Genomic DNA, 47,589 nt, shown 5'->3' with positions numbered 1-47,589 from the left:
CAGGATGGGCGAGTAGAACAGATACATTTTGTAGGGATTGGCGGAGCAGGAATGTGTGGAATAGCCGAAGTTCTACATAATGAAGGCTATAGAATAACCGGGTCGGATGTCAGTGAAAACAAAACGGTAATACGCCTTCGCTCTTTAGGTATTCAGGTACATATAGGGCATCGAGAGGAAAATATTACCGGTGCGGATGTGGTTGTTCGCTCTACCGCAATTGACTCTGCAAATCCAGAAATAACTGCGGCACAAAAACAAAGGATCCCTGTCATTCCCAGGGCAATGATGCTAGCAGAATTAATGCGCTTTCGGCATGGTATTGCCATTGCTGGTACCCACGGTAAAACGACTACTACTAGCTTGGTTAGCAGCTTATTGGCAGAAGGTGGTTTAGACCCCAGTTTTGTTATTGGCGGCAAACTAAATAGTTGTGGCAGTAACGCACAATTAGGCCACTCACCCTATTTTGTCGCAGAAGCAGATGAGAGCGATGCCTCGTTTCTTTTCTTAAAACCAATGATGGCGGTTGTTACCAATATTGATGCCGATCATATGGATACATATGGCGACGATTTTGAAAAATTAAGCAATACGTTCACGGAATTTCTACATCATTTACCTTTTTATGGGGTAGCTGTTGTTTGTATTGAAGATGAGGAAATTCGCAATATTCTTCCTAAGATACAAAGACCTACTTTAACTTATGGTTTTAAAAACGATGCGCAATATCAAGCTATCGAGTGGACGCAAGAGGGCTTGCTTAGTAAGTTTAGGGTGAAAAGACCAGCCCCTCATGCCTCTTTAGATATAGAGCTTAGCTGGCCAGGACGCCATAATGTTTTAAATTCCTTAGCGGCTATTGCAATTGCTACGGAGCTAGGCGTAGACGACCAGTCAATCACGCGCGGGCTAGCTAATTTCCAAGGCGTAGGTCGGCGTTTTCAAATTTTAGGAGAACGGCAGTTTGCCCAAGGTGTGGCATTAGTGGTTGATGACTATGGCCACCACCCGCAGGAAATTCGTACTACTGTAGATGCATTTCGTCGTGTTTGGCCAGACAAGCGACTTATTCATGTATTTCAGCCGCATCGTTATACCCGAACCCGCTCGCTTTTTGAGGACTTCATTCAATGCCTTTCTTTATCGGATGAATTATTGTTACTTGATATTTATGCGGCAGGCGAAACCCCTATCCCGGGAGTCACTAGTGAAAGGTTAGCGAAAGAAATTGCAAAACACTTTCCAAAAGTAAATTTAGTGAATGAGCAATCGTTAGAACAAACGCTCGATCGTATTGTGGGTGAGGGTGATGTTATTTTAATGCAGGGCGCAGGAAGCGTCGGGCAATTGGCGGTCAACTTAGTACAAAAATTAAGAGAAATAGCATAGTAACGTTGGAGAGGCCTTCAGCATAAGATTACTTTTTATTAAATGATTTATTTCGGTTGAAGCAAATGTTTCTTGTGCTAGAATGGCGCGTTTTTGTGCACGCAAATAATTTTTTTACTTTTAGATGGGTTTCAGGCTAATGCTTCCGCTAAGGAAAATTTAATTAGCATGTTTTAAAGAAAAGGTTCACGAACAAAAGAGAGCATTCATTTGTGAATTACATGACGGAGGAAAAAGAATGCCAAAGCTCATAAACTTGATATTATTATACGGTGGAAAGTCCGGTGAGCATGAGGTTTCTTTAGTTTCAGCAGCGTCCGTTTTAAATTATCTTGATCCCAATCGGTACAATATTATTCCAATAGGGATAGACAAAGAAGGCTGCTATTTCCTCAATAAATATGAGGAGCTATCGACGTATAAAGATGCTTTACCCGTTAGTACGGCTCATTCTATTCCCCTGGAATCCATAGTTAAAAATGGTCGTTTAGCTGTAGAGGCAGATGTTGTTTTCCCCGTAGTGCATGGTCCTTTATATGAAGATGGCTGTTTACAAGGAATATTAGAGTTCGCCAATGTAGCCTATGTAGGGTGCGATGTAGTGCCTTCTGCAATCGGTATGGACAAAGATATTGCCCGACGTTTGGTTTCTCTCGCCGGGATAAAGTCAGCCCGTTATTATCGTCTTTCTTGGCACGAGACCCCTTCTGATGTTGAAAAATTTTGCCAAAAAGTGGCAAAAGAGTTTGGGTTTCCTTTATTTGTAAAGCCATGTTCCATGGGATCCAGTGTTGGTATTCACAAAGCAAAAAATATGGCTGATCTCTTAAATGCCGTAGTAGATGCCAAAAAATATGATGAAGAGATATTGGTGGAAGAGGCTATTCAAGGGCGGGAAATTGAATTGTCTGTTTTAGAAAATCCTTCACCGGCATTGCAGCCAAAAGTTAGCCTTCCTGGGGAGATATGTGTAAATCATCCCGATGGTTTTTATTCATACACAGCCAAATATTTAGAAAGTGAGCAGACCGATTTATTAGTCCCGGCTAAATTAGATGATGAAATGGTAATTCGTTTGCAGCAAGCTTCTGCAGAAATTTTTAAACAATTAAAATGTAAAGGGATGGCACGTGTGGATTTTTTTGTTAATGAAGAAAACCGTGAAATTTATTTTAATGAAATAAATACTATTCCCGGCTTCACACCTATAAGTATGTATCCCAAGCTATGGCAAATCAGTGGCATTGAATACAAGCAATTATTAGATAACTTAATTGATATTGCCTTGATACATCATCATTGTCGCCAACAATTGGTTACCCATTACAAATAAGTTTGGAAAGAGCAGTACTCTCTATGAGTAAGTAGGAATAATGGATGAGTAAGGACGGACAAAAACGTTATGCAGGATTACTAACGTTACTGATTGCGGTTGCCTTTATATTGGCGGCGCGACTGATTTATATTTTTTTATCAGATGCGCAGCGATTTCCTATTAATACTATAAAAGTTGCTGCTAACTATCACCACATTAGTCGAAAACAATTAGAGGAAATTTTATCAAATTATACGAGTTCCAGTTTTTTTACTATTTCCACTAGCCAATTAAAGAAAGATTTAAATACTTTAGATTGGACTGAAAGTGTGGACGTAGAAAGGATATGGCCGGATGCAATAAAAATTACAGTTGTGGAAAAAGTGCCTGTTGCAGTATGGAATGATGCATTAATGACAGCAGAAGGTGGTTTATTTAGCCAGGGAAAAACGAATCAAAGCTATAATCTACCAAGGCTCAATGGACCCGAACAACAACAAAAAGATGTCTTACAAATTTATCAAAAATTGAGTAAGCTATTAGCAATTTATGGGTTGCAAGCAGCCTCTTTAGAGTTAAGAGAAAATCAAGCTTGGGAGCTCATACTTTCGAATGGCATACAAATACATTTGGGTAAACGCGATTTAGAAGAGCGTTTACAAAGGTTTTGCAAAGCCTACCCCCTAGTGTTTGCTGACAAACCAGAGCAACTAGGAGGAGTTGATTTGCGCTATGCCCGCGGTATGGCGGTGCAATGGAAACAACAAACGGGAAGATAATGGCTAAAAAATCGGAAAAAAATATCATTACAGGTTTGGACATTGGTACTTCAAAAGTAGTAGCCCTGGTTGGTGAAATTTCTCCTGGAGGAACCATAGAAATTATTGGAATTGGGCGTCATCCTTCCCGTGGTTTAAAACGCGGAGTGGTAGTGGATATTGAAGCTACTGTAAACTCCATTCAACGAGCCGTACAAGAAGCTGAATTAATGGCTGGATGTGAAGTGCGCAATGTGTTTACCGGAATTGCTGGAAGTCATATTAGAAGTTTAAACTCCCATGGCATTGTTGCTATTCGAGACAAAGAAGTTACCCAGGCAGACATAGAACGCGTCATTGATGCTGCGAAAGCTGTCGTTATCCCGGCTGATCAAAAAATTCTCCACATTCTTCCTCAAGAATTTATTATTGATAATCAAGGAAGCATTCGTGAACCCGTAGGTATGGCGGGGGTACGTTTGGAGTCGCGTGTCCATATTGTTACCGGTGCCGTTAGTGCTGCGCAAAATATTGCCAAGTGTGTAAGAAAATGTGGGTTGGAGGTAAATGATATAATTCTAGAGCAATTAGCTTCGAGCCATGCTGTCTTGACCGATGATGAAAAAGAACTCGGAGTATGCTTAGTAGATATTGGTGGAGGCACGACCGATATAGCTATTTTTTATGAAGGGTCCATCCAACACACGGCAGTTATTCCAATTGCGGGTGATCAGGTGACAAATGATATAGCAGTTGCTTTACGTACTCCCACCAAAGCTGCAGAAATAATAAAACTGAATTATGGTAGTGCTATGTCCGAACTGGCTAACTCTAATCAAATGATAGAGGTACAAAGTGTAAATGAACGCCCAGGACGTAAAATCTCTGCAAAAGCGCTTTCTGATGTAGTATCTGCACGTTATGAAGAATTGTTTACACTTGTAAGAAATGAACTAAGACGTAGTGGTTTTGAAGAACTCATTGCTGCCGGGATTGTGCTAACAGGTGGTGCATCTAAAGTAAACGGTGCCTTGGAGTTAGCAGAAATGTGTTTCGAAATGCCAGTCAGGCAGGGCTGTGCACAACAAATTTCAGGTCTTGCCGAAGCCTCAACCAATCCCTCTTTAGCGACTGGTGTGGGCCTGTTATTACATGGGTTTCAACAGCAATATGAAGGCGGTTATAATAGCCCGGTATTAAGTGATACGGCGGGCAGTATGTGGACACGCATGAAAAAGTGGTTTCAAGGGAATTTTTAATTGTAGAAAGAGGATAGGGAGCTCAGTATAGGATTCTAGGGATAAGTAGGGATTGACCTTCGTTTTCTCCTAGGTTTAAAAATAATAAACTTGAAGCTTGATTATAAAGATTTCAGGTGCAACTGACCATGAGAGGTAAGCAATGTTTGAATTAATCGAAAGCCAACAAGATAGTGCCGTTATTAAAGTAATTGGTGTGGGCGGTGGCGGCGGTAATGCAGTTGAGCATATGGTTTTGGAAAACATTGAAGGTGTGGAATTTATTTGCGCCAATACCGATGCACAAGCTCTAAAAAATTCCAATGCAAAAATTCATATTCAACTGGGTGAGCAACTTACCAAAGGATTAGGGGCTGGAGCCAATCCTAATGTAGGGAAAGAAGCGGCTGAAGAAGATAGGGAGCGAATTAAAGAAATTCTTCAAGGCTCTGATATGGTCTTTATTACCGCTGGTATGGGTGGTGGCACAGGTACCGGAGCCGCACCTGTGGTTGCAGAAATTGCTAAAGAATTAAATATCCTCACAGTTGCTGTGGTTACCAAGCCTTTTTCTTTTGAGGGAAAGCAACGCGCTCTGGCTGCTGAAGAAGGAATTCGTCGTTTGGCAGAACATGTGGATTCCTTAATAACAATTCCAAACAACAAGCTTTTAAGTGTTTTAGGAAAAAATATTAGTTTATTAAATGCCTTTAAAGCAGCAAACAATGTTTTATTAGGTGCCGTTAAAGGTATTTCTGATCTGATTACTCGCCCTGGATTAATCAACGTAGATTTTGCAGACGTTCGCACCGTCATGTCAGAAATGGGGATGGCTATGATGGGAACTGGAAGTGCTAAAGGCGAACAAAGAGCCCGTCAAGCTGCCGAAGCTGCCATTGCCTCTCCCTTGCTAGAAGATGTTAATTTCTCTGGTGCAAAAGGCATTTTAGTAAATATTACTGCTGGCTTAGATATGTCTATTGGTGAATTTGAAGAAGTTGGCGATGTGGTCAAAGAATTTATTTCCGATGATGCTACTGTAGTTGTGGGGACGGTTATTGATCCTGACATGACAGAAGAAATGCGAGTCACTGTGATTGTAACCGGGTTAGGTGATGCCCGACAACGTCAAGGGCATCCTCAAAATACCCAGGGAAAAGCACGTTTTGTCGAAACCCGCCGTGGTGATGGCTCTTTGGACTATGAACAATTAGATAGGCCTGCGGTAATAAGAAAGCAAGCCGCTGCAGCGGTAAGTGCTAATGCTGTTCCTATTGCTCCCTCTAAACAGGGTGAAGCTATCCCAGATGTAGATTACTTGGATATACCTGCTTTCTTGCGGCGGCAAGAAGAAGCATAAAAAAGCGGCGATAGCCGCTTTTTTATTGCAAAAGAATTAAAAAATTAGACTAATCAATAAATTGCTGCTAAGATTTCGAGGGTTTTGCGCCAAAAAAAAAGGAAATAGGTAAGGTGAATACTGAATGATAAAACAACGAACTCCTAAGAAAGTTATTCAAGCAACGGGCGTTGGCTTGCATTCTGGTGATAAAGTACTACTTACCCTTAGACCGGCACCAATTAATACAGGTGTGATTTTTAGGCGTACCGATCTTTCTCCTGCTGTGGAAATTCCTGCAACTTATGAAAATGTTTGCGATACCATGCTATGTACTTCCCTACGGCACCAAGGAGTAAAAGTAGCTACAGTTGAACATTTATTATCTGCTTTTGCAGGTCTTGGTATTGATAATGCATATGTAGATATCAATGGCCCTGAATTGCCCATTATGGATGGAAGTGCCGCTCCTTTCGTTTTTTTGATTCAATCCGCGGGAATTCGTGAACAAAGTGCTGCAAAACGTTTTATACGTATTTTAAAGCCCATAAAAGTTGAACAAAATGGGAAATACGCCCAGTTTCTCCCTTATGATGGTTACAAAATATCGTTTACGATTGATTTTGATCATCCGGTATTTAATGATAAACCGCAAACCGCTGTTTTTGATTTCTCTACAATTTCTTACGTAAAAGAAGTTTGCCGGGCTCGTACTTTTGGCTTCCTATCTGATTACGAAAAATTACGCGAAAACGATTTAGCGAAAGGCGGAAGTTTAGATAATGCCATTGTAGTAGATAATTATCGTGTATTAAATGACGATGGTTTACGTTTTGAAGACGAATTTGTCAAACATAAAGTATTAGATGCTATTGGTGACCTTTACTTATTAAGTTCAGGCTTAATTGGTGCTTTTGAAGGATACCGCTCAGGGCACGAATTAAATAACCTCTTGCTTAGAAAACTGATGGCTACTCAAGATGCCTGGGAATATACTTATTTTGATGCGGAAGATTATCAGCCTTCTTTACAGCAAGTTTTAATACCTGCAGAGGCTTAAACCAAAGTATACCAGATAATCACGGGTATATTTCGCTGCACTTAACAGCACATAATCAGCAAAGATATTAACTGCCAGCCAAGTTCTCTAAAGCTTTCTTCAACGGAGCATACTCACATTCTTTTGCGGCATCTAACAAGAGCTCTTTAGTTTTATTTGTAAGAGCAGGAGTGGACTTTCTCTTTTCTGTTTTCTCTTGTAGTTCTGGAGCAATAATTAATTTAATCGCCCGTAAATGCTGAAACCCGTTGATTTTGCGCAGTTGATCGCGTATATCAGGGAGAAGAAAACGCAATTGGGAAGCCCAAACAGCATCATTCGTTTGTAAAATTAAGGATCCTTGATTAAAGCTGCCAACCCGTACATATTGATGAAAAGGGGAAGGAAGTAGTTGAAAGATCTCTTTTTGGACAATTTCAACATTATGAGCTTGTTTGCAGATTTCTAATAACTTTTCATTGAAACAACTACTTATTTGTAACATGATATCTGCAAAATTTAATTTATGGGTTTAGGGATGAACGAAAGTAACATCGTATACCAAGCAAGGCTTCATTGGATACTCTTTTTTTGGCCTTTATTATTACTTTGCGCAACTGCTTACATTGGTCTTACCTATGAATTATTTTATCAACCTTCTATTATAATGGCTATTGCTGCATTAATTTGGCTATTTGTAGTTTGGTTAAGCTATGAATCTTCCTATTTAACTATCAAAAAGAAACAAGTGATATTACGAACGGGTATCCTGGTGCAACAAACAATAGACATCCCTCTCAATAAAATAGAGAGTATTGATATACGTCAATCAATTATAGGTAGTGTCCTTCAATACGGCTCATTGATCATCACCGGAACAGGAGGAACCCGTCAGATTATAAATTATTTAAATAAACCTTTAACTTGCCGGAGATATATAGAGCAAGTAATGCATGCATGAAAAATTATTCAAATGCTATGGATTCAAATTCTTGTGCAGTCAGCGGCTTACTTAAATAAAACCCCTGTCCTTGCAGACAATTTCTTGCTAATAAGTAATCTAATTGTTCTTCGGTTTCTATCCCTTCGGCCATAATACTCATGCCTAATTCGTTCGCTAGTTTGATAATGGTGTCGATAACCACCACTTTATCAGTACTATTTTTTATTTCTGCAATAAAAAGTTTGTCAATTTTTAATGTTTTAATGGGTAAAGATTTTAAATGATTGAGTGAAGAATAACCCATGCCAAAGTCATCAATCGTAATGGTTGCTCCTAAGCTATTAATTTCTTGTAATTCTTCAAAGATACCTGAGTCATTTTTTACCAATAAACTTTCAGGAATATCCAGATTCAGATTAGATGCAGGAAACATGGTGCGCTCTAATATTTCATTGACACTCTGTACAAAATCTTTATTTTCAAATTGATGTGAAGAGATATTAATAGTGAAGGATAAGTGAGACTTATAACGTTCAGACCATCGCTTTGCTTGCTCGCATGTTTTTAATAGTACCCAGTTGCCTAAAGAAATAATGAATCCCGTATTCTCTGCTACAGGGATAAATTCGTTCGGTAAAATATTGCCTAGCGCTTTGTTATACCAACGCAGTAATACTTCTGCCCCTATAATTTCCTTGGTAAGAAGATTGTATTGTGGTTGGAAACAAAGAGATAACTCATTATTTTCAATTGCTCCTTTTAAATAAAACTCTATTTCAGTCTCTCTATGCTTCGAATGGCTCAGTTTTTCGCTGTAAAATCGATAAGTGTTTTTACCTGATTTTTTAGCGCTATACATTGCTATGTCAGCATTTTTTAAAATTTTCTCACTCTTATCCCCATCTTTGGGGAAAAGAGAAATTCCTATACTAACAGTAACCGTTAAGATTGTTCCGTGTATGTGATAGGGGATGTTTAAACCTTTAATTATCCTTTCAGCCAGGCGTTTTGCCTCTATTTCAGTCTTTAACCGAGGAGAAATTAACGTAAACTCGTCACCCCCAATCCGCGATAAAATATCTCCGCGGCGCACTAAAGAGCTTAATTGCATTGTGAATTGTTTTAAGAACAGGTCTCCTTCTATGTGGCCCAAGGTATCATTGATCGATTTAAAATTATCGAGGTCGATGACAAAAAGAGCGAAGGTACTGTTACGACGATTATTATGTTCAATGGTTTTTTCCAATAAAGTACCAAATTCTCTACGATTATAAAGATTCGTTAAAGCGTCATGAGCGGCAATATATTTTAAACGCTGTTCGCTAAGCCTTAGCTTTTCTTGCGCGATCAAAATCGCGTTGTAAGAAAATACATAATTAATAATTAAACACGCAAAGGGTATAAAATAAAAAATAATTTTTAAAAAATAAGCGATATTAAAGGCACTATCATAGGGAGAGCTGGATAAAACCATAAGATAAATACCTATTACTATTTGAGTGACCCCCATATAAAAAATACAGTTTGTCAAAATATAGGGATACTGTTTATATATACGCGGGTAAAGGAATATGATTAAGAATAAATATAATAATAGATAAACCAACTCGTAGGGCCTTGAAAGTATGGCCCCTTCAATCGACATTTGCGGAAGTTTAATAAGAGTTGCGGCATAATAAATGAGAGAAAAAGCAGAAATTAGTATAAATACCCCTATTAATATAAAGGTATTCACGCGCACTTTTTTGGTATTTTTATAATAGAGAATTAACGCTAATCCAATAATAAAGATGAGAGCACTGACACTATTGGAAAGTGTCCAAATAACGGCATCCAGATTGGTTTTGTCAATAAAATAAGGTGATAAACCATCAATAACTAAAGTGTGTAAAGCCTCAACAGCCCCTGAAAAGAGAACTCCCATCCCAATGACTAATGCAATTTTATCATTCGTTAGCCGATACTGAGTAAAGGAAAGCAATACGGTTATTGCCGCGAGTGAGAACGCTGACCATTGTAATAACGTTTGGCGAAAATATCCCCGAATTTGTGCTTCAATAAGATAGCTGCTTAATTTACTATCATATCCTAGGCTTTTTGCCATTGTCCCGAAGTCAAAACCAAAATAATTTAAAGCAATAATAGGGGAGCCTAATACGAGAATAATTACAAAAACAAAAACGGGGGGTATGCGCTTTAATGTTTTTTCATCCAAGATTAACGTATTGTCGATATCGTTCATTCTGATACTCGTCCAGAGCTCCTTTAAAAGTATAGACTGCTCACCGGCTTTTTTTTATTTTCATAAGGACTTAATATCAACTTAACGGTATCGCTAAATAAAATACTATCTGCTACTCTTTTTATACCAAACAAGGTAACCCGGTATTGTGGGTTATAAGTATTGGGATAACGCTTTCAGGATGAGATATGAGCTACAAAGATTACTACAAGATAATGGGTGTAAATCGCGATGCTTCTGAAAAAGACATTAAAATGGCCTACAGGCGTTTGGCGCGAAAATATCATCCAGATATTAGTAAAGAACCTAATGCTGAAGAGAAATTCAAAGAGTTAGGTGAAGCTTATGAGGTGTTGAAAGACCCTGAAAAGCGTAAAACTTATGATGCTTACGGTGAAGATTGGAATGTTCACCAGCGCGGACAATATTCTTCTGGACAAAATCCTTGGCAAACAGAAGAAGGCGTTAACTATCAATTTGATCCCGACTTTTTTGAGTCCCTCTTTGGAGGGGGTTTTCGTAAACAGCAACGCGCAGGAGCTGATTATAATAGTAATATATCTATTAGTTTGGAAGAAGCTTATAAAGGTACGGTTAAAGATATGCTTTTACCTGGTTCTCCTGGAAAAGAACCACAAACATTAAGAGTAAAAATTCCTGCGGGAGTAAAGCCTGGTCAACAAATACGTTTGGCTGGAAAAGGGGCCTCGGGTTTCAATGGTGGAAAAGCGGGGGATTTGTATCTCACGGTTCAATTAGAAAAACATCCTTTATTTGAACTTATTGGTAATGATATTTATCTCACTTTACCTGTCACTCCCTGGGAGGCTGCATTAGGAGCTACGATTACCGTTCCTACTTTGGGCGGTAAAGTAGATTTAAAAATCCCGCCCGGTTCTCAAGGTGGGCAGATATTACGTTTAAAGAAAAAAGGATTTAGCGGGGGGCAAGAAGGGGATCAATTAGTGACCTTAAAAATTGTTATTCCTCAACCTGCAACCGAAAGCGCAAAAGAGCTTTATAAAAAAATGGCACAAGAAATGCCGTTTAATCCACGCGAAAAACTAAGGGTCTAATATGGCAAAAACAATTATTACTGGCATGTTAATTGAGGATGAAACCTATTCTTATGTGGAGGTTTGCGAAAAATATAATCTTACCGACGATATGCTCATTGACATGGTAGAATATGGATTGTTTGTTCCTACTAAAAAAAATTTAAAGCAAGAAATATTTTCTTCCTCTACCATTGCAAGAATTCAATCCGCCCTTAGACTTCAAGAAGATCTTGATATCAATTTACCAGGCGTGGTTCTGGCTCTTGAGTTAATTGATGAATTAGAACGGATAAAACAAGAATTACAATTATTGAGGCGTCAATTCGAGGGATAATGCAGCTTCTTCTGATTTTGACTTATTTCTTCCATTAAATAAGGAATAAAACCCCAGACAACCAGCACTTAATGCTAAACCAAATAGTAAGCTAATCTTAAAAAGAGCGATGCATAAACATACTAAAGCAAGTCCTCCTATTATTTTCCCCAAGCGAATCCCAACATCCAGAATCACGTTAGCCGAACCCCGGTATGAAGGGCTATCATGGTCAGAACATGAAATAATAGGTAGTTGAATAGGTTTTGTTAGTTGTGCCGCTAAGTCTTGATAATATTGTTTGGCATCCTCAGGGAATGTAGGGAGTTCGGTTGGGTTTACCAGATGTGGTTGTAAAATATTTTCTCCAAGAGCACGAAGATAAGCTTGTAAAAAATTGTCTTTAGGCAAATCAGAATTAAAATTTAATAGGAACTGGCGGGTTATTGCTGTAATAGAGGGGCCCAATATTTTTAAGGCTAAATTATTGTTTACCAAGTTTATCGCAAATGCGTATTTATTAATTTGTAAAGCGCTTAAAATAATCTCATTATATTCTTCCCGGGGAAAGTGACCTGTAATTGCTTTAGCAGATGTTCGCACGTGCTTTTTTAATAATTGGAATCCATATTCGTTAATGCGAGCGTCATTTCCTAATAAAAGCTCTATCGCAGATAATTGCGTTGAGGGAGCCTTCGCGTAATCTTCACTGTCTTCCTGATTTTCAACTCGCTCCCAATGACCACCTTGATGAGCACCTTCTATTCCCCCCTTATGAAAAAGTGTAATTTCCGCATATGCATTATCTGTGGCCATTGTTATTTTTTGCCGATCTCTTACATAACTTAAACTTATTCCCAGAGGATTGCAGACATACCAATATAGTTCAAAAGGAGAAGCACTATAGTATCTGCCAGAGCCACGATTGATTTCTGTATGGAGCGCAATATATTCTTCTATGTTTTCGGAAAGGTATGGAGTATCTGGGTTTTCGGCAATATATTTTTTCATAAACAGCCGCAAAACAGGCCCGAAAATAATTTGAACCTCATGAGGATTGTAGCGCTGCAATATTTTTCTAAAGAAATCCCATTCAAAGTGAGACGGATCAAATTCATAAAATTCTGCAAAACAATTTTTTAAGTGGTTATAACCTGCTTTGAAGCCATTGTCATACTCTGGACTTTCTGCAATTTGATAAATTTGCTCTATTATTTCAGGAGTAGTCGAATGTAAGATGCAGTTATTAAGTACTGCAGAAATTTTGGGGAATGCCATGTACGTTCCTAGTATTTGCGTTGAAATTATATAGATTGTTTGAAGTGTAGGCAATATGGTTAACGGGTATAAAAGTATAGAATGATTGGTACAAACCTGGTTGCTGGCAACCAGGTTTACGCATACTTATTACGGGCTTTAACGAAACAATTTGAAAGAAAAAAGCCCCGCTCTTTCAAACCCTCTTAAACTACCTCTTTAATGGTCCAAACTCTGCCTTTAGGATTGGCCTTAACCCATAAGAGTTGGTTCCGGGATCCAGAAGGGGGAGTACGGTCTTCAAGTGCTATAGCGAAAGGGGTTTTCTTTCTCAGGTTTTGTAGTGCGGACAGAACTCTATTAGCATCACTATTATTGTCATTTAATACTAAGTAATCACCTCGGTATAAAATTGTAACAGGCTGGCCTCGTAAAGCGGCTTTAATAGAGGTTTCTATATTTCGCCATTTTGCTCTATGACTACGTTGTAGTTGTATTTGTGTGGGCTTTTGATGAATGGATAAAATCCCGTGAGGATTTTCTCCCCCATAAATAGCGTTTTGTGGTTTTTGTTTTAAGAAAAATGCACAAAGTGCGTCTACTAGATAGCGGTATTTTCCAGCGGCATTAGGATTGGTTTTGGGAGTACGGTTTATAAAAATAGCAAACGCTAGAGTATGCGCATTTGCAGTATATAAGTAACCTGATAACCCTATGATTCCTGTCATTGTACCGGTTTTTGCACGTACTAGGCCTTTTTGTGAGGGCAGCTTCAAACGACGTTGCAAGGTTCCATCAATTCCTGCGATAGGTAAAGCGGCGATATACTCATACGAAAGGGGGAATTTTTGATGTAAAAATTTTAATAATCCTACGGTTTGTTCAGGGGTTAATAAGTCTTGGCGTGAAAGGCCCGAGCCGTCCGTCAACACAGCGTTTTGTAAATTTACCCCGGTTTGTTGTTGTAAAAAAGTCTTCACAACTTTTTGCGCATCTTGCCAATTTAATGGCGTGCCATGTATTTTGGCTGCAGCATGTAAAAATAAACTATCGGCGTATAAATTATCTGAAGGCTTTAAAGTATCGGCCATTAATTCAGTAATAGGTTTTGAATTATGCGTAGCTATTAATAATTCATTTCCCGTACCATTTCCTAAAATGACTTGTCCATTAAGCGATATGCCTAACTCTGTAAGTTGCGTTCTAACTACTTCTTGTGCGTAACGCAGTGGATTTAAAATAGCGATTCGTTGTTGAACGGACCATTGACCTACGCCTACACAGCCACTAACTGTTAAAACATTATCCTGGTTCATATTTAGGCCAACACCACAGCCTTTCCCAGTGGCATTGGTTTTTGCCTGATTATTTATAGTTATTCCACTCGGGCTGCTTAGCTCAACTAAAGCGGGCAGGCCTGGCTTATCGGCCGGGTTTGCAGTAACCGTTAGTCTGTTCTCATCTAGTACAAGGGGAGCCAATGGTGCGCCGTAGCTATATTTTAAATCTTTTGTTACCCATCCTGGTGCATAGGCATCGACCGCACGATTATTACTCACAATAACTACATTTCCATGAATATTTCGAACCCCCCACTCAGACAATTCGCGCAATAAGTCTTTTACTTCATCCTGAGTTAAAGAAGGATCGCCTGGTAAGTGAATGAATACAGAACCATTCAAATTACCGTTTTCTAAAGAAACGGCATTAGTAGTTAATTTTGTCTGAAAATGATAATCCGGGCCGAGTGCCATTAATGCCGCAGCATCTGAAAAAAGTTTCATGTTGCTTGCCGGTATAAAAGAACGGTTCGAATTTCTTTGATAAAGTGTTTCTCCCGTAGTTAAGTCAACTACGGAAATACCTATATTGGTAGCAGGGTCTACTTGATTAATAATTCTGTCTGCCGCTGACTGCATAGTAGTGGCTGAGGCCGAAAAACCGAGAGTTATTAAAATAACCGGGGCTAAAATCCGTTTCATATAGGACCTTATTTGGTAGAATTGATTGATATTGTACCTTTTCATTTTTTTTTAATCATCAAATTTCTTCTGTCTGTAAACCCATGCGTTGCATAAGCCCAAGCAAGGTATCATTGTCGTAAAACTTAATTTTTAACCAGCCACCTTTTAGTTCTTTACTGATTTCCACAGGCGCATTTAACTGCATTGAAATTTGATTCTGTAAAAAAATGATATCTTGCTCTGCTTCTCCTTCCTCACGAATAGTTTTAAGAGAGCGAACTTCTTTTTCTAGCCTTCGAACGGACCACGTATGGGTTTCTATTTTTTTTGCTAAATTCTCTTGTGCTTTATTAGGAAGACCTACTAGCATCCTTGCATGGCCCAAGGACAGCTTCCCCTGTCTAATTAAGTTTTGGACGGGCGCACACAAAGAAAGCAAGCGTAAAAGATTAGCAATATGACTTCGTGATTTACCTACCAGCTGCCCGATTTCTTCTTGATGAAAGTTAAATTCGTTGATTAAACGTTGGTATCCTTCAGCTTCTTCAATGAGGTTTAAATCTTCTCGTTGTATGTTTTCTACCAGCGCTACTGTGGCGGCTTGGGTATCAGTATAAGTGCCCAAGACACAAGGAAGCTCTGTGAAGCCAACTTCCATCGCCGCACGCCAACGTCTTTCACCAGCAATTATTTCATATTGATGTGGACCAATTTGCCTTACAACCAAAGGTTCTATAAGTCCTTGCTCAGCTATTGATTGGCTTAACTCTTTTAATAATACAGGGTCAAAATGTTTTCTTGGCTGATATTTCCCTCTTTGCAAGTTTTCAATCGGAATATACCTAAACTGTGAGATCACGATTTGGCACCCTCTACTTGAGGGGGATCGTAAAACCACCACCCAAGATGAAAAAGGATATGGGAAGTGATAGCAGCAAGAATACCGTATTGCCAAAAAATATACCCAAAAACAATGCCTAACCATAAGTTGAGAATAATCAGAGAGTATGCAAAACGTCGTGTGGAAAGACAGCCTGCTGCGAAGTAGGCTGGAAGTTGGCTAAGGGTATAAAAAATACTACTTACAATAATCGAAATCCATAAGATGGCAATGGAAAGTTGTTTATTAAATAATAATACAAAGAAGAGTACGAGATTCATCAATCCCCAACGAGCTAATATTTCTTCTACCACGCCCCCATAAAGCATGGAGCCATCTAGTTTTAAAGCACCCCGAATTTTTTGCATTATATTTAAGGTGTGGCTATCTAAAAAACTGGAAACAAGCCAATAGTAGAGAATAAAAAAACCCAATAAACCAATAATCGTGCCAATAAAAACAGGGAGTAACATTTCTTGAATGGGGACAACAATGGCGCTTTTTTGCAAGAGGGCGTTTAAGATAGGATCTCCCAAGCCGGTATAATTAGCTAAAACGCTTCCCCCTAAACACATTAGGAATACCATCACTAAAGTTTGTGCAATGGCGATTCTACTAATTCGTTTTTTTAATTCGTCCGAGTTTTCTTTTAATAAGTAGTCAATAAGGCGAGGAACAGCAATATAAATTCCTGGAAGTGCAATCCCGCATAAAATGATAACTAAAGGCCAGTTTATTCCCATGCTTCTTTTTTCTTTAGTACGCTATAAAAAAAGCCATCCATATTATTTTCTCCCGGTAATATTTGCCTTCCGTGTCCTGTCGAATGGCCCCATGTCGCTTTAATTGTTAAGCTCTCTCCATTTTTATGTTCTTGTAAAAATTTTGCAACCTGATTTTCATTTTCGTCTTTTAGCAGCGAACAAGTGGCATATAAAAGAATACCGCCCGGTTTTAACAAGGGCCATACACTTTTAAGCAACTGCGATTGCACTTGAATGACATTTTTTATTTCATCGGGGGTTCGTAGTATTTTGATATCGGGGTGCCTGCGAATGACCCCGGTTGCTGAACAAGGGGCGTCTAAGAGGATGCGGTCAAATTGCATACCACTCCACCAATCATTTGGTTTCAGGGCATCACCTAAAATAACAGTTGCTTGCAAATGTAAGCGCTGTAAATTCTCTTGTACTTTAAGTAAACGTTTCGGTTCTACGTCGAGAGCCGTGCAATCCACTTGTTCTATTTCCAAAATATGGCAAGTTTTTCCTCCTGGTGCACAGCATGCATCAAGTAGTGATAAATGTGGTTTTAACTGTAGTAGAGAGGGCGCCATTTGCGCAGCTTCGTCCTGGACAGAAACTACTCCTTGCGAAAAATGCGGTAGATCCTCAACGCCGCAAGGTTTTTCTAAAATTATCCCCTCGGCAGAATATGTTGTAGGATTTGCAGCAATGTTATTTTCTTGTAAAACCCTAAGATAGTTTTCCCGGTTAGTAGCTCGCGTATTGATGCGTAATGTCATGGGAGGATGCGCGTCATTATTTTTTACAATTTGTTGCCAATGGTCAGGCCAATCTTTTTTTATTTGTTTGACAAACCACGCAGGATGGTTATGGTGAAAGTTATTATTTTTCTCCAGATTAGTAAGAATTTCATCTTGCTCGCGGCAAAATCGGCGCAATACAGCGTTTACAAGCCCCTTTGCCCAAGTTTTGTTTATATAACTCAGCAAATTAACCGTTTCTTTTACTACTGCATAGTCAGGCATTCGTAAAAAATAAAGTTGATAGAGGCCCATTAAAAGAATTATTTCTATTTCCTTGTCTTTAGGACTCTTTTTCATAAGTGAAAGAGCAATGGCCTCTAAACGGAAATAAAAACGGGTTACACCATAGCAAAGCTCTTTTACTAAAGGAGTGCATTTCTCTTGATTTAATAAATGAGATAAATGGTCTTTTTGCTGAAAGAATGTGACAAGAATTTTTAAAGCGATTAAGCGTTCATTTTTCATTATAAGGGGGCAAGGGGGCTAGAAATAGTTAAAGATTCACCCATGATATCTCCTTTTTTTAACGTATTTTTATTGGCATTTAACCAATCCTGTATAGGTAGAATTTTACCATTAGGAAATTGAATGCGTTTAATCAGAATACAATCCTGGGTGGTCGCTACTAAAATCCCGTTCTTATCGAGTTGTAATACGGTACCTGGTTGACTATCTGCAAGGCGATGCACCACTTCCGCTTCATAAATTTTCACTAATTGATCACGATAAAAAGTATAAGCAATGGGCCAAGGGTTAAAAGCGCGAATTACTTGATTAATTTCTGTCGCGGGTTTATCCCATTGAATGAGTGCATCTTCTTTTTTTATTTTAGGGGCATAGGTAGCTGATTCATGGTTCTGCGGTGTGGCTGTTTTTTTTCCCTCTGCAAGGTTATTTAATGTAAAAAGTAAAGGTTCAATAGCTAATTTTGCCAAGCGATCATGCAGATCAACGGAAGTGTCGTTTTTATTTATAGGACAAGTAACTTTCAAATAGACAGGGCCCGTATCCATACCTTTGTCCATTTCCATAATAGAGACCCCTGATTCATTATCGCCGAATAAAATGGCATGTTGGATAGGAGAAGCTCCACGCCACCGGGGCAATAAAGAAGCATGGACATTAACACATCCATAAGTTGGCAGGTTTAGCACCTTCTCTGGAAGAATGAGTCCATAAGCTATAACAACCATAACGTCAGGTTTCAGCGCTCTTAACGTTTCTATCGTTTCCGGGTCTTTAAAGTGCAAAGGCTGATAAATGGGTATTTGATGAGCTATCCCCCATTCTTTTATAGCGGAAGCCTGCAATTTACGACCTCTTCCTGCGGGTCTGTCAGGTTGGGTATAGATAGCAACAATTTGATGCGCGGAATTTCCTAAAGCATCAAGGCTAGGGATACCGAATTCTGGAGTGCCTGCAAAAACAATACGTAGAGGGTTCATTAGCGTTTTTCTTTTTGACGAATATATTTATCTTGCTTTTTTCTGGCAATAGCTCTTTTTAATGGCGATAGCAAATCGACAAAAAGCTTGCCATTTAAGTGATCTATCTCGTGTTGGAAGCATTCGCCCAAGACGCCACTTCCTTCCATTTCAAAAAATTGCCCGAATCGATCTTGTGCTCGAATGGTTACTTTGTCTGCTCGAATTACTTTATCATAAGCTCCGGGCACGGAAAGACACCCTTCCATATACTCTATTTTTCCTTCCGAATGGATAATTTCCGGATTGGCAATAACAATTTGTTCTGCCTTGTCACCGGCAATGTCAATCACAGAAAGACGCAGATTAATACCAATTTGTGGCGCAGCCAAGCCCACGCCATTAGCTTCGTACATTGTTTCAAACATGTCTTCAATTAAAATTTGCAACTCTTCATCGAACTTGGTTACAGGTGAAGATGCTTTTCTTAGCCTGGGGTCAGGCAGGTATATGATTTTACGAATTGCCATAATACTCTATTTTAAACCGATAAATGCGTGCTATTATCCCCTAACACTATACGTTAGGGCAAGATGCTAAATAATGGAGCAAGGATTGTTCGTGCGTTTATTTTTCTTAGTATTATCACTCTTTTTTGCTACAGCAAGTTTTTCCTTGTCTTTAAAGGATACAGCACCTGAGCGCTATGTAGTACAACCAGGTGATACATTATGGGAAATTGCTAGCCAATATTTATCTTGTCCTTGGGAATGGAAGACTTTATGGCGAGCAAATCCGACTATTCACAACCCTAATCGTTTATACCCCGGGGATATTATTGAATTAAAATATTACCATCAAAATCCGTTTATTAAGGTTATTTCTAACCGCACGGTGAAGTTATCACCCTTTATGAGACCAATGCCTTTGCATGACCCCATCCCTACCATCCCGTTAAGTGATATTAAACCTTTTTTTGATTCTTCCTTAATCCTGGACAAAGACAGCTTACGCAATGCGCCTTATATTGTCGGGTTTACCTTGGAACATATGTTAGGAGGCCAAGGGGATGAAGTATATGTTAAAAATTTGTGTCCACCCAAACCACCACCAGGTACTGTTTTTTCGTATGCCATTTATAGGCCGGATGGAAAATATATGGATAGGCAAACCAATTGTCCATTAGGCTTTAAAGCGAAACTTATTGGTTATGCTGAACTCGTTAGAGGGTGTGATCCTGCTACGATTGTTTTAACAGACATCGTCGAGGGAGTGGAGCTAGGTGATCGGGTTATGCCTAATAATTACCCTGAGTATAATTTTTATTTTAAGCCTAAAGTTCCACGTAGACCTATCACAGGGGAAATTGTTGAGATTCCTGGTGATTATGAGCAAGGAGCTGTGGGTTTAGTAGCAGTTGTGAATCGTGGAAAAAATGCAGGGTTAACCCCTGGTGATGTATTAGCCATCTATGAAGAAGGCAAACAGGTAGCTAATCCCCTTTGTTTTTTTAGTTGGTTCAATTGTGTCAAATTACCGGCTGAACGGGTGGGGGAGCTCATGATTTTTAGAACATTTACTAATTTTAGTTTCGGGCTCGTTATGCGTTCTATACGCTCTATAAAAATTTCGGATAAAGTCACAAATCCATGAAGAACAAGCCTTATTTAATCGCTTTAAACTCCATTAAAAAAATAGGGCCTTCTACTATTAAAAAGTTTTTAACGGCTTATCCGAATTTAGAAACTTTATTTCAAACTTCAGCCGCCAAACTAGAGGCGATTGGATTTCCTTTTGAGTTAGCTAAGGCTATTGCCCATTTCAACTGGAATGAAGTTGAAAAACAATTAAAGTGGGCGCAGCAAAAAAATCATTACTTGTTAACCTGGGAGGATGCTAATTACCCTTCTTTATTAAAAGAAATCCCTGACCCGCCACCGGTGTTGTATGCAATAGGCAATCCAGGCGCTTTCCAGGAAAAAATGATAGCTATCGTCGGAACGCGTAAACCCTCCATAGCCGGTAGTGAGAATGCTTGGGATTTTGCTTACAATTTGGCGAAAGAAAATTTTACTGTCGTAAGTGGGTTAGCTTTGGGAGTTGATGCGCAAGCTCATCTAGGCTGTCTCGCTGCTCATGGCAAGACAATTGCCGTTTTAGGGACGGGAGTGGACTATATTTATCCCTATCGTCATATAAAGTTGGCTGAAAAAATTCAGCAAGATGGTCTTTTATTGAGCGAGCTTCCCTTGCAAACAAAACCGGTTGCTGGACATTTCCCCCGTAGAAATCGTATAATAAGCGGTTTATCATTAGCCACTTTGGTTGTTGAGGCAGCAATTCGAAGCGGATCATTGATAACTGCTAACCTGGCATTGGAACAAAACCGAGAGGTTTTAGCCATACCAGGCTCTATTAATAACCCACAGGCGAGAGGCTGTCACCATTTGTTACAACAAGGCGCCAAATTAATCACTTCAGTGCAGGATATTTTGACAGAATTAGGTTTTGCCCCTACTGTTGAGACTAAATCTTCGGCTAACCTTGCCAACTATAATGAAAACCTAGTAAAGTTCATTGGTTTCGAAGTTACCACGATCAATCAAATTATTCAAAGAAGTGGTTTTAGCTTGGAAAAAGTAACATGTGAATTAGCCGAACTTGAAGTTAATGGACTAATAAAAGCGGTTCCTGGCGGCTATATGAGGTCTACAGTATGAAAGATAGTTTATTTGAGATGCTATTAAGTTTATTTGAAAAAACATTAGCACAATTAAAAGAAACGCGTGTAATGAAAGATCAGGAAACGGCGTCTCTTGAGAACGTAGATGATACTCAAGCCGACAATACGATGGTATTGACTAAAGATGATTTAACAATGAATGTTATTAAATCCGCAAGTATAGAAGCAACTCGCGTTCTCACAAATGATGAGCGTGTAAAGTTAACAAAAGCAAGTTATCAGTTTCTAATGCGTTTACATAATTTGGAAATAATTAGTGCTGATGAATTAGAAAAAATATTGAACCAGCTGCAATTTTCTGACTCCCGCTTTGTAGGACTACAAGAAACAAAATGGATAATAAGAAATACCTTAGCCGACTCCTTAGCCGCCGAGCAACTTGCTTTTCTTGATTTAGTGCTCTATCAAAAAGAAGATGGACTAACCCTGCATTAATATTAAGTAAGGCCGAACGACCCATGAGTAAAAATTTGGTTGTTGTTGAGTCACCAGCAAAGGCGAAGACTATTCAAAAATATTTGGGCAATGATTACGCAGTGCTCGCTTCCTACGGTCATGTTCGCGATTTGCCTGCTAAAAAGGGTTCTGTGGAGCCAGATAATCATTTCGCCATGATCTATAGACCTATAGAAAAGAATGCTCGCCATATTGATCTCATCGCAAAAGAATTAAAAAAATCAGAAACGCTCTTGCTTGCTACAGACCCTGATAGGGAAGGGGAAGCCATTTCCTGGCATGTTTATGAGTTAATGAAAGAAAAAAATTTGTTAAAGAATAAAGAAGTTAAACGTATATTTTTTAATGAGATCACCAAAACCGCCATAAAAGAAGCGATTGAAAATCCGCGTGATATTTCAATGGACTTAGTTAATGCACAACAAGCACGAAGAGCTTTAGATTATTTGGTGGGATTTAATTTATCCCCGCTTCTTTGGAAGAAAGTAAGAAGAGGTCTTTCGGCTGGACGGGTCCAAAGTCCCGCACTTCGATTAATTGTAGAACGTGAAGAAGAAATTGAGCGCTTTGTACCGCAAGAGTATTGGAAGATTATAGCGCAGTGTCAGCAGGACAAAAATTCTTTCGAAGCAAGATTAACCCACTATCAACAAGAAAAGCTACAACAATTCAGTGTTACTAACACTGAGAAAGCGCATGCAATCAAACAACAGTTATTAAAGGATGCAAATGGCCAATTAACTGTTGCAGCAATAGATAAAAAGCAAAGAAAACGCAATCCTTCTGCGCCTTTTATCACGTCTACATTACAACAAGAAGCAGCTAGGAAATTAGGGTTTACGGCGCGAAAAACCATGATGGTCGCGCAACAACTATATGAAGGGATTGACATTGGCACGGGTACGGTAGGTCTAATTTCCTACATGCGTACGGATTCCGTCAATCTATCGCTTGAAGCGGTAGAGGAGATTCGTGAATTTATTCGTCATAAGTATGGCGACCCTAACTGCCCGGCATCCCCTCGAATTTATAAAACGAAATCCAAAAACGCCCAGGAAGCGCATGAGGCAATCCGGCCTACTTCAGTTAAAAGAACACCTGAGATGGTCCAGCAATATTTAACCTCGGATCAATTTAAGCTCTATCAATTAATTTGGAAAAGAACAATTGCTTGTCAAATGGCCGAGGCCTTGGTCGATACGGTTGCGGTGGATTTTACTTGTGCTGATTCAGCAGTTTTTCGTGCAAATGGCTCCACAGTAGTTTTTCCTGGGTTTTTACAGGTTTATGAAGAAGGTAAAGACGATTCGAAGGATGAAGAGAGTGTATTATTACCCACTTTTTCGATAGGGGATAAAGTTAATTTATTGGATATAAACGCGAATCAACATTTCACGGAACCTCCCCCTCGTTATTCTGAAGCTTCTCTAGTAAAAGCTCTTGAAGAATTCGATATAGGAAGGCCTTCTACCTATGCCACAATTATTCATACTTTACAGCAACGCGAGTATGTTGTTGTAGATAAGAAAAGATTTGTACCAACAGATGTAGGGCGAATTGTTAGTCACTTCTTAACTAATTATTTTACACGCTATGTTGATTATAAATTTACTGCCACTTTAGAAGACACCTTAGATGCTATTTCTAGAGGCGAAAAAGAGTGGGTTCCTGTCTTGGAAGATTTTTGGAATCCCTTTATTCAACAAATTCAAACTATCGATGAAAAAGTACAACGTAAAGATGTCACTACAGAAGAAACGAATGAAACATGCCCTCAATGTGGAAAACCCCTGGCTATTCGTTTAGGGAAAAGAGGCCGATTTATTGGCTGTACAGGATATCCCGAATGTGATTATACCCAGGACATGAATAGCGGCGTGGAGAAAGAACCCGAAATAGTAGAAGGACGCAGTTGCCCGGAATGTACTAGTCAGTTGCAGATTAAAACCGGTAAGTACGGACGGTTTATAGGCTGTAGTAATTATCCCAACTGCAAATTTATTGAGCCCATCGTCAAACCGGAAGACACAGGGGTTATTTGCCCCAAGTGTAATAAAGATACGATTTTAAAAAGAAAGTCGCGCAAGGGTAAAATATTTTTTTCTTGTGCAGGATACCCTAAGTGTGACTATGCATTATGGAATGAGCCTATAGCTCAATCATGTCCGAAGTGTGCTTGGCCTATACTTACTATAAAGGAAACTAAACGTTCGGGAAAACAAATTATTTGCCCAAAAGAGGGCTGTGGTTATACTGAGTCGGAATAATTGAACGCTATTGACTTCGTTATAACTACATATAAAAATTAAATGAGGATAACTTTTTATTTACTAAAGGAGCAACAATGTCAGAGAAAAAACGTGGTACTGTAAAGTGGTTCAATGATGGAAAAGGTTTTGGATTTATTGAAAGTGAAGGTAAAGATTATTTTGTTCACTTTAGTGCTATTCAAAGCAGTGGTTTTAAAACATTGAAAGAAGGCGCTACTGTGTTATTCAAAGCTGGTCAAGGTCAAAAAGGTCCTCAAGCTGAAGATGTTGAAATAGTTTAAATACGAATTTCCACCCGAATAATCCATTATTATAGTTCAGATCGTAATTAATAGCGTGTGCTAGTTTTTACGTTTGGTTTATGTCTTAGCTTGCCCAGTATTATTACAGGGCATGCTTAGCAATCTTATTCGTCTAAAAATTTTATTTGAGAAATTTTTATCATTAAAGTCTATAGTTAAATAAAGAAATTAAAGTTGGCAAAAGAATTTGCCGATTTAATCAATAAATTAGGGAAATTTTTCTTTATTATGACTATCAAACAAAAACTTGCCATCCGCTCTACTGTTTTAAAAGGTCATGTAAACAAATATGCCATTTTAGGATTAATTATCTCTATCGGCAGTATTGTGTTCGCTTCTTTGATAGTTGCTTATCAGATGACTGGAGAATTAAGCCTCTCCAGTTTTTTATTAGCGCAAACTTCCAATCCTGCTATTTGGGCATTGGATTTAACTCCATTTATGTTTGCTTACTGGGGACAATCGTTTTGTTATGAGCTTGCTAATAAAGCGGAATTAATTATTGAGGATAAAACGCGCGAATATGTGAGTAAAAGTGGGGACTTGGAGCTTAAATTAAAATATGAAAGTAACCATGATAGTCTTACTAATCTACCCAATAGTCGGCTTTTGGCTCAACGAATTAATCAGGGAATTAAACAAATTAATAAGGGTGAGCATCTTGCTGTAGTTATTATAAATATTAATAACTTTAAGCAAGTTAATTATGAATACGGAACTTTTAGTGGCAACAGCTTATTATTACAATTTACCGAAAAATTAAAGCTAATCTTGATAGAACCGTATATGTTACAAGCCTATATGGGAATGAATATGATAGCCCGTTTACAAGGTGCAGAGTTTGCTCTTTTAATTCCCAGGCTGCGCAGCGAACACAATTTAAACCTCATTTTACAAAAAGTTATAGATACTACTTCAACCAGCTTCATGATAGACGGTAATTCCATCGATATTACCACTACCGCGGGTGCTGCATTGTATCCACCTCATGGTCAAAATGATGAGGAATTAATTCATCATGCTACTTTATGTTTACTTCATGCTGAAAAACAGGGCAAACGATTTGCAATTTATGAACCCAGTATGCACAGTAGCCGGAAAACAAAGCGAGTTATGTATAAAGAAATTAGTAGTGCCATTGTAAATGAGGAGATGCGGATCTTATTTCAGCCTAATTATGAGTTAGAGAGTAATAAGATTATAGGTGCGGATGCTATGTTAACAATGGAACATAGCAAACATGGGTATTTAGATAATGAAAAATTAGTTTCAATAGTAGAGGGAACCAGCATTGTAAAAAACCTATCCATATACATGTTGCGTCATGCTGTAACCCAGCTGGCCGATTTACATAAAAGAGGACAGCAAATATATATCACAGTGCAATTGTTTAATGCTACGGATCTCGAGCTTCCACCCTATATTGATTCCCTTTTAAAAGAGAACTCCCTTTCACCCGATTGTTTAAAAATTGCAATTACAGAGAAAGCCTGTCTTAGCGATCAAACTCAATCTATAGCCTTTATTAATGCGTTAGACGCGATGGGAATAAAAATAGTGATTAGTGATTTTTGTAGCGGGTACTCGTCTTTTGTGTATTTAACCAACTTCCCCATTAGCGAAATTAAAATTGATAAGTCATTTGTAGTAAACATGATGAAAGACGAAAAAAAATATACGGTTGTAAAAGCGATAATAAAATTAGCAAAAGCCATGGATTTAGTAGTTTTTGCGAATGGAATCGAAGATGCGGCCACAAGCAATGCCGTAAAAAAACTCGGTTGTTTTTATGGGGAAGGTTCATTTTATTCCCCACCAATAGAAATGGATACTTTTGAAAAATTATTACAAAAAAATATTTAACCCTGTTTCTCAAATTAAACGTTAAACTCTACGCTTTCTGCTCTTATTTGTTTTATTTCATTGTTTTCATCAACAAATACAGCTTTTGGTAAGTAATTCGAGCAAGCCTTTTCTTCTAACTGAATAAAGGTTGCAATAATGATGATATCTCCTGGAGCTACTAAATGGGCGGCTGCGCCATTAACACAAATAGCATTGGAATAAGGAATACCTTCAATAGCATAGGTTTCAAAACGTGTACCTTGGGTGACATTCCATACACTGACAGCTTCATAGGGAAGAATGTTGGCCGCTTTTAGCAACTGCGGGGAAATCGTAATACTGCCTTCGTAGTTTAAATCTGCTTGGGTCACTGTAGCTCTATGGATTTTAGATTTTAACATGCGCCGGTATTGCATAGAAAAACTCGGTAATTAAAAAAATGACGTAGATTTAACCACAAGTGAGAAAAAATTTATACTTAAAATATTAAAGTGCTAAATTGGGGTAAATATTCTAACTGTAATTGTCAGTATTTCTCCTATAATCTATCGTTATAGCGGATTAGAGTTACTTATTGGTAGTGGGTGTAGGCATCTTGCTCACTATATAGCAACTGCGAGGCGCTTTCTCGCCAATAATAAAAATTGAGAAAAAACCGTTCCAGGAAAATCATTCTTAAGCTTATACTCAAAGAAATTCTAAAATACTTGGAAACAAATGCAATATCCCGTCCTGGAAACGATACTGCTTGTTTTGCTGGCAGTACTCATTGTAAATAGTATTTTTCGATTTTTTAACCTACCGGTAATTTTAGGGTATTTATTAGTAGGCGTTTTTGTAGGGCCTTATGTTCTAGCGCTTGTTCCTAATTCTGAAGTGATACAAGCTTTGGCTGAGTTTGGGGTCGTTTTCCTCATGTTTACTATAGGTCTTGATTTTTCTTTTTCCAAATTACGCAAACTACGTTTTGCGGTGTTTGTTTTAGGATCGAGTCAAGTAATTAGTTGTATAGTATTAACGGTGGCAGTAGGCTTAATTCTTAAAATTCCTTTGGTACAATGTATTGTGATTGGTTGCGTTGTATCCATGTCTTCAACAGCATTAGTCATAAAGCAGCTCTCCGAGCAGGGAGAGGTTAATTCTTCTCATGGTTTAACTGCTATTGGTATTCTCTTATTTCAAGATTTAGCTGTAGTCCCCGTTTTTATAATATTAGCAAGTTTAAGTGCCCTTGATGCCGGATCTGTTCTTTATTCTATGACATGGGCAAGTTTACGCGGAATTTTGGCTATTGGTATTTTAGCCAGTGTTGGTTTTTGGATTTTTATTCCGTTATTTCGCTATTTAAACCCTACAAAGCAAGATGAGTTATTTACTATCAGTGTTTTATTTATCGCTATTGGTTCTGCGTGGATTACTGCAAACTTTGGTATGACCTTGGCACTTGGAGCTTTTTTAAGTGGGATTTTTTTAGCTGAGACTGATTATAGTAAACAAATCAAAGACGAAATTCGTCCATTTCGTGATATTTTACTTGGGTTATTCTTTGTCTCGATTGGTATGCTAGCCAATATAAAAATGTGGGGAGAAACATGGGTTTGGATAATGTTGACCCTCCTGGCTATTCTGCTGGGTAAAACCTTGTTGATAATCTTATTGTGTAAAATGGCAAGGCATCAAAATGCAGTGAGCGTGCGTACGGGGATAGTTTTAGCTCAGGGTGGGGAATTTGGCTTTGCTATTCTAACCTTGGCATTGAGTCGCAAATTGCTTTCTTTCGATTATTCACAAGTGGTACTCGCTGCTCTATTAATTTCCTTTGCTTGTGCCCCGCTTTTAATTCGTTACAATGAAAAAATAGGCTCCCTTTTTGCCAGACGCTAAACCAGCCAAGTCTCTATAGTTTGTGAGTAAAGCCTTCCCGGGAAGTTACTCAATAACAACGGATGCGTGTGTGGGTAACATCCAGGCAAGTATCATTTTCAATATAAAAAATATTTTTTTGCGCAGGGGTATTAATTATTTCACGATTAGCAATTTTATCGTATCCGCAGCCATTTAAGCTACTTATACCAAGAATAATGAATATCCGTATTAGCCAGTGCATAAAGATCCAATAAGCTAAATTTATAATATACTAACATTCATCGACCTTGTCGAAGCAAAAAGAATAAACCATTTCTAATCAATAAAATAGCTGCGGTTGGTCGGAAGGTCTAACGAGGATATGGAGTATTGTTGGGGCCTTTAGGCTGGGAGTACGGAATTAAGGAAATAAATGTTAGACAGGGCAAGCATTATTGATACGCTGTTTTTAGAACGAGTTAAGCAAGGAGACTTTCCCACGCCTAGAAGCGCTATTACTCTTGCTGAATCGGGTTTAAGTAAAAAAACAGCTTTGGATTTGTTTGATACCCAAATTAAATCCCGCCAACTTGATCTAATAGCCCGGCAATTAAAAGAAAAAGGGTTAGCCTACTATACGATTGGTAGCAGCGGGCATGAGGGGAATGCGGTCTTTGGCTATGTGTTTAAAAATTCAGACATGGCTTTCCTTCATTATCGTAGTGCTGCTTTTTTTCTACAAAGGGCAAAACAATTTCCAGGCTGTGACGGGGTAGAAGATGTGCTTTTGTCATTTGTAGCTGCGGCAAGAGATCCCATAGCCGGAGGAAGGCATAAAGTATTAGGCAGTGTGCCATTAAATATTCCACCGCAAACATCCACCATTGCTTCCCATTTACCAAAAGCATTAGGAATGGCTTTTTCTATTCGTCGCGCGAAAGAATTAGGGATTGAAGCCAAATTACCAAGTGATTCAGTGATTATTTGCTCTTTCGGAGATGCTTCTATAAACCATTCCGTCACACAAGGAACACTTAATGCGTGCAGTTGGATTGCACAAAATGCATATCCTTTACCATTGGTTCTTATTTGTGAGGATAATGGGATTGGAATCTCAGTGCCTACTCCTGAGAATTGGGTGGAGGAAACGATAAAAAATCGTCCATTTATCCATTATTTAGCATGTGATGGTTTAAATTTAGCTGATTGCTTTATGCAAGCGAAGTTGGCTGAGAAAATAGCAAGACAAAGAAAGCAGGTAGTTTTCCTCCACATGCGTTGTGTCCGTCTTTTGGGACATGCCGGTTCGGATATTGAGACGCAATACCATAGCCTTAAAGAAATTGAAGAAACAGAGGCAAATGATCCATTGCTTCATACTGCAGGTCTTTTATACAGAGCAGGATGGATGACTTTAGATAGTATTCAACATTTATATGAAGATAACCAAGAATTGATACAAGCCAAAGCAATTGAAGTAGCTTATAGTGAACAATTAAACTCGGCCACAGCCATTATGTCCGCTCTGGTTCCCAAAGTTATAGAAGTGCACCGGTACCCCTTACCCTCTGAGGCAATACGAAAAATTACTTTTGCTGATAGCTTTCCGCAATTAGCAATTAAAAGGAACCTCAGCCACCACATTAATTTTGCATTGACCGATTTAATGTTGCAGTATCCGCAAATGGTTATTTTTGGGGAGGACGTGGGTAAAAAAGGGGGCGTTTATCGCGTCACCGCAGATTTACAAGCGCGTTTTGGGCAAAGACGTGTTTTTGATACTTTGTTAGATGAGACAACTATATTAGGGACGGCTATTGGTATGGCGCATAATGGTTTTTTGCCTGTGCCAGAAATACAGTTTTTGGCCTATTTACATAATGCTGAAGATCAATTGCGAGGCGAAGCATCCACCTTATCTTTCTTTTCCAATGGTCAATATAAAAATCCTATGGTCATACGTATTGCTGCCTTGGCCTATCAAAAAGGTTTTGGCGGTCATTTTCATAATGATAATTCAATAGCTGTATTAAGGGATATCCCGGGCCTAATTGTGGCATGCCCATCCAATGGCCCTGATGCAGCTAGGCTACTACGGACTTCTATGGAGCTAGCCCAGAATGAAGGAAGGATCGTTGTATTTCTAGAGCCTATTGCTTTATACATGACAAAGGATTTACATGAGACGGGCGATAACCAATGGCTATTTGAGTACCCTTCCCTTGAAGAAAAAATTCGGTTTGGTGAGGTGAGTACTTTCGGGAAAGGAGAAACAGTCATTATTACTTATGCTAATGGCTACTATCTTTCGCGGCAAGCTGAAAAAATCTTACGAGAAAAGTATAAAACCTCCATAAAAATTATTGATCTCCATTGGCTTTGCCCTCTCCCAAAGGAGGCTATATTGCGCGAAATTGCCGGTGCAAAAAATATACTAATCGTAGATGAAGGAAGAAAAAGCGCCTCTATTAGTGAAGGGGTGATGACTTTATTAATAGAGGAAGCTTCTCCTCAATTAAATATAAAACGGGTAGTTGGAGAAGATTGTTTTATCCCTTTGGGAAATGCTTGGCAGTATTTACTTCCGAGTAAAGAGACTATCATTATAGCTGCACTTTCGTTTGAAAGTTCAAATAAGGAAAATGAAAATGGACGATTTACTATTTCTTGATGAGCAATTGCATGACGATGAAAGAATGATTCGTGATAGCGTTGCTCGTTTCGTCAATAATGAGGTTGTACCGCTTTTACCAGAAGCATTTGAAAAAGCTAAATTCCCCAAGGAATTTATCAAAAAGACTGCTGAAATGGGTTTGTTAGGACTCACGTTACCTTCGGAATATGGCGGTAACGATGCCTCTTATGTTATGTATGGCTTGGTTTGCCAAGAATTAGAAAAAGGCGACAGCGGCTTACGTAGTTTTGTTTCGGTGCAAAGTTCCCTGTGTATGTATCCAATTTTTAAATATGGAACGGAAGAGCAAAAAAAACGTTTTTTACCGCAAATGGCGAAAGGGGAGATAATTGGTTGTTTTGGCTTAACAGAACCGGACTCAGGTTCGGATCCTGGCAGCATGCGTACTCATGCAACTAAAGTAGCAGGCGGCTGGAAGCTGAATGGTTCTAAATTGTGGATTACTAATGCCACTATTGCCGATATTGCTATTGTTTGGGCGAAAACAGAGCAAGGCATTCGTGGATTTATTGTAGAAAAAAAATTTAAAGGATTTGAAAGCCGTGAAATTCATTTAAAAATGTCATTACGCGCATCGATTACCGGCGAATTGTTTTTTGATGATGTTTTTATTCCCGAGAAAAATCTTTTAACTGGCAGCGAAAAAGGGTTAGGGGCGGCACTCAGTTGCTTAAGCCAAGCCCGCTATGGAATTGCCTGGGGCGCTATAGGAGCTGCAATGGCCTGCTTTGATAAAACCAAAAACTATCTGTTGGAGAGGAAACAATTTGATAAACCGCTAGCTGCACATCAACTTATCCAAAAAGATTTAGCGGATATGTATAGTGAAATTATTAAAGCACAATGCCTTAATTTAAGAATTGGACGCTTGAAAGAGGAAAACCGGGAAACACCGGTGATGATTTCTTTGGCTAAAAGAAATGCTTGCAGAGAAGCATTAGCAATTGCCAGAAAATGCCGTAATTTATTAGGGGCTAACGGTATTAGTTTGGAGTACGATGTAATTCGCCATATGTTAAATTTAGAATCGGTATTTACCTATGAAGGAACTGACAATGTTCACACATTAGTTTTAGGTAAACATATAACAGGCATCAACGCATTTATTTGATATTTTTTGAGGTTTGCAAAACTTAAAACGCGCTGGGTCTGACTTCGCCTTCAAACGTGTCAGAACCAGCTTAAACCTAGAAAAAGGTTTAAAGTTATCCTGCTATTGCTGTAGGAGTTTGGGCAATTTCCCTTTCCGTGCACGGAAACAGCGTATAAGTAGTAAAAAAATCTTTTATATCTATGTTATCGCCTAACCCTAACGCTTTTAAATGGGTTCTAATAGTCTTTGCTAACTCTCCATCTTGATATATGTTATTGTCTAAAAACGCGAGCTCGATTGGCTTATTCTCTAAAAAGTTTGTTAAGGCGCTAATCAAATCATTGGCTGCTTTAATTTTAGCCGCTTTTGAGTAACTAAAAAAATTAAATAGCGAGATATCGGGCCTCTCTCTTCGCTCCTTCTCATATTTTCTAAGATGAGCAATAAATAACTCAATTTGGTTTTTGGGGATTTGCTTTTTTTCCGCATAATGGTAAGTCTCTTCTCCCCCTTCATCCCAAAGTGCCCACCTTTCTCCATATAGCTCTCGATAGGAGGGTCTTTGTCCGAATTTTCCAAATTGTACGGAATCACGTGACCCAGGTTCCGATTTCATTTTTTGTACCATTAGAGTAAGTTCCTGGGTATAGACTTCCATGGCTTCCCATGCTTCTTGTAAGTGTTGCGAATTAAAGTCCCCTTCTTTTTTTCCAGAGGTTAGTGGAAGCTGATCATCATATTGTTTAATAAGAGCTTTGATGCGTTGAACCTCACTCAGGACATTTTCAACATAACAAAGAAAGGCACCGGATGTTTTCAAAACATGTTTGTTTGCCATATCTTTGATTAACTCTTTGGTGCACTCAATAGTATGTTTAATTTTAGATGGATATTCGGGAGTGCTCTCGGGTAGGAAATACGCTTGTGAATGATAAGCAAATACTCGTTGTTCGCTGTCTTTTAGACTGACACAATCTTCAATGAGTATTTTTGCAGTAAATGGTTTAGAGCAATAAGCTAAATCAAGACGGATTGCATCAGCAATAAATTCAAGATTTTTCTCCGGCAATTTTTCATTTAATAGCCCGTCAACCGTTGGCCCCGTTGTATCTCTTGGACAAAATAAAGATTCATTTGTTACATTATCAAATACTACTTCGGCATCTAATTTTAATTTTTCTTCAATAAAAACTTTAATTTTCTTTCTTATTTCTGCTGTAACCCGCAGGTTTTTAGGATCAGCAAGAGACGCTAATTGCTTAATTAACAGCATACGGTATAAATTAAACTCATTACTGTTAACTAAAGATTCGTCTAATGTTTTAACAGTGTGATGGCTACTGACAACTTGGTTTAAGTAGTAAAGAAAAGCAAAAGATTCATCCAAATACTTTTGGATGTTTTCCTCGTTTATTTTCCCTTCGAGATCGTCAGAGGAAGTTTGTACGCCGAGACCAAGCATTTCACGATAAGTAGAATCACCGGCTAAAATAAATTCGCGATTCTGGATTTGGGTTAAGGCATAATTGAAACGCTGTGCCGTACTGAGTAATTTCTCGTAAGGATGAGAGCGTTCATAACTGTATGAAGCAGTAGGAATGGGTGCAAGAATTCTAACTTGTTGTAAATCTTGTAACGCGCCGCCTAATCCTCCTTGACCTACCGGCTTGGTATAAAAATCAATCAGATATTGGGGTAAAGAATCGTCAGGAGCCATTACAGCTACAATTTCCAGCGTTTGCTGTTTTATTTTTTCGATGAATTCAAATTTATTTACAAATGTTTTATTTTTAGGTTCTTTTAAATAAGCAAGAGTTGTTTCAATAAATAGGGGTAATTTATTATATTGTGGACTAAGCGTCCCACTCCTTCTTAACTCTTGTTGAAGTTGTTTGGTTTGTTCTCCTGCTTTTGTAATTAATCCTGTGACCAACTCGCGTAAATTTATTTCAATTACTTCATTATGGCGATATCGAGACGCATACTCCCTTTTCCATGAAGATACTGAACCATTAGCCATATGAGGATTCGTACCTAACCATGAATGTTTTGTGATTTCGTCAAATTTACTTAATTGTTTGATATCGGTCGGGGTGGTTTCAGTCACAGAGTCAATACGTTTCTTAAGGCGTATCACCTCTTTTTCGATGCTGCTCACAATATTTTTTATGTTAGCGCGATTGGTAGCACTCCGTTTGTATTGAAAAAAATCAGAATCATTAAATAAAGAGTAAGATGCTGCAAAACTTACACAAGCGGCTACCAATCCTATGGCTAATATAGAAATAGTAATGGGGCCCCCAATTAGTGCAGCTGAAGCACTGACTGCTATGGTTCCAGCTATTAAACCGGTAAAAGTAGCTAGAGTCGTTGCATGACTGGCAAAAAATCCGGATTCTGACATTTCGGCTTCCAGAAAATTTTGACACTGTTGCATGAATTGGATCTGTAGTTGTTGTGAAAATTTTTCTTTCTCTAAAGGGTTCTCGAAAAGTGAGCGGAGCCATTGTTGCAATCGACTTTCCTGACTATGTTTTTCAATGGTCTGATCATGCTCCTGATAAATATCCTGAAAAGCCTGTTGAAACAATGCATTTAACTGTTGTAAAAAATAAACCTCAATAGCTAAATCGAAGTCTTTTTCATCTACATGCTGAGCCATTTGTTGCTTGCACTCTTGGCGCATGTCTGTACCCGTTAAATCTTTTAAACCAATAAGAAGGCATTCTCTAAAATGGAATAGTTTGACGAGTTCTTTTGATAAGTTGATGTATGTTTCACTTTTGAAGCCCGCTTTTTCCATCTCCCTTAAAATACAGGCAAGATCTTCTTCAGCGGGTTCTTGATTAGCGTTAAGGGCTTTGTACACTAAAGTACCGACCCCGATACCTAATAAAACACTAAATGCACCACCAATAGCATTTTTAGCGCCGGTCATGGGATTTAGAAAGTCGAGAAAGGAAGTATTTTTTTGGGCATACATAGCCATGCCACCTACCCCAAGACCAACTAGGGCTCCGAGTGCTCCCCTACCCAACTTGGTACCGAAAGAGGCTTGTGTAATGGCTTTCTCTAAATATCTATTTTTTGTTGGATGATATTCAGCAATTTTTTCCGCACATTCTTTAACCGTGCTTGCTTTTTCTATCCCACCTGGAATTTCAAGATGAGTAAACATGTTGCGTTCAAGATATTGCTGATAATTTTCTTTAACAAGTTTAAAATAATCTTCGAGGGTCGGATCGGACATTTCTACAACATTCCATAATAACTACAATAATTAAATAGCAGGATAACAAAGAAAAATTAAGAGAGTATTAAGCATAATCAGACACCTTTATTCCAGGGGATTTTGCAAAATAAACTCTTCCATTAGCTAAACTTATAATATGTAGTGTTTGAATAAGGAAAAATAATGTCAAAATTAAAACCACCCCCAGATACAACGAACCTCTCTAATCCCGTAGAGCAAGAAATTGCTGAAGTGGTAAAGCAAGAGCTAGAATTAGAAGGGTCTGATAATGATGAGCTCCATAACCAGTTTGTGGGTGGGGACCAAGTAGATTCTTTGGGAGATGGTATTCCTGGTTATGAAACTACGGGAGTAGATGGAACCGATGACCAGATTGAACAAGAACAAGAAGAAACGGCCACGTCTATACCCAAACTAAGACCCAGATTATATCCTCCATACAATAAGTAAGCTTGTTATTTTGATTAAGAAAAGCTATTATTCCAACCCAATCGGGGCGTAGCGCAGCCTGGTAGCGTACTAGCATGGGGTGCTAGTGGTCGAAGGTTCAAATCCTTCCGTCCCGACCAAGCCCAGCAAGAACTTCAGAACTTAAAAATTTGCGATTTTGTTTTTTTTGGTACCAGTTTTGGTACCACTTTAAAGTCTGCTCTAAAGTTACCGGGTCTTTCCCAATTACGGGGGCACTCAATCAGCAGCACAGCACTCTAATCCGAGTTCTATAATTTTCAAAGTTTTTAAATCCATAAGCTCTCCTCTGAATGTCTCATAAAGAATTGCTAGCATTAGGCTCTTTTGTATATTTTCCGGCAGTAGAAACTATATGAGCTTTTTTGATACTGCAAGGCCTTTCTGTATTCCGTAATTTTCAACGCCTAGTCTTCGTAGTAAGCTGTGTTAATATGAGTTACTTACCTAAAATTGATTTTAGGATTTCGCAAGGAAAATGGATGTTCAAAGGTCGGCGTAAGCAGTTTTTAGCTTTAGGGATGGCAGTAAGCCTGTGCCCAATCCTAGCTTATGCAGAAGCGCCTGTAGGACTTAAGGAATTAAATCAATTAGCCATTCATCACAATAAAGATATAATAGCCTCCCGTTACGCAATGACAATAGCGACTGCAAAATTAGTTCAGGCAGGGTTATGGCCTAATCCATCATTAGAGCTAGTAAACAATGATGATCGTTTTTTTAAAGATGAAGGTGAGTATTCTCGTAGTATTGGTTTGAGTCAAGCACTACCTATTTCAGGCCGGATAGCTAAACAAAAAATAGTAGCTTGTATTGATATTGAACGTGCCCACGCGGAAATTCAAGAAGCAATACGTCAATTAAGTTCAAAAGTTGCAAATACTTACTATGCTTTGGTCGTAACAGAAAATCGCTTGCAGCAATTAAATTATTTACAGCGCATTAATAAGGAACTGGTTGGAGTCATTCATGAACGTTATCATGCGGCTGAAGTATCAGAGCTGGATGATAACATAGCCCGCATAGAATATGGGCGAATTGAACAAGACAAACAGCTTTTGCGAAGTCAACTCATTACCCAGTATGCAACTTTAAATCAATTAATTGGCAGAAATCCAAGTAAGCCTCTTAGAATAAGTAAAACAATCGTTATACCAAAAGCTCTGCCTCCATTACCTGATTTGGTTAATCATGCTCTGAAATATCGCCCAGACCGACGAGGCTTATTGCTCGCCCATCAGCGAGCACTCGCTGATCGAGCCCTTGCTAAAGCGGAGCGTTTTGCTGATTGGACTCTAGGCGTTGGTGTTCAACAAGATAAAATAGTGGTTGACGGAGCTCCACCCCAGCAGGCTGATAAAACGTTGAATTTAACGTTATCGGTTCCGTTACCCTTATTGAGTGGCAATCAGGGAAGAATTTTAGAAGCAAGTGCTACGAGAACCCAAGCTTTAATGGCTATTGACGCTATAAATCTTACCATTGAAACTGAAGTTATGAGCAATTATGGCCAAGTACAAACACTTACCACAAGTCTTTTGCAAACCCAGTCTACTTCTCTTCGATTAGGGCTTGCTAATGTGAAACTTGCACGCGATGCCTATCAAAACGGTCAAATGTCTTTGTTGAATGTATTACAGGTTCAAAGGCAGCAAAATGATTTGCAAGCGACTTATTTAACAACGGTGGAAAAATATTATCAATCCTATGTGGCTCTTTGTACTGCCATTGGGGAAAGACATCTAAAAGGAATTTGTCCTGATTTTCCATCAAAGGAAGAGTGTAAATGATTACATACCGATTTATTCGACAGAGATTGTTTCTTATTCTCCTTATGAGTGTTTTTCTTTACACACCGCGGCTGTTCTCCCATGGAGATGAAATCGAGGTGAATACCTCAGGGCCCGCACAGTCCGTCACGCTGACACCAGAACAAACCAAAAAACTTGGCCTTGAAGTGGCTAAAGTTTCCCTACGTCCAACGGCGGAGCTTTTAGCCCTAAATGGGCAACTCCAACTAATGCCTAATGCACAAGCGGACGTCAGTATCCGAATTAGTGGGGCAGTCACAAATATAGTAGCAAATTTAGGCGATAATGTGGGCAAAGGGCAGGTACTCGCTACTGTACAGTCAAGATTAATCGGAAATCCCCCACCAAGTGTAGAGGTTAAAGCGCCCATTGCAGGAATAATTGATGCACGAAATATTAGTTTGGGCCAGGCGGTTGAGCCTAATACGGTTCTTTTTCACATCAGTAATCGCGAGCAATTACTTGCGGTGGCCAAAGTCTATGAAGAGGATTTGGACAAAGTAAAAATAGGCCAGAGCGTTAATATACATGCTTTAAGTTTTCCAAAGAATGCTTTTCCCGGCAAGATCATTCTTATTGAACCTAATCTAGATCCCTTAACACGCACGGTAAACGTGCAAATTCTTCTTGATAACAAAGAAGCCCTGTTAAAACCAGGGATGTTTGTTCGTGCCAATGTGATATTGCGTTTTACTAAAGCTGCGTTATCAGTGCCTAATAATGCCTTAATTGAAGCAGATAACACGACGTTTGTTTTTGTGAAAAACGGCTCAGCTTATGAGCGAACAGTAGTAGTACTTGGCGCCAGTGATGAAAGTTATACTGAAATTATGAAGGGATTGGTGCCTGATGATGAGGTAGCTACTCAGGGAAATCGGCAATTGTACACTTTATCTTTAACTGGTGGCGGTGCAAAGCAGTCAAGCCAGGAGGATAAGCATTAATGTTTACTCAATTAATTGCCTGGTCACTTCATAATCGTATATTGGTTTTAGCGTTAACCATTATCCTTTGTCTTTTAGGTGGCTACACCTTAAAACAAATGTCAGTTGACGTTTTCCCAGAATTTGCGCCACCACAAGTGGTTATTCAAACCGAGGCGCCGGGAATGGCCACGCAAGATGTCGAAACTTTAATCACCTATCCTCTGGAAAGTGCCATTAATGGGACACCCGGTGTTGCTAGCGTTCGTTCAAAAACCTCGGTGGGTTTATCTACTATTACGGTTGTCTTTAATGATAAAACTGACATTTATCGTAATCGCCAACTCATTAATGAGCGCATCCAACAAGTTACAGGGAGGCTCCCTCCGGGAGTTACCCCGCCTGACATGTTGCCAGTCACATCAGCTGTGGGGTGGCTTGTAAAATATGCACTAATCAGTGACACAGCCAGTCCTGAAACCTTACGCACCCTTTCCGATTGGACTATTAGGCCACGTATACTGGCTTTAGGTGGGGTTGCCTCTGTTGTATCCATTGGTGGAGAAGTAAAACAATACCAAGTGCGCCTCATCCCTGAGCGACTACTAGCTTATGGCATTACCATTGAAGAAGTACGACAAGCCTTAACCACGGCTAACGAAAATGTTCCCGGTGCCTTTGTTAATCAAGCAGGAACTGAGCTTGTGGTAGGTACGGTTGGACGAATCCAATCGCTTGATGACATTAAAAAAACCGTCATTACAGTTCGAAAGGGCATTCCGATCACTATTAATAATGTAGCAATAGTAGCTTTCGGTGGAGAAATAAAACGTGGTGATGGTGCTTATAATGGCAAACTTGCAGTGATTGGTACTGTATCCAAAGCCTATGGTGCCGATACTGTAACGACTACGGCAAAAGTTGCGGACGCTCTAAATAACATTAAACAGACTTTACCAGTAGGTGTTGATCTAAAAACCGAAGTTTTTCGCCAAGCCAATTTTATTGAATCAGCGATTAATAATTTAACCCGCGCACTTCTTGAAGGTGCAATCATAGTTATTGCCATTCTTTTTTTATTTTTAATGAATTGGCGTGCCTCATTCATTACGTTTCTATCGATGCCAGTTTCTTTTGTAATTGGTTTATTAGTGCTGCACTATTTTGGGATTGGGATAAACTCCATGACTCTCGGAGGAATGGCTATTGCTATTGGCGAGGTGGTTGATGATGGGATCATTTCGGTGGAAAACGTGGTGCATCGCTTAAGAGTCAATCGAGAGGCGGAAAATCCTTTGCCGACTATAGAAGTGGTTTTTGATGCCATCCTCGAAATAAGAAGCTCAGTTGTTTATGCAACAATTATCATAAGTCTCGTTTTTTTACCCATTTTCTTTTTATCAGGAATTGCTGAGCGCATTTTTAGTCCTTTAGCCATTGCCTACATTGCTTCAGTTTTAGGTTCATTGGTAGTCTCTATTACGATGGTTCCTGCGTTGTGTTATTTCTTGTTGGTTCGTTCTCGAGAAAAAGAACAGGATAAGGGAGTTCAACTACATGCTTTATCTCAAAATGAACGCAATTACAGCGTAGAGCGCAAAATGGAGCATGAAACAGATTCAGAGACGCGTTTTGTGATATGGCTAAAGACGCATTTTTTAAAAGCTTTGCATTGGTCTTTGTCTCACTTTAAGGCAGTGATCATAATGGCACTTGTGGCATTTGTATGTGCATTGACTCTACTTCCATTTTTTGGTACTTCATTTCTGCCTGAGTTTCATGAGGGTAACTTTATTGTGACAATGAGTACTTTACCTGGAACTTCATTGGAAGAATCCATGCGCTTAGGTTTGCAGGTACAAAATACTTTATTAAAATATCCGCAAGTTGTATCCATTGCCCAACGTGCTGGTCGCAGTGAGCTGGATGAGGACGCATTACCGCCTAATGTGAGTGAGTTCGATGTACTTTTGGATTTCGATAAAGACCAATCCATGGCACCCGATAAACTATTAAGAAATATTCGTGCTGATTTGGCTAGTATTCCAGGTGCTGTTTTTAATGTCGGCCAATTTATTGCTCATCGCATGGATGAGGTTTTGTCCGGTGTACGAGCGCAAGTTGCGGTGAAAATATTTGGCGATAATTTATCCACATTAAACGAATTAGGTCAGTCCCTTGAAACACTTTTAAAATCGATTCCTGGTACTGTAGATGTGAATAAAGAACAGCAGATTAATGTTCCACAAATAATCATTAAGATTGACCGTGACAAAGCTGCACGTTACGGAGTTAATGTAGGTCAGATTTCAGAGGACGTAGAAGTACTTTTAAATGGAGTGAGTGTATCAAGTATTTTAGAAGGTCAACGCACCTTTGATTTATTTCTACGTATGGATAAGCCAGGACGTGCTAATACTAAAGCCATACAAAATATGCTTATTGATGCGCATGGGCAAACTGAAGAAAGTTCAAGTAAAATTCCCTTACGTGCAGTTGCTGAAATTAAAGTAGAGCCTCAGCCTTTTGCCATTAATCGGGAAAACGTGCAGCGATTATTAGTCATTGGCTTTAATGTGCAGGGACGCGACTTAGGTAGCGTCATCGCGGATGTAAAACAAGAGGTACAAGAAAAAATTAAGCTACCTACTGGCTATTTTATTCAATACGGTGGACAGTTTGAAAGCCAACAACAAGCGTCCAAAGTGATTCTAGCTTTTGGTGTACTAGTCATCTTTATCATGCTTATCTTATTGCATAAGGCTTTTGGAACGTTTAGAGAGGCTATTTTGGTCATGTTTAATTTGCCCTTAGCATTAATCGGTGGTGTGGTTTCACTTTTTATAGCTAGTGGGGAGATGAGCGTTGCTGCTATGATTGGATTTATTACCTTATTTGGAATTGCTGCACGAAACGGGATTATCTTAGTCAGTCATTACAACCAGTTACGCTTACAAGGTAAAACTCGACAACAAGTGGTTATTGATGGAACCCTCGATAGATTAGTTCCTGTATTAATGACAGCTGCAACAGCCGCCCTAGGACTTTTCCCACTGCTTTGGGGGTCACCTGCCGGTAAAGAATTAGAACGACCATTGGCACAAGTGCTTTTAGGCGGGTTATTTACTTCAACAGTGCTTAATATGCTTGTTGTACCTACAGTTTATAATGCTATTGAACAATGGCGGGAACAAAAGAAATTATTAAAAGAACAAAATTAGGAGAAACACCATGAAACGAATGCCATTCACTACATACTATCCTATTTTGCTGAGTTTTATAATCAGCCTTTTTATTTTGGCTACACCCTTAGAGCTTTTTGCCAATACAACTGAATCCCCCAAACTAGAAACTCCTACTAGCATACCTGCGCTCTGGAAAGAAATTGATACGCAAGCTGCGTCCATTGATCAAGCGATACAAGAAAACAAACTCACCTCAATTCATGAGCACGCTTTTGCGATTCGTGATTTAGTAAATGCACTTCCAGCTTTAAGCAAGGATCTATCGGATGAGCAGAAACAAACACTCCAAGATAATTTAAGTTATGTGGATGCGCTTGCTACTCGTCTTGATAAAGCTGGGGATGCAGGAGATAAAGAGGGTACTAAATCCAATTGGGGTAAACTACAAAAAATCTTAGAACAGCTCAGAGGAATATTTTCTCTTAACCCACAAATGTAATTAAAACTTATTTGAGGAAATACATGAATAAGTCAGGAGTGAGTTATTTAAAGCTTTCAATAATGACGCTATTATCTTTTATTGCAATGTATATTCTGATGTACATGATGGTCGATAGGTTTACAAATGTTTATAATAATTTAAATCAATTCTATATGGCGGGGATGATGGCTGCTCCTATGGCATTGATTGAATTATTTTTAATGAATTCAATGTACCCTAATAAAATACTCAATGGAATTCTTGTGCTACTAATGGTTCTTATTTTGATTGTATTTATTTTTTGTATTAGAAACCAAACAGGGATATCTGATAAAGAATTTTTAAAGTCAATGATCCCTCATCATGCGAGTGCTTTATTAATGTGTGGTGAAGCGCCTATTGAAGATCAAGAAATTAAAAAATTGTGCGAATCAATTATATCATCACAACAATCTGAAATTAACTGGATGAAAAATAAATTAATTTCTTTAGAAAACAATAGGTAGATATTATTTGACTATATAAACTCTCAATTATTTTAAATTTAAGGTTTAATTATGCTGAATTCATTACTTAGAACTACTCTTGTAACTGTTTTTTTCCTAAGCGCAACAAATGCAATTTCTCATTCTAGCAATGAAAAAAGTTCGATAGGGGAACCTGCAAATGAAACAAAAGCAAATAAAATAATTAAAGTCATTGCTTTGGATACCATGAGATTTAGTTTTTCTGAGAAACCGTTGCCCCAGGATGGGGAAGTGATTACATTTGAGATTAAAAATGCAGGAAAAGTAGCTCATGAATTTTCCATAGGGGATGAAGAAGAACAAAAAGCGCATCAAAAAATGATGCAGTCAATGCCTAATATGGTTCATGAGGATGCCAATACAATTACAGTTAAGCCCGGTGAAACTAAAAATTTGACTTGGAGGTTTAGGGCAAACCAAGGTCATGATGTTATATTTTCATGTAATATTCCAGGCCATTTTGAAGCGGGAATGTATGAGAAAGTAAAAGTGGTCGTTTCTAAACCCTGAGATACTTTTTATCCGATGCATTTCTAAGCCATTCTCCATGTAAAGCATCCAATCTTGGTCAAATTTCTGTTATTCCGATTCAGCTTTGCATAGCAATAATAATATATATTTGGAGTGCTCTTTGTTCCTTAGTTAAACAAGGTGCCAATAGATTCGATTATACTTTTTTTTATATCAATCCTATTTGAAGCATGTGCAATAGTATTACAAGTTACGATATTGTCTGGGCCCAGTTTTAGTAGGTTATCATAAGCGTTTTCAGAAAATAGCGCGTGTACGCTCACACATATAGGGGCTTTCATGTTTAATGATTTTAAATGCTTGATGGCTTCTATCATGGTAACCGCTGTTGAAATTATATCGTCTACTAACACAGGTGTGTGATTTTGGTACAGACCAATATTGGGAATTGATACCTCCACAAAACGATCCCCTTTTCTTATCTTTTCTAGGATTAAAAAGGGTGCGTCAGCTTTTTTGGCAATCTCAGAAACCCATTGTTGACTCTCAGTATCTGGTCCGATGAGAATAGCATTAGGAATGTTGACTTTAATCCATGCAGAAATGTTTTCTGTCGCATGTAAAGCTTTTGCAGGAATGGAGTAGATATCGTTTAATGAATGCCAACGATGAAGATGCGGATCAATCGTGAGTAAACCATCAAAATAACTGGAGATTAGTTTCGCAAAATATTTCGAAGTAATGCTCTCGCCCGAATGAAACTGTTTATCTTGGCGCATGTAAGGGAGGTAAGGAGCAATTAGCCCTATTTTTTGGGCGCCTAGTTCTCTGGCTGTTTCTGCGGCAAATAGAAGAGGAAGGAGTTTGCTATTAGGATGTTCTAAATGTGCGATAAATATTACATTCTTGTCTTTTACTAGAGATTCAATTTTGATAGAGGCCTCTTCATCAGGAAATTGATGAAGTGTTATTTTACCAATCTCAAAACCTAGGGCTTGGTGAATCGCATGAGCAAAGTGGTCGCTGCCGAAAAGAGAAAAAACAATGGGGAATTTTTTCATATTGCTTCCTCAATATGGATAATATTTGTTCTTTGTTGCAGAAAGGTTAAAGAATAAGATAGCTCACCTTTTGTCTCAGCATGAACAATAAACAAAGGTTCTCCTTTCTCGACCAATTTGTTTAAGGGGGTTAGTAATTCAATGCCTGCTGATTTTGATTTAGGCGCACCAGCTAGTTTGGCAAGTTGTGCTAATGATCGATTATCAATTCCTGCTACTTTGCCTTTTATCTTCGAAGTAATGGTTTTTGTATAGGGTGCAGATGGGATATTAAAGAGGCCGCCTTGGGCTTTGCAAATAGCCTGAAATTTTTTTAGTGCCGCTCCATTGTTTAACAACGACTCTGCAATTTGTGTGCCTTGTCCTGGTGAGACATCCGGTGAGCACTCAAGTAATTGTCCTGCTAAGGTTAATGCGCGTTCACGTAAATCCTGGGGGGCAGAGCGATCACAAGAGAGGACAGACCATACGTCCTTCGCCTCAAGAGCAGGGCCAATACCACGCCCAACAGGTTGGGTTCCATCAGTAAAAACAACCTGAAGTTTAATTGAAAACTCTTTGGCAATATCTTCTAAATAATGCTTTAAAATGTCTGCGTTTGAGGCAGACCGAACTTTAGCACTGGGCCCAATAGGGACATCAATGACTATGTGTGTTGAACCCGCTGCGATTTTTTTGGATAGAATAGAGGCAACCATTTGACCTTCACTATCTAAATCCATCGACCGTTCTATGCGAATTAATAAATCATCGGCAGGGCTTAATGAGACAGCGCCTCCCCAGATGATACATCCATTTTCTTGCTCAACAACTTTTTGCATGGCTTTAATATCTAAGTTTACGGGTGCAAAAATCTCCATCGTATCGGCGGTTCCTGCGGGTGAAGTAATCGCTCTAGAAGAGGTTTTAGGCATCATTAAACCAAACGCGGTAACAATAGGAACAACAATGAGAGTGGTACGATTACCGGGTAATCCGCCAACACAATGTTTATCAATCACTAATGGTGATGGCCACTTAAGACGATTTCCTGTTTGGACCATGGCGTAAGTTAAATCGAAAATTTCTTGTCTAGTTAACCGATTCCCTACGGAACCTGCAAGGAACATGGCAATATGAATATCTGACAGTTGTCCTGAGAGAACATCCCCAACAATTTGATTAATTTCTTGTGTTTTTAATTCATTTCCATAGAGCTTAGAGCGAATATAACTTAATGAATCGAGGACTTTAGGATGTGAAATGGAGATTTCATCGCCAACATTTGCTTTCAGCAAATCCCAGGCATAGCGTGAAAGACCAGCTTCATGTTGCTTAAGTAAATTAGAGGCCAATTCTGTCGTATTAATTGTTGCAATGATTGATTGATTATTAAGGGTCACTTGAACCCGCGTTTCTGCAACGAATCCCTCTGAGCGGCAAATATGACAGTCTTCGCGCATGTAAATAACAGCGGCCTTCGAGGTGTTAATGCCCAAATATTTAAGTTGTAATGTAGCATGCTCTTTTTTCATGTTTAATGTTTTATTCAATGTATTGATATAACAAAAGTAGGATTCCAATTTCGCAGACTAAGCTCTTTGGAACCTCAAATAAGGCCACAATCAATACGAAAATGACAAAAGATATTATTGGCCCACCTGACAGCGACTGTACTACCTAAAATGATAATTTCATTGAGCTCCTTCTCATATTTCACCTTTTAGTTATACCATAGTTATATAGGATTTCACCCTGTTAAAAGTGAGTGCTGCTTAAATTGCATAGGGTAGAGTTTATTCGCGCTTCTTTATTTCTAAGGAAGTGAAATATCTCCAAAGGAGCTCTAAAAATAGAAATAGGTGGGCTTATGAAACATGAATATCATGATGGTCATAAAAGGCCAAAGGAAAATACTTGCTGTCATCATCAGACACAAGATTCACACCAGGTCCCTGGAGGAGAAAGTGAATCGGTTATTTATACCTGTCCCATGCATTCAGAAATCCGCCAATCTCGACCTGGCCACTGTCCTATTTGTGGTATGGCGTTAGAGCCAGTCACGGTGACGGCTATAGATGCACCTAACCCTGAATACATCGATATGCGGCGTCGATTTTGGGTGGCGCTGATACTGACTTTACCAGTAGTTCTCTTGGAGATGGGCGGGCATGCACAAATTACTAGAATATCTGCGAGCGTATCTACTTGGATGCAGATGTTACTAACAACACCAGTGGTGCTCTGGGGCGGTTGGCCATTCTTTCAGCGAGGCTTACAATCACTCAAAAGTCATTTGAATATGTTTACGTTGATTGCGATAGGTATTGGAGTGGCGTGGGGTTATAGCATGGTGGCAACCTTATTTCCTCAATTATTTCCGGCGGCCTTTCGAGATGAACATGGCCTTGTTGCGGTCTATTATGAAGCGGCAGCAGTGATCACATCGTTAGTTTTATTAGGGCAAGTCTTGGAGTTAAAAGCACGAGAACAAACAGGTAGTGCTATTCGTGCTTTATTAAAACTCGCTCCTGAGAGTGCGCATCGAATAGCCGATGATGGTAGCTTAGAGAAGGTGTCTCTCGATGAGGTTCACCAAGGTGATTTGCTGCGTGTCCGACCAGGCGAGAAAATACCTGTCGATGGTGAAGTTATGGAAGGTCGAAGTCATGTTGACGAATCCATGGTCACGGGAGAGTCCATGCCAGTCGTTAAAGATGTTGGTGCAAAAGTAATCGGAGCTACAATGAACCAAACCGGCAGCTTTGTTATGAAAGCGTCGCATGTTGGCCGCGACACTATGCTTTCTCGCATTGTGCAAATGGTAAGTGATGCTCAACGCAGCCGTGCGCCTATTCAACGGTTAGCTGATACGGTATCTGGTTGGTTTGTGCCTGTGGTCATACTCATTGCTGTAATAGCTTTTACTCTGTGGTCAATTTATGGGCCACCACCTGCGTTCAGTTATGGCCTTATTGCTGCTGTATCCGTATTAATTATCGCCTGTCCTTGTGCACTGGGTTTAGCGACACCGATGTCGATTATGGTCGGAGTAGGGCTTGGGGCTAAAAGTGGCGTGCTGATTAAGAATGCGGAAGCACTGGAGCATATGGAGAAAGTCAATACGTTGGTAGTGGACAAAACCGGGACGCTCACCGAAGGTCATCCAAAACTTACAAGCATCAAAGTGGCTGATGGATTCAACGAAGAGGAAGTACTGGCTCTTGCGGCAGCACTTGAACAAAACAGCGAACACCCACTGGCCAATGCGATTGTTCTTGCTGCAAAAGAAAAAAAAGTATCATTGGCTAAGATTGAAAATTTTGAGGCGCCTACTGGAAAAGGGGTGATTGGCACTGTGAATGGCTACTCAGTTGCCATTGGCAATGCAAAACTGATGCAGGAGCTTGGTGCTAATAGTGAGACTTTACTGGCTCAAGCAGACGCACTTCGAGCAGAGGGCGCTACAG

General features: G+C 39.0%; 39 protein-coding genes and 1 tRNA gene (1 of these 40 only partly in view). 26 read left to right on the top strand and 14 right to left on the bottom strand.

Annotation, left to right across the window (positions count from 1 at the left end):
• Positions 1-1,630: 1,630 nt before the first annotated feature.
• From EL206_RS03225 to lpxC, 5 genes are all read left to right on the top strand, one after another.
• Positions 1,631-2,725, top strand: coding sequence for a D-alanine--D-alanine ligase family protein (locus EL206_RS03225; protein WP_058462102.1), 1,095 nt, complete (start codon positions 1,631-1,633; stop codon positions 2,723-2,725).
• A gap of 44 nt (positions 2,726-2,769) precedes the next feature.
• A complete protein-coding gene (locus EL206_RS03220; protein WP_058462101.1) occupies positions 2,770-3,486 on the top strand; it encodes a cell division protein FtsQ/DivIB in 717 nt (238 codons plus the stop codon).
• Positions 3,486-4,724 carry a cell division protein FtsA gene (ftsA, locus tag EL206_RS03215; RefSeq protein WP_058462100.1) on the top strand — a complete coding sequence of 413 codons (1,239 nt, stop codon included), beginning with the start codon at positions 3,486-3,488 and terminating at the stop codon, positions 4,722-4,724. The genes EL206_RS03220 and ftsA overlap by 1 nt, the downstream gene beginning before the upstream one ends.
• Before the next feature lie 142 nt (positions 4,725-4,866).
• Entirely contained in the window at positions 4,867-6,063 is a 1,197-nt protein-coding gene (gene ftsZ, locus EL206_RS03210) for a cell division protein FtsZ (protein ID WP_058462099.1), read from the top strand.
• Positions 6,064-6,187: 124 nt separating this feature from the next.
• Positions 6,188-7,102 (top strand): UDP-3-O-acyl-N-acetylglucosamine deacetylase, encoded by a 915-nt coding sequence (gene lpxC, locus EL206_RS03205; RefSeq protein ID WP_058462098.1) that lies wholly within the window; start codon positions 6,188-6,190, stop codon positions 7,100-7,102.
• 67 nt (positions 7,103-7,169) lie between these two features.
• Here the strand turns inward: lpxC and EL206_RS03200 are convergent, their stop codons facing one another.
• Entirely contained in the window at positions 7,170-7,586 is a 417-nt protein-coding gene (locus EL206_RS03200; RefSeq protein ID WP_058462097.1) for a DciA family protein, read from the bottom strand.
• A gap of 33 nt (positions 7,587-7,619) precedes the next feature.
• Here EL206_RS03200 and EL206_RS03195 point away from each other — a divergent pair, with 33 nt between their 5' ends.
• On the top strand, positions 7,620-8,042 hold the full coding sequence (locus EL206_RS03195; RefSeq protein WP_131739627.1) for a PH domain-containing protein: 423 nt from the start codon (positions 7,620-7,622) through the stop codon (positions 8,040-8,042).
• A gap of 4 nt (positions 8,043-8,046) precedes the next feature.
• Here EL206_RS03195 and EL206_RS03190 read toward each other — a convergent pair whose 3' ends face one another.
• Positions 8,047-10,266: a bifunctional diguanylate cyclase/phosphodiesterase gene (locus tag EL206_RS03190; protein ID WP_232048497.1), complete on the bottom strand. Its 2,220-nt coding sequence runs from the start codon at positions 10,264-10,266 to the stop codon at positions 8,047-8,049.
• A 188-nt stretch (positions 10,267-10,454) separates the two neighbouring features.
• On the opposite strand from EL206_RS03190, the gene EL206_RS03185 reads away from it, so the two are divergent.
• Together EL206_RS03185 and EL206_RS03180 are read left to right on the top strand one after the other, a co-directional pair.
• Complete coding sequence (locus tag EL206_RS03185; protein ID WP_058462095.1) at positions 10,455-11,342, top strand: DnaJ C-terminal domain-containing protein; 888 nt, start codon at positions 10,455-10,457, stop codon at positions 11,340-11,342.
• 1 nt (position 11,343) lies between these two features.
• Positions 11,344-11,658: a chaperone modulator CbpM gene (locus EL206_RS03180; RefSeq protein WP_058462094.1), complete on the top strand. Its 315-nt coding sequence runs from the start codon at positions 11,344-11,346 to the stop codon at positions 11,656-11,658.
• On the opposite strand, the gene EL206_RS03175 is transcribed toward EL206_RS03180, so the two are convergent.
• The 7 genes from EL206_RS03175 to def all read right to left on the bottom strand — a co-directional run bounded on the left by EL206_RS03175 (position 11,632) and on the right by def (position 19,241).
• On the bottom strand, positions 11,632-12,915 hold the full coding sequence (locus tag EL206_RS03175) for a hypothetical protein (RefSeq protein WP_058462093.1): 1,284 nt from the start codon (positions 12,913-12,915) through the stop codon (positions 11,632-11,634). The genes EL206_RS03180 and EL206_RS03175 overlap by 27 nt on opposite strands.
• Positions 12,916-13,100: 185 nt before the next feature.
• Entirely contained in the window at positions 13,101-14,876 is a 1,776-nt protein-coding gene (gene dacB / locus EL206_RS03170; RefSeq protein WP_058462092.1) for a D-alanyl-D-alanine carboxypeptidase/D-alanyl-D-alanine endopeptidase, read from the bottom strand.
• Between the two features lie 58 nt (positions 14,877-14,934).
• Positions 14,935-15,717, bottom strand: a complete 783-nt coding sequence (locus EL206_RS03165) for a ParB/RepB/Spo0J family partition protein (RefSeq protein ID WP_058462091.1) — start codon at positions 15,715-15,717, stop codon at positions 14,935-14,937.
• Positions 15,714-16,481 (bottom strand): CPBP family glutamic-type intramembrane protease, encoded by a 768-nt coding sequence (locus EL206_RS03160; RefSeq protein ID WP_058462090.1) that lies wholly within the window; start codon positions 16,479-16,481, stop codon positions 15,714-15,716. The genes EL206_RS03165 and EL206_RS03160 overlap by 4 nt, the downstream gene beginning before the upstream one ends.
• Entirely contained in the window at positions 16,472-17,752 is a 1,281-nt protein-coding gene (rsmB, locus tag EL206_RS03155; protein ID WP_084758835.1) for a 16S rRNA (cytosine(967)-C(5))-methyltransferase RsmB, read from the bottom strand. The genes EL206_RS03160 and rsmB overlap by 10 nt, the downstream gene beginning before the upstream one ends.
• Entirely contained in the window at positions 17,752-18,732 is a 981-nt protein-coding gene (gene fmt, locus EL206_RS03150) for a methionyl-tRNA formyltransferase (protein ID WP_058462088.1), read from the bottom strand. The genes rsmB and fmt overlap by 1 nt, the downstream gene beginning before the upstream one ends.
• On the bottom strand, positions 18,732-19,241 hold the full coding sequence (def, locus tag EL206_RS03145) for a peptide deformylase (RefSeq protein ID WP_058462087.1): 510 nt from the start codon (positions 19,239-19,241) through the stop codon (positions 18,732-18,734). Before def ends, fmt begins: the two co-directional genes overlap by 1 nt.
• A gap of 91 nt (positions 19,242-19,332) precedes the next feature.
• Here def and EL206_RS03140 point away from each other — a divergent pair, with 91 nt between their 5' ends.
• From EL206_RS03140 to EL206_RS03115, 6 genes are all read left to right on the top strand, one after another.
• Positions 19,333-20,364, top strand: coding sequence for a LysM peptidoglycan-binding domain-containing protein (locus EL206_RS03140; RefSeq protein WP_232048496.1), 1,032 nt, complete (start codon positions 19,333-19,335; stop codon positions 20,362-20,364).
• Positions 20,361-21,431, top strand: coding sequence for a DNA-processing protein DprA (gene dprA / locus EL206_RS03135; protein WP_058462085.1), 1,071 nt, complete (start codon positions 20,361-20,363; stop codon positions 21,429-21,431). Before EL206_RS03140 ends, dprA begins: the two co-directional genes overlap by 4 nt.
• Positions 21,428-21,889, top strand: coding sequence for a DUF494 family protein (locus EL206_RS03130; RefSeq protein ID WP_058462084.1), 462 nt, complete (start codon positions 21,428-21,430; stop codon positions 21,887-21,889). The genes dprA and EL206_RS03130 overlap by 4 nt, the downstream gene beginning before the upstream one ends.
• A 23-nt stretch (positions 21,890-21,912) precedes the next feature.
• Complete coding sequence (gene topA / locus EL206_RS03125) at positions 21,913-24,177, top strand: type I DNA topoisomerase (RefSeq protein WP_058462083.1); 2,265 nt, start codon at positions 21,913-21,915, stop codon at positions 24,175-24,177.
• A gap of 77 nt (positions 24,178-24,254) precedes the next feature.
• Positions 24,255-24,461, top strand: coding sequence for a cold-shock protein (locus tag EL206_RS03120; protein ID WP_058462082.1), 207 nt, complete (start codon positions 24,255-24,257; stop codon positions 24,459-24,461).
• Positions 24,462-24,656: 195 nt separating this feature from the next.
• Positions 24,657-26,345, top strand: a complete 1,689-nt coding sequence (locus EL206_RS03115; RefSeq protein WP_058462081.1) for a putative bifunctional diguanylate cyclase/phosphodiesterase — start codon at positions 24,657-24,659, stop codon at positions 26,343-26,345.
• Between the two features lie 14 nt (positions 26,346-26,359).
• Here the strand turns inward: EL206_RS03115 and panD are convergent, their stop codons facing one another.
• A complete protein-coding gene (panD, locus tag EL206_RS03110) occupies positions 26,360-26,743 on the bottom strand; it encodes an aspartate 1-decarboxylase (protein ID WP_058462080.1) in 384 nt (127 codons plus the stop codon).
• 301 nt (positions 26,744-27,044) lie between these two features.
• Here panD and EL206_RS03105 point away from each other — a divergent pair, with 301 nt between their 5' ends.
• Positions 27,045-28,211 (top strand): cation:proton antiporter domain-containing protein, encoded by a 1,167-nt coding sequence (locus EL206_RS03105; RefSeq protein WP_058462079.1) that lies wholly within the window; start codon positions 27,045-27,047, stop codon positions 28,209-28,211.
• Positions 28,212-28,260: 49 nt separating this feature from the next.
• Here EL206_RS03105 and EL206_RS09950 read toward each other — a convergent pair whose 3' ends face one another.
• Positions 28,261-28,434 (bottom strand): hypothetical protein, encoded by a 174-nt coding sequence (locus EL206_RS09950; protein ID WP_157058190.1) that lies wholly within the window; start codon positions 28,432-28,434, stop codon positions 28,261-28,263.
• 171 nt (positions 28,435-28,605) lie between these two features.
• On the opposite strand from EL206_RS09950, the gene EL206_RS03100 reads away from it, so the two are divergent.
• Positions 28,606-30,843: a thiamine pyrophosphate-dependent enzyme gene (locus tag EL206_RS03100; RefSeq protein WP_058462078.1), complete on the top strand. Its 2,238-nt coding sequence runs from the start codon at positions 28,606-28,608 to the stop codon at positions 30,841-30,843.
• The gene (locus tag EL206_RS03095) at positions 30,821-31,978 is read left to right on the top strand and encodes an acyl-CoA dehydrogenase family protein (RefSeq protein WP_058462077.1); all 1,158 of its coding nucleotides are present in this window, start codon (positions 30,821-30,823) and stop codon (positions 31,976-31,978) included. Before EL206_RS03100 ends, EL206_RS03095 begins: the two co-directional genes overlap by 23 nt.
• 94 nt (positions 31,979-32,072) lie before the next feature.
• Here the strand turns inward: EL206_RS03095 and EL206_RS03090 are convergent, their stop codons facing one another.
• Positions 32,073-35,210 (bottom strand): hypothetical protein, encoded by a 3,138-nt coding sequence (locus tag EL206_RS03090; protein ID WP_058462076.1) that lies wholly within the window; start codon positions 35,208-35,210, stop codon positions 32,073-32,075.
• A gap of 165 nt (positions 35,211-35,375) precedes the next feature.
• Between EL206_RS03090 and EL206_RS03085 the strand changes: the two genes are divergently transcribed.
• The 8 genes from EL206_RS03085 to EL206_RS03050 all read left to right on the top strand — a co-directional run bounded on the left by EL206_RS03085 (position 35,376) and on the right by EL206_RS03050 (position 43,118).
• Positions 35,376-35,663 (top strand): hypothetical protein, encoded by a 288-nt coding sequence (locus tag EL206_RS03085; RefSeq protein ID WP_058462075.1) that lies wholly within the window; start codon positions 35,376-35,378, stop codon positions 35,661-35,663.
• A 42-nt stretch (positions 35,664-35,705) separates the two neighbouring features.
• Positions 35,706-35,782 (top strand) — tRNA-Pro (locus tag EL206_RS03080).
• Positions 35,783-36,163: 381 nt separating this feature from the next.
• Positions 36,164-37,471: a TolC family protein gene (locus EL206_RS03075; RefSeq protein WP_058462074.1), complete on the top strand. Its 1,308-nt coding sequence runs from the start codon at positions 36,164-36,166 to the stop codon at positions 37,469-37,471.
• A 44-nt stretch (positions 37,472-37,515) separates the two neighbouring features.
• Positions 37,516-38,436 carry an efflux RND transporter periplasmic adaptor subunit gene (locus EL206_RS03070; protein ID WP_232048495.1) on the top strand — a complete coding sequence of 307 codons (921 nt, stop codon included), beginning with the start codon at positions 37,516-37,518 and terminating at the stop codon, positions 38,434-38,436.
• Complete coding sequence (locus tag EL206_RS03065) at positions 38,436-41,636, top strand: efflux RND transporter permease subunit (RefSeq protein ID WP_058462073.1); 3,201 nt, start codon at positions 38,436-38,438, stop codon at positions 41,634-41,636. Before EL206_RS03070 ends, EL206_RS03065 begins: the two co-directional genes overlap by 1 nt.
• A 10-nt stretch (positions 41,637-41,646) precedes the next feature.
• Positions 41,647-42,099, top strand: coding sequence for a hypothetical protein (locus EL206_RS03060; protein ID WP_058462072.1), 453 nt, complete (start codon positions 41,647-41,649; stop codon positions 42,097-42,099).
• A 23-nt stretch (positions 42,100-42,122) separates the two neighbouring features.
• A complete protein-coding gene (locus EL206_RS03055) occupies positions 42,123-42,587 on the top strand; it encodes a DUF305 domain-containing protein (RefSeq protein ID WP_058462071.1) in 465 nt (154 codons plus the stop codon).
• Between the two features lie 51 nt (positions 42,588-42,638).
• On the top strand, positions 42,639-43,118 hold the full coding sequence (locus EL206_RS03050) for a cupredoxin domain-containing protein (protein WP_058462070.1): 480 nt from the start codon (positions 42,639-42,641) through the stop codon (positions 43,116-43,118).
• Positions 43,119-43,246: 128 nt separating this feature from the next.
• On the opposite strand, the gene EL206_RS03045 is transcribed toward EL206_RS03050, so the two are convergent.
• Positions 43,247-44,140, bottom strand: a complete 894-nt coding sequence (locus tag EL206_RS03045; protein WP_058462069.1) for a ribose-phosphate pyrophosphokinase — start codon at positions 44,138-44,140, stop codon at positions 43,247-43,249.
• Positions 44,137-45,654, bottom strand: a complete 1,518-nt coding sequence (locus tag EL206_RS03040; RefSeq protein ID WP_058462068.1) for a thymidine phosphorylase family protein — start codon at positions 45,652-45,654, stop codon at positions 44,137-44,139. Before EL206_RS03040 ends, EL206_RS03045 begins: the two co-directional genes overlap by 4 nt.
• Before the next feature lie 335 nt (positions 45,655-45,989).
• On the opposite strand from EL206_RS03040, the gene EL206_RS03035 reads away from it, so the two are divergent.
• On the top strand, positions 45,990-47,589 hold the 5' portion of the coding sequence (locus tag EL206_RS03035; protein WP_058462067.1) for a copper-transporting P-type ATPase. Its footprint extends 605 nt past the window's final position; 1,600 of the gene's 2,205 nt are visible here — the first part of the coding sequence; the start codon lies at positions 45,990-45,992; its stop codon lies beyond the right edge, outside the window.

It is taken from the genome of Legionella adelaidensis, from assembly GCF_900637865.1.
Classification (GTDB): Bacteria; Pseudomonadota; Gammaproteobacteria; order Legionellales; family Legionellaceae; genus Legionella_A; species Legionella_A adelaidensis.
Note: the sequence above shows the minus strand (reverse complement) of the source record. Positions and strands in the feature narration are given on the sequence as shown.

What these genes read in the sequence shown, in the direction of transcription:
- EL206_RS03225 (WP_058462102.1), top strand. Translation starts at nt 1,631, where the DNA reads ATGCCAAAGCTCATAAACTTGATATTATTATACGGTGGAAAGTCCGGT.
- EL206_RS03220 (WP_058462101.1), top strand. Translation starts at nt 2,770, where the DNA reads ATGAGTAAGGACGGACAAAAACGTTATGCAGGATTACTAACGTTACTG.
- ftsA (WP_058462100.1), top strand. Translation starts at nt 3,486, where the DNA reads ATGGCTAAAAAATCGGAAAAAAATATCATTACAGGTTTGGACATTGGT.
- ftsZ (WP_058462099.1), top strand. Translation starts at nt 4,867, where the DNA reads ATGTTTGAATTAATCGAAAGCCAACAAGATAGTGCCGTTATTAAAGTA.
- lpxC (WP_058462098.1), top strand. Translation starts at nt 6,188, where the DNA reads ATGATAAAACAACGAACTCCTAAGAAAGTTATTCAAGCAACGGGCGTT.
- EL206_RS03200 (WP_058462097.1), bottom strand. Translation starts at nt 7,586, where the DNA reads ATGTTACAAATAAGTAGTTGTTTCAATGAAAAGTTATTAGAAATCTGC.
- EL206_RS03195 (WP_131739627.1), top strand. Translation starts at nt 7,620, where the DNA reads ATGAACGAAAGTAACATCGTATACCAAGCAAGGCTTCATTGGATACTC.
- EL206_RS03190 (WP_232048497.1), bottom strand. Translation starts at nt 10,266, where the DNA reads ATGAACGATATCGACAATACGTTAATCTTGGATGAAAAAACATTAAAG.
- EL206_RS03185 (WP_058462095.1), top strand. Translation starts at nt 10,455, where the DNA reads ATGAGCTACAAAGATTACTACAAGATAATGGGTGTAAATCGCGATGCT.
- EL206_RS03180 (WP_058462094.1), top strand. Translation starts at nt 11,344, where the DNA reads ATGGCAAAAACAATTATTACTGGCATGTTAATTGAGGATGAAACCTAT.
- EL206_RS03175 (WP_058462093.1), bottom strand. Translation starts at nt 12,915, where the DNA reads ATGGCATTCCCCAAAATTTCTGCAGTACTTAATAACTGCATCTTACAT.
- dacB (WP_058462092.1), bottom strand. Translation starts at nt 14,876, where the DNA reads ATGAAACGGATTTTAGCCCCGGTTATTTTAATAACTCTCGGTTTTTCG.
- EL206_RS03160 (WP_058462090.1), bottom strand. Translation starts at nt 16,481, where the DNA reads ATGGGAATAAACTGGCCTTTAGTTATCATTTTATGCGGGATTGCACTT.
- rsmB (WP_084758835.1), bottom strand. Translation starts at nt 17,752, where the DNA reads ATGAAAAATGAACGCTTAATCGCTTTAAAAATTCTTGTCACATTCTTT.
- fmt (WP_058462088.1), bottom strand. Translation starts at nt 18,732, where the DNA reads ATGAACCCTCTACGTATTGTTTTTGCAGGCACTCCAGAATTCGGTATC.
- def (WP_058462087.1), bottom strand. Translation starts at nt 19,241, where the DNA reads ATGGCAATTCGTAAAATCATATACCTGCCTGACCCCAGGCTAAGAAAA.
- dprA (WP_058462085.1), top strand. Translation starts at nt 20,361, where the DNA reads ATGAAGAACAAGCCTTATTTAATCGCTTTAAACTCCATTAAAAAAATA.
- EL206_RS03130 (WP_058462084.1), top strand. Translation starts at nt 21,428, where the DNA reads ATGAAAGATAGTTTATTTGAGATGCTATTAAGTTTATTTGAAAAAACA.
- topA (WP_058462083.1), top strand. Translation starts at nt 21,913, where the DNA reads ATGAGTAAAAATTTGGTTGTTGTTGAGTCACCAGCAAAGGCGAAGACT.
- EL206_RS03120 (WP_058462082.1), top strand. Translation starts at nt 24,255, where the DNA reads ATGTCAGAGAAAAAACGTGGTACTGTAAAGTGGTTCAATGATGGAAAA.
- panD (WP_058462080.1), bottom strand. Translation starts at nt 26,743, where the DNA reads ATGCAATACCGGCGCATGTTAAAATCTAAAATCCATAGAGCTACAGTG.
- EL206_RS03105 (WP_058462079.1), top strand. Translation starts at nt 27,045, where the DNA reads ATGCAATATCCCGTCCTGGAAACGATACTGCTTGTTTTGCTGGCAGTA.
- EL206_RS09950 (WP_157058190.1), bottom strand. Translation starts at nt 28,434, where the DNA reads ATGCACTGGCTAATACGGATATTCATTATTCTTGGTATAAGTAGCTTA.
- EL206_RS03100 (WP_058462078.1), top strand. Translation starts at nt 28,606, where the DNA reads ATGTTAGACAGGGCAAGCATTATTGATACGCTGTTTTTAGAACGAGTT.
- EL206_RS03095 (WP_058462077.1), top strand. Translation starts at nt 30,821, where the DNA reads ATGGACGATTTACTATTTCTTGATGAGCAATTGCATGACGATGAAAGA.
- EL206_RS03090 (WP_058462076.1), bottom strand. Translation starts at nt 35,210, where the DNA reads ATGTCCGATCCGACCCTCGAAGATTATTTTAAACTTGTTAAAGAAAAT.
- EL206_RS03085 (WP_058462075.1), top strand. Translation starts at nt 35,376, where the DNA reads ATGTCAAAATTAAAACCACCCCCAGATACAACGAACCTCTCTAATCCC.
- EL206_RS03075 (WP_058462074.1), top strand. Translation starts at nt 36,164, where the DNA reads ATGTTCAAAGGTCGGCGTAAGCAGTTTTTAGCTTTAGGGATGGCAGTA.
- EL206_RS03070 (WP_232048495.1), top strand. Translation starts at nt 37,516, where the DNA reads ATGAGTGTTTTTCTTTACACACCGCGGCTGTTCTCCCATGGAGATGAA.
- EL206_RS03065 (WP_058462073.1), top strand. Translation starts at nt 38,436, where the DNA reads ATGTTTACTCAATTAATTGCCTGGTCACTTCATAATCGTATATTGGTT.
- EL206_RS03060 (WP_058462072.1), top strand. Translation starts at nt 41,647, where the DNA reads ATGAAACGAATGCCATTCACTACATACTATCCTATTTTGCTGAGTTTT.
- EL206_RS03055 (WP_058462071.1), top strand. Translation starts at nt 42,123, where the DNA reads ATGAATAAGTCAGGAGTGAGTTATTTAAAGCTTTCAATAATGACGCTA.
- EL206_RS03050 (WP_058462070.1), top strand. Translation starts at nt 42,639, where the DNA reads ATGCTGAATTCATTACTTAGAACTACTCTTGTAACTGTTTTTTTCCTA.
- EL206_RS03045 (WP_058462069.1), bottom strand. Translation starts at nt 44,140, where the DNA reads ATGAAAAAATTCCCCATTGTTTTTTCTCTTTTCGGCAGCGACCACTTT.
- EL206_RS03040 (WP_058462068.1), bottom strand. Translation starts at nt 45,654, where the DNA reads ATGAAAAAAGAGCATGCTACATTACAACTTAAATATTTGGGCATTAAC.